Source organism: bacterium, assembly GCA_030647005.1.
Classification (GTDB): Bacteria; Patescibacteriota; Patescibacteriia; order JACPHY01; family JACPHY01; genus JAUSKG01.
In genome coordinates this window covers 1-55,809 of sequence record JAUSKG010000021.1, presented here as the reverse complement: position 1 = coordinate 55,809, position 55,809 = coordinate 1, and the positions used below count along the sequence as shown (strand labels likewise).

The following is a 55,809-nucleotide window of genomic DNA, read 5'->3' as shown; positions in this document are numbered from 1 at the left end:
GCGGTCATCATATCACGGCGTCACATCCGCCACCGCCCAAGAGTAATCGTGTCGGGTCCGCTTTTTAACGGACAATCAGACCTGACACCATTATCCTACCATTATCCTATCTATATTTACCTTATTTTTTTGATTTGTCTGCTGCCTCTCTCCTGACTTCACGAATCGCAGCAATAATTGCCATGGCCAGGGCAATGAACCCTATTAGCTTCAGCGCGTCTCCAAAAATACCTCCGATCAACCATGCCATGGCATAGAAGATAATGGCAGCCAGAAATAACTCCTTTGCAAGTAGAGTGCGTTTGAGGTCCAGCATACGTTTCTATTTTAAATTCTCGACGAGCAAACGGTAATCGTGTCAGGTCCGATTTTTTTCTAACGCCCAGCCGTGTGTGGGAGGGCTATGAAAACGAGATGGTGAGAGGTAATCGTGTCAGGTCCGATTTTTTCCACAGAACGTGTCAAACCGCGTCAGGTCCGGTTTTCGGAGATTGACCGATCGTTGCAAGGGTAAGCTTTACGGAAACATTATCGGAGGGAAGCAACACGAGCCGATCTCCGTATTTCTTACGGAGTCCGGTAACAAACTCGTCTGCCCATGAGGGAGTGAGTACATGCACGCCGGTAAAATCGATCTCGATCGACTCGGTTTCCGATACGGGCGTAAGGTATGCAGAAGCAATCAACAGGGCATCACGACCTGCGGGACGGGAGACCAACATGGGCCCAAATTTACTCAATGCAATTCTCATAGTTGTACCAAAATACTACACCATAACCGAAAGGATGGCAAGGGTTCCCGGGAGCACCCGTACAGATGGAGACCATTCCTCGTGCCGTCCTTTTCTAGGAGATGTCAGAACGACTTGTGCTGCTCCAGAATGAAATTCAAGCTGCCGATCCCCGCGTTGCCCGATGACGGATGCAACAAACTTCAATCCATTCCCCCGCTGCTCGGGAGATCGTCCAGAAATCACCTCGCGGAACGCAACACGAAGCGCCTCCATATCATCATGGAGCTCCGGCCGAATACGACGCAATGTTGCAAGAATACCCTGGCCGCGATCGGCGATCACCGCTGTCCAATGTCCATCTCCAAGCATCCACCCGAACCAACACCCTGGAACATCTCGCCACTGTCCAATGTTGTGATCAAACGTGTTGTTCCCAATCTCTCCGACCGCAGCGATGAGCTCCGATGCTATCATCTGAAATTTTGGTGCTCGCTCGAGAAGAATGCGGGCATGATCTAACCGACCCGTAAACACATCCCGTGTTGGACAATGCTCACTGGGATCGTGAGGGACGTTATCGCTAGACGCGAGCACCCATCCCCAACCACGCTGAACCATAACCCCTTCGTTTGATGGCGGATCAGTAATAACCATAGAGTGATTGCATGTTCTCCTGAACGAACACACTATCCCGCCGACAGCCGATCATCAATGCGCCCGATGTCTCGCGGGAAGAGGGTGGCGAGTTTGACGTTGTCGAGGCCGAGGAGCTTCTGGGTGAGGCGTTCGAGGCCGATGGCGAGGCCGCCTTCGGGGGGCATGCCGTATTGGAAGGCCTCGAGGTAGTAGGTGAACTTAGCAGGATCGAGGCCCCACTTCACGATGTTGCCTTTGAGCATTTCGTAGTCGTGGATGCGCTGGCCGCCAGTGGTGATTTCGACGCCGCGGAAGAGCAAATCAAAGGAGAGTGTGAACTCGGGGTCCTCGGGGTCGGGCATGGTGTAGAGCGGACGCTTGGCTGTGGGGTAGTGCGTGACGTAGAGGAAGTCCGAGCTGTGCTCCCGTGCGGACCACTCGCAGAGCTTGCGCTCGTGCTCGGGCTCGAGGTCCGGCTCGCCGACGCAATCCATGCCGAACTCGCGTTTGAGCACCTCCTGCGCCTCGCGGAGCTTGAGCGATGGGATGGTCGGTGGCACCTCCGGCAGCGTGGCACCGAGCACGGCGATCTCGTCCGCACAGACCGCGCGCACGTGTGCGACGAGATCAATGAGCATGTCGTTCTGCATGCGCATGACATCGCGGTGGTCGGTGATGGGGCCAAACTCAAAGTCGAGCGAGCAGTACTCGTTGAGGTGACGACTCGTCGCGTGGAGCTCGGCGCGGAACGCGGTGGCGACGGTGAAGGCGCGTTCGAAGATGCCGACCATGATCTGCTTGTAGAACTGCGGGGACTGCGCGAGGAACGCGGGCTTGCCAAAGTAGTCAATGGTGAAGACGTTCGCCCCGCCCTCCGTGGAGCCGCCGACGATGCTCGGCGCGTGGAACTCCGTGAAGCCGCGCTTCGTGAGCGCGCTTCGGAAGCCCTCGACGATAGCGGCCTGCACGCGGAAGATCGCGCGCCCGCGGTCGGTACGGAGCGTGAATGGGAGGTGATCGAGGTACGTGTCGATGTGGAGATCGTCCTGGGGATCGAAGGGGAAGGGTTGCGATGTGGCGATGATCGTGATCTGACCCGCCTCCATCTCCACGGTGCCCGTCGCGATGTTCGGGTTCACGTACTTCTCACCGCGCTGCTTCACGCGTCCGGTGATGCGGACGTAGGAGCCCTCGCGCACATCCTTCTGCGTTACCGGTGTCCCGGGAACGCTCGGGTGGGGCGCGTGGCGATCCTCGACGGGGACGTCCGGTGTCAGGACAACCTGGAGAAGCCCGTACCGATCGCGAACGTCGAGGAAGACGATCTTCCCCATGTCCCGCCGCGATGCGACCCGACCGGCAATGGTCACGTCTGTGCCAACCTGCTGCGGCACGTCAACGATGCGAAGTGTTTCTTGCATAGAACGCTATCGTATCCCATTGGAGGAAGCGCGCAAGTTGTCAGCGGTGGTGGACAGCGCACAAAAGAAGAGCGCCTCCCGACAAGCGGGACGCGCTCCCTGCGCTCACGACATGGCCACTGTGGCAGAGCCCGTCGCGCCCGTCAAGGGCGTCCGCATGGCGTACGGGAGGTGCGCCGCGAGGAGGTCCGTGGCGAACGCGGCAACGGCACTGCTCACGGGCATCGGAAGGAGGGAACGGCAGAGCGTCTCGATGACGGTGCGGTCGCGTGGCGGGAGCAGCACGCGCTCCGCTGGCGGTGCACACCGCTCGCACAGGACGCCTCCGCGATGAGGCACCGCGACAGCGGTCTGCTGCGCCAGCGTCGCACGGCATTCGATACACGAAGCGAGCGCGGGTGCGTAGCCGAGGATACTCATGAGACGCAGGATGAACGCGGGAATAATACCGCGATCTCCCGCGGGGAGCGTCGGGAGCAGAAGGAGCGCTTCACGGAGGAGATCGTAGCAGGCGAGGTCGGGATGGCCCTGCTTCGTGAGGACGTCCACGGACTCGCAGAGGAACGACGCACACGCGAGGTGCTCATGGGACGAAGCGAACACATCGTTTGTTCGGATGGCACGAGCGAAGGTGACGCGGTCAATCTGACGCCCACGCGCGGCCTCGATCTCCGTCTCGCCGAATGGCTCGAGGTGACTCGCGAGTTTTGCACGCGGACGTCGCGTCCCCTTCCCCACGAGCAGGAGTTTCCCGTACTCGCGAGTGTAGACGGTGTAGAGGCGATCCCACTCATGCGCATCCTGCCGCCGGAGGATGATGGCGGTTGCGGCGTAGGTCATACGAAGAGAGAAGCACGCTTTCTCATATCTCTCACATTCCTTCCGCGCTCCGCTCGATGTACGTCTGAGCGATGAGCGCGGCGGCGATCGCGTCGTCTTCGGCTTTCCCCTTCCAACCGCGCATGAGCCGCTTGGCAAACTGGGTGGTGAGCTGCTCGTCCTCCACGACAACCGGCTGCGTGAGCTCGCGCCGGAGCCATGCGACGAACGCCTCCACGCGCTCGCGGTCCTCCTTCGGCATCCCGACGACGACCATCCCCACGTCGTACTCCACAATGGCGCGCCGGAGCTCCTCGCGAAGGAAACGGGCATCCTGTGCGGGGACGACGCGCAGCGGGGCAGCAACCAGACCCGCAGCGATCGCCAACCCCACCTTCACCGATCCGTAGTCAACGCCGAGGATAACCATACCTGCGGTCACGCGGCGCGGGTAAGAATTTCCGTACCGGATTTCGTAATGAGAATCGTGTGTTCGGCGTGTGCGGCGAGGGAATGATCCTGCGTGCGAATCGTCCACGCATCCTCGTCCACTACGACGCGCCACCCACCTGCCGTCACCATCGGCTCGAGCGCGAGGACATGGCCGTCGAGGAGCTCCGTGTCCACCTGGTGCGCGTCCCAGTAGTTGGGAACCTGCGGGTCCTCGTGCACCGCACCACCGACGCCGTGACCAACGAGATCGCGGACAATCGCGAAACCCGCCGGCTCGACGATCTCCTGAATCGCGCGCGCGATATCGGATATGCGACTGCCGACGGCGGCAGCGGCAATGCCTGCGGCGAGCGCGCGCTCCGTTACCTCCACGAGGCGTTGCTGCTCCGGTGTGCAACCACCGACGCACACCGTCAGCGCGGTATCGGTGTAGAGTCCGCCCGCGCTTGGCCACTGCATTCCGATATCGAGCCCCACGAGATCTCTCTCCGCGAGCGTGATGCTGCGCGTCGGAACGCCGTGGACCACCTCGTCGTTCACCGAGACACAGAGCGTCCCCGGAAACGGCGCGGACGTACGGCTCGGGCGGTACCCCTTGAACGCTGGACGCCCACCGGCCTCCAGAATGAGGCGCTCGGCGAGCATATCAAGCTCTGCGATCGCCACACCGGGAACCGCGGCCGCCGCGCACGCGGCGAGCACGCGGCCAAGCCGCTTGCCGCCCTCGCGGAGCGTCTTCCGATCCTCTGCGTTGCGTGCGATCATAGACCGAGTGCGTTCTTCACGACTCCAAAGACCTCATCGATCGTCCCGCTCCCATCAATCTCCACGAGCACGCCCCGCGCACGCGCCTCTACGAGGACGGGTTTGGTCTCCGCGTGGTACGTGCGGAGGCGACGGCGAATGGCATCCGGCTCGTCATCGCTCCGATGGACGAGCGTCCCATCGCACGCCGCGCATGCGGCTTCCGCGCCCTGGCTGAGCGTGAGCTCCCGATCGGAGTGCGGCGCTCCGCAGATGCAGATCCACCGGTGCGCGAGGCGCTCGACCGCTGTTGCGTCGTCGAGATCAAGGAGGACGACGTGCGTGAAGGGTTCCGCGAAACCGTCGTACGCCTCGAGCTCCTCGCGATCGCGGGGGTAACCATCGAGGATGTACCCGCCGGCGGTGTCCGACTGCGCGAGTCGCTCCCGCACCATCGTGTTCGTAATCGCGTTCGGGACCATCTCCCCGCGCTCGATCATCGGTGCCACACGCCTCCCGAGTGCCGTGTCGCGCGCGATCTCCTGCCGGAACATCTTCCCGGGTGCAACGACGGGTACGCCGAGCTCTGCGGCGAGCAAGCGGGCCTGCGTCCCCTTCCCAGACCCCTGGGGACCGAGCATAGCAATACGATAGATCATAACGTTTCTGACAATAACCTACTCTCTCTCACTCTAGCACGTACTTACTCACTGCCACGCGAACCAGCCAAAGACACCGGCAGCGATCATGGCGGCGAGCGTCATGGGGAGCCCAAACTTCACGAACCCGCCAAACGATATCGGCTCATCCGCGTACCGCTGGAGCCAACGGAACGCGACGATGTTTGCGCTCGCGCCGATCGGGGTGATGTTTCCACCCACGGACGTGCCCAGGAGCAGCCCTCCATAGAGGAGGAAGGGATCAATGCCGAGGCCGAGCGCGAGGTGGGAAGCGACCGGCAGCATCGCGACAATGAACGGAATGTTATCCACGAACGCAGAGACCACCACCGCGAACACGATGAGGAGGACGTACGTACGCAGCGTGCTCGTGCCCGCGACGTGCGCCAGCCATCCCGCGAGCGCATCAATTGCGCCCGTGGTCACCAATCCCTGAACGAGGATGAACACGCCGATGAGGAAGAGCATCGTCTCCCAATCGAGTTCACGCAGCAGCCGGTGACCACCACCGAACCGATCGCGTATCGAGAGAAAACGCCGCTGGAGCTGCGAGAGCGGGCGCGCAACGCCTACCTCCGACGCACGCGGCATACGGTGGAAGAAGAGCGTGTGCACCAGCCCACCCTCATTGCCGTTCGCTGCTCGCAGGTGATGTCGCGCGAGGTGCCAGAGCCACCCCACCGCGGCGAACGTCAGCACCGTGTACGTCGTGACGTGCGGCGTACCACTCGCGAGCAGCACCACGAGCGGGAGTGCCACCATAACACCCACGAGCAGCACCGTCGGCATCACGGTACTTGGTACCTCAACGGGAAACGAAGGGACGGCTGCACGATGCTTGCGAATGAGCAACCAGAACATCGCGAGCGCGGCCATCGTCGCGAGTTGAACGGCGAAGAAGATCCCAGGCCTGCCATCGTGCCAGAGGAAATCATTGAATGAGAGTCCGGCGTATGTCCCCAGGTACATCGCGGGAGGATCGCCAACCATCAGTGCCGCGGCCTGGAGGTTCGCTGCAATGGCGATGCCGATGAGCAACGGCGCTGCGCTCGTGCCAAGCCGCTTTGCGAGTGCGAGCGCAACCGGTGCAAAAATGAGCACTACCGCGACGTTTTCGAGGACCAACGAGAGCACGCTCGCGCACGCCGCGAGTCCGAAAATCGCACCGGCGACACTCGCGGTCTTCCGACTGATCCACGCGGCGATCACCGCCGGCATCCGCGACTCCACGAAGAGGTCCGAGAGGACGAGCATCCCGAAGAACACGCCGAGCACATCCCACGCGATGGACCGAAACGCGACAAGCGGCGTGACGATCCCCGTGAGCAACAGGAAGACCGACGCGACGAGCACCACAGCGGTACGACGATAGTACCCATCAATGAGGAGTAGGTAGGCGATGACGAACGTCGCGATGGCGATGGCCATAGTACACTATCGTCTCTCATCCCCCGCAGTATACCAAACCCCCGTTCGGCATCTGCCGCGGGGGTCCTCAGTTCTGCATTCTACGTTCTTCATTCTGCGTTTCCTCACAGTCCCTCGTACTCGCGCATCGTCAGCTGACTCCCCACCTGCTTCACGCTCTCGATGACGACGGAGACGATGATGAGGAGTGAGGTGCCGCCGACGATCGTCGTGAGCTGCGCGGCGCCCGGGATGAGCGGCTGGGTGAGGATCGGGAGGATGGCAATGAGACCGAGGGATGCCGCGCCAAAGAAGATGATACGATTCGTCACGAACTGGAGATACTCGGCTGTCGCGCGGCCAGGCCGAATGCCTGGAATGAAACCACCCTGCTTCTGAAGATTCTCCGCAATCTGCTGTGGGTGGAACACGACGGCAGTGTAGAAGAACGTGAAGATGAACACGAGGGAAAAGTACGCGATGCCGTAGAACACTTGGTTCTGGAAGATGGTGATCATGAGCTCGGCACCGCGCGCGATCCACGCGGTCTTCGCGTGGATGAAGAACTGCCCGAGGAGCGGTGGGAAGAGGATGATGGAGATTGCGAAGATGATGGGGATAACACCGGCCATGTTCACGCGCAATGGCAGGTGCGTGTTCAACCCCCCCACCATGCGCATCCCGCGAACGCGCCGCGCGTAGGAGACGGGGATGTTCCGCTGTGCCTCGGTGAGCGCGACCACGCCAATGATCGTCACGATCGCGAGTATGACGAAGACGAGGAGCTGTACGAGCCGCGAAACATCAAACGTGAGTGCCGTCTGCTGGACGGCCTGCGGGAGTATCGAGATGATGCCAGCGAAAATCATGAGCGAAATGCCGTTGCCGACGTTCTTCTCCGAGATGAGCTCGCCGAGCCACATGAGGAATACCGTGCCCGCGGTCACCGTCGTGAGGAGCATGACGGTCTGCATGATGCTGAGGTCCGGGAGGATTGCCGCATTGGACTGGCGCACGAGCGTCATGAGTCCAAACCCCTGCATGATGGAGAGCGGGATGGAGAGGAGACGCGTGTACTGGTTGATCTTCCGCCGACCGTACTCGCCCTCCTTCTGGAGTTCCTCGATCGCCGGAATGACCATCCCGAGGAGCTGGAAGATGATGGACGCGGTGATGAACGGTGCTACACCCAACGCGACGATGGAGAAGTTCTCCATGGTGCCTCCGGAAAAGACGTTGAGGAGTCCGAGGATTGCGCTCGACGCGAAGAATTGCTCGAGTGCTGCAACATCAACACCGGGCACCGGAATGTGCGCGAGGAATCGGAAAATGGCGAGCATGCCCAAGACGAACAGGATGGCGTTCCTGACCTCGCGCACCTTCCACATGGTCTTGAGCGTATCGAGCATAACTCCTGCACGCGTCGGCATCACCGACGTGTGCTCAACGCGTTTCCGTGATGACGCTACCGCCCGCTGCTTCAATCTTCGCCTTTGCACTCGCGGAGACCTCGAGGCCTTTGAAGACCAACTGCTTGTCGCACGTGCCACCACCGAGTACCTTCGCGCCGTGACGGCGGTGCGCGATGAGCCGCACACCGACGAGAATCTTTGGCGTGACGGTTGTCCCCGCGGCAACCGCAGCGGCGACATCACCAATGTTCACCGAAGCGCACTTCTCGTGCGGACTCCGGAACCCGCGCTTCTTGGGCTGTTGGAGGAGCATCGGACGCATGCCGAGTCGCTTGAGACCGCCGCGACCGCCGCTGCGGGCCTTCTGTCCTTTCGTGCCGCGCCCTGCGGTCTTCCCGCGACCAGAACCATGACCGCGACCAAGTCGCTTCGTCGTGTGGGTGCTCTTCGGAGATGGCTTGAGCGTGTGGAGGGAGTACATAGGTGGGAGCTCAACGCGTGCGAGCACGAAGCGAGGAGAGCGCGAGCATGGTCGCCTTCGCATTGGATACCTTGTTCGATGATCCGAGCATTTTCGCGGAGACGTTCGACACGCCTGCGAGATCGAGGACGAGCCGCACCACACCACCGGCAATGATGCCGCTCCCTTTCGGTGCGGGCTTCATGAGGACCTTCGCGGCCTTAAACTTCACCTCGATGTCATGGGGGATGGTCTCGCGATCCATCGGCACGGTGATAATCTCCCGCTTCGCGCGCGTGGTCGCCTTCGAGATCGCGGTGGAGACATCGGCACCCTTCGCGACACCGATACCAACGCGGCCCTTCTTGTCACCCAAGCAAACGCACGCACGGAAACGCATGCGCTTGCCGCCTGCCGTCACGCGTGTGACGCGCGCGAGGTCGAGAATCTTCTGCTCGAACTCCTCCTTCTCGCGCTCGTGCTCACCACGACGTGGCCCGCGCCCGCGACCATCGGGGCGTCCCCGCCCCCCTGCGGCACCGCGACCACGCGCTCCCGACGGTCGCGCCTCGGTCTTCTTGTCCTTTATTCCTGGCATACGCATCGTTGTATTTGGTGCTCAACGCCACCTACAGAGTGAGACCGCCCTCACGCGCGCCGTCTGCGACTGCCTGCACACGGCCGTGGTACGTGTACCCGCCACGATCGAACACCACCGCAGAGACCCCGAGTGCCACTGCACGCTTCGCGAGTACACCCCCGACCGCATGCGCGATGGCGGTCTTCCGTGATGCGGTATCGCTCACGGAGACATCGCTATCAGATGCGGCTGCAACGGTGCGGCCGGCAGCATCGTCAATGAGCTGCGCGTACACGTGTTTCGCACTACGAAAAACCGAAAGCCGCGGCCGCTGCGCGGTACCGATGATACGCGCACGCACGCGTCGGTGGCGACGTGCTCGCGGTGACATGCGAATGATGAAACGCTTGGACATACGTATCAGTGTACAAATGGTGAACGCCTACCCTCCGGCTCCCTTCGCGGCCTTCCCGGGCTTGAGCTTCAGGATCACGCCAGAGTACCGCACGCCCTTTCCGTGGTACGCATCGGGTTTCCGGAGCGCGTGCATCTTCGCCGCGACTTCGCCGACGAGCTGCTTGTCAATACCGGAAACGGTCACCGTATTCTTCTCGATGGTCGCCGTCACGCCGTCCGGCAGCTCGAAGGGGACTGGATGCGAGTATCCAAGGAGGAACTCGAGTGTACTCCCCTTCGCCGTCACGCGAAAACCAACGCCATGAACCTCAAGCCGCTTCGTGTAGCCAACGGTGACACCGAGGATCGCGTTCGTGAGGAGTCGCGTCGTGAGCCCCCAGAGCGCGCGATCATCCTTGACGTTCGGTCGCACGACGGTGACGGTGAGCACTCCTCCCTGCTCGTCCACCATCACGTTGCGGTGAATTGGTACGAGGACTTCACCCTTTGGTCCACGCACGACCGCACGACCATCTCCCCGTGTAACGGTGACCTGGTCCGGAATGCGGATGGGTTGTTTCCCGATTCGACTCATACGTTGGTGGGTATACGGTTGACGAACGGCGACGCACACGGGCTCCTTCAGTACAGTTCACAAATGAGTTCGCCGCCGATACCCGCGACCTTCGCCTCACGGTTCGTCACAATCCCCTGTGGGGTGGAAAGGATTGCCATACCAGCTCCACGCTTCACCGTCGGGATCGCTCCATGCTTGACGTAGACGCGATGACCCGGCCGTGAGATGCGACGAATGGACTGAATCTGTGGTTCTCCAGGCCGACGGTAGCGCAGCGTGAGGACGAGCTCGTGATGCGGTGACTGCTCGCCACGCTTCCCGGTAGATGGCGTGCGCACGTCCACGCGGGCAAGCCACCCCTCGCGTGCGAGGAGCTCCGCAATGGCGCGCTTCACCTTGGACGCCGGAAGCTGCACCGTTGGCCTTCCAACGGACTGTGCATTCCGGATCCGGGTGAGCATGTCAGCAATCGGGTCGGTCATCATACGTATGAGCTGCAAGCTGACAGCTGCAAGATTCAAGTGAGGAGTGTATTCGGCCGTCCACGGTTCCTCGCTTGTGGCTTGTGGCTGTCAGCTTATTGCTTACAATTCACCAACTTGCCTTTTTAATTCCCGGAAGTTCACCACGGTTCGCGAGTTCGCGGAAGCAGATGCGACAGAGCTCGAAATCGCGCATAAACCCGCGACCTCGGGCACACCGCCAGCAGCGACGCAGGACGCGCGACGAGAACTTGGGATTCACACGGGAGCGCGCGGCCTTCACGATGATTGCTGTTCGAGCCATATGAGGAGTATTACAACCGAAAGGGGAACCCCAGTGCGCTGAAGAGCGCGAGGCCGCGTTTCCGATCGTGTGCACTCGTCACGATCGTCACCTGCAAACCGTGGATCTGGTCCACCGCATCCGACGCCACCTCCGGGAACATGACGTGCTCTCGAAATCCTACCGAACAATTCCCCTGCGTGTCAACATTCGTTGGCGAGAGCCCACGAAAGTCACGAACGCGCGGGAGGGAAACCGTTATAAACTTCTCCAGGAAATCCCACATCCGCTGCCCGCGGAGCGTCACCATAACGCCAACGGCGTTCCCCTCGCGAATCTTGAACGCCGCGATGGACTTCCGAGCCATCGTCCGAACGGGGTGCTGGCCGGAGATGCGCTCGAGGGTCTGCGCCGCGATGTCCGCAATCTTGTCACCGCGCGCCGGACCGCCCGTTCCAGAATTCAATACAACCTTCTCGATGCGCGGGATGGCCATCGGGTTCGGCGTGCCGAGCTCTGCCATGAGCTTCGGAATAATCTCCTTGTGGTAGCGTTCCTTGAGGGTCATAACAGTAGTGACTAGTCCTTCAGGCGAACGTCTGCGCGCACTTCTTGCACTGCCGCTGCCGCGATCCATCCTCCAACCGCCGCATGCCGATCCGCGTTGACCCACTGCACTTGGGGCAAACGAGCATCACACGCGATGCGGGGAGCGGTGCCGGAAACTGCACGCGCTGTCCGTGCTCGCCCTGCTTGCGTGGACGGAGGTGCTTCACGAGCACATTCAACCCCTCCACGACGACCGCGCTGCGGCCCGGAATGGTACGGAGCACCTTCCCCGCCTTCCCGCGGTCACGTCCGGTGCGAATCGTCACGGTGTCGCCTTTTTTGATGCGCATATGCGTGGGCTGTAAGCGTATCACACCACCTCGGGGGCCAGTGAGATGATTTTCTGAAATCCCTGTCCGCGCAACTCACGGGCAATCGGGCCAAAGATGCGCGTCCCCTTCGGTTCCTTCGACTTCTTATCCACGATGACGACGGCGTTCTCGTCGAAGCGCACGTAGCTCCCATCCTGCCGCCGGGTCTCCTTCTTCGTGCGCACGAGCACCGCGTGGACGATGTCGCTTTTCTTCACGCCGCTATGCGGAGTCGCTTCCTTAATGACAAACGTCGCCACATCGCCAAGACGTGCGGTGCGCTTCCGGTACCCGCCGAGCACGCGGATGCACTGGAGCTTCTTCGCTCCGGTGTTATCCGCACTCTTCACCATTGTTCGATGCTGGATCATACGGCGAGTTTGAAGCTGACAGCCGCAAGCTGCAAGTACGGAATCTACGGACGGTCTTCCGAGCTTGGAGCTTGGTGCTGTCGGCTTGCAGCTACTTATGCGAGGAGTCGCCAACGCTTCGTTTTCGAAATGGGGCGACAGGCAATGAATTGAACCACCATGCCGACCTGCGCACGGCCTTCCGGATCATGGACGTGGTAGTTCCGCTTCACGCGGTATGCCTTCTGGTACTTCGGGTGCATCTTCAAACCATCAACGCGAACGACGCACGTCTTTTCCATCGCCGTCGAGACGACGGTTCCCTCGAGCTTTCGCAGGGTACTCGTGGACTTCTCCATAGGGTTACACCGGTGAGGCGACGACACGCGTGCGCTCGTTGCGCACGGTGAGCATACGCGCGATTGCACGTCGAGTATGCTGGAGTTCATGGACGTTCTTCAGCTCACGAGCACGGACGCGAAAGCGAAGTTCCTCGAGTTTCGTGCGATACTCGTCGAGCAGCGTCACAATCTCTGCGTCTGATTTTTCACGAATTGTTTTGATATCCATACCGTACGCGTCGCGCTACCGTTCAACGACCCTCGTCTTCATGGGGAGCTTATGACCGGCGAGTCGCAGGGCCATGCGGGCCTCCTCTGCGCTGACCCCGCCAATCTCAAAGAGTACCATCCCCGGACGCACCACCGCGACGTAGTGATCCACATTCCCCTTCCCTCCACCCATGGGAACCTCGTTGCCCTTCGCCGTCACCGGATGGTCGGGGAAGATGCGAATCCAGAGCTTGCCGCCCTTGCGCGTCACACGACTCATGACACGACGTGCGGCCTCAATCTGTCGTGCAGTCACCCAGTGCTCCCCGAGCGACTTGAGTCCAAGCTCGCCGAACGCGACGGTCGTCTTCCGCGATGCAGGGTGCATACGGCGACCGCGGCCCTTGTGCAACTTCCGGTGTTTGAGCTTCTTCGGCATCAGCATACATGATGGACTACTTCCGTGCAAGAGGAGCGCGACGGTGCTCTCCTCGCTTCTCCTCGAACACCTCGCCACGGTAAATCCACACCTTCACGCCGATCGAACCGTAGATCGTTTTGGCGAAGTCCTGCGCGTAGCTGATATCAGCACGGAGGGTCTGGAGTGGGACTGATCCGACACGCACCGACTCCCGCCGTGCGATTTCAGCGCCGTTCAGGCGTCCGGAGACCTGGATGCGTGCACCGAGCGCGCCGGCACGCTCCACGCGACCCAACGCCTGCCGAAGCACTCGACGGAATGGCATACGCTGCTCGATCTCCTGGATCACCTGCTGCACAACGACGGGCGCACTGAGCGCAGCGCGCTCGACTTCCACAATGTTGAGCTGGAGCACCGAGGAGTCGGCACCGACGAAGTACTTCGTGCGGATATCCTGCTTGAGCTTCTCTGCGCCCTGTCCACCGCGCCCAATGACGACACCGGGGCGTGATGCGTGAACCGTCACCGCGATGTTCTTCGCGTTGCGCTCGATGACGACATCCGCGATACCCGCCTCACGGAACCGCGACTTGATCATCGTACGAATTCCCACGTCCTGCTCGAGGTACGTGCGGTAGGACCGACGGTCGGCGAACCAACGCGACGACCATGTCGTGAGAATACCAAGTCGGAATGCCGTTGGGTGAACTTTCTTTCCCATACCTTTCGGTTCCACTTACCGCTCGCCGGAACGACGATTCATGAACTGACGGAAGAACCCGCGCTGCCTGCCGACGCTCTTGCCTGCATCCTGCTTCCAGGTCTTCGCGGTGGGCGCGCCACCCGCTTCGTCCTCCTCTGCAGATGTCGCCTGTTCACGGACTGCCGTCGCGCGATCGGCGACCATCGTTGGGGTGATCGGCGTGGCCCGCTGCTTGCCCGCAGGAGTCGGCCGCGACTCCGGCGATGTCGGTGTGCGTTCACCGAGGACGACCGTGATGTGGCTCGTCCGCTTGCGGATCGTTGCAGCGCGCCCGAACGCGCGAGCGCGGAAGCGCTTCAGCGTCGGACCCTGATCCACGAGCACGTTCTCGATGAACAGATTCCCCGCATCGAACGCGAAATTGTGCACCGCATTCGCTACCGCGGAAGCAACGAGCTTCCGCATGGGTCGCGCTGCGGCTTTCGCGAGATTCGCGAGCTGTGCATCTGCCTCCACAACGTCCATACCACGCACGAGATTCGCAACGAGGCGAACCTTGCGCGGTGACATGCGGAGTCGGCTGAGATGTGCGGTGACCTGCATATCGTTACTTCTTCTGCTGCGCCTCGGCCTTCACGAGCTTCCCTCCGTGCCTGCGGAACGTTCGGGTTGATGCGAACTCTCCAAGTTTGTGCCCCACCATCTGCTCCGAGATCTTCACGGGAACGTGCTTGCGACCATCGTGTACGGCGAACGTGAAGCCCACCATGACCGGCGTGATCGTCGACGCACGAGCCCACGTCTTGATGATCGTGTGATCACCAACCTTGAGCTTCCCAACCTTCTTCATGAGCTTGGGATCCGTGAACGGTCCTTTCTTGAGGGATCGAGACATAGGGGGTGCTGCAGCGGTCAGCTGCAAGCTGCAAGTTCAGAACGACGTCGTACCGCATTCCTGACTTGGAGCTTGAAGCTGTCGGCTTGCAGCTTACTTGCGCTTCTTCGGCTTCCGACGCTTGACGATGAGCACGCTGCTCCACTTCTTCTTCCGGCGCGTCTTCACGCCCAGTGCGTGTCGCCCCCACTTCGTCTTCGGGTGCGTGAGACCGATGGAGTTGCGACCCTCACCGCCGCCGTGGGGATGGTCCACCGGGTTCATGACCTTCCCGCGGACCGTCGGACGAATGCCCAGCCGTCGCGTGCGGCCGGCCTTCCCCGTGCGCACGAGACGCGCATCCGGGTTCCCGACCTGCCCAATCGTTGCGGCACACGTCTTGGGGACGAGGCGTACCTCGCCGGACGGCAACTTGAGCTGCGCGTACTTCCCCTCAATCGCCATGAGCTGCACACCAACGCCCGCACCGCGCGCGAGCTTCGCTCCCTGCATCGGCTGGAGTTCGACATCGTGGACGAGCATCCCCGTCGGGATATGCTCGAGCGGCATACGATTCCCAACGCGGATGGCGATCTTCTCCGCTGCGGAGAGCACTTCCATACCCACCTCGATCGTATGTGGCGCAATGATGTACGACTTCGTGCCATCTTTATAGGAAACGAGCGCGAGGCGTGCATTGCGGTTCGGATCGTACGTAATGGCGATCACCGTTGCCGGATCGTGGAAACGCAGTCGCTTGTTGTCCACCAATCGGATGCGACGCTTCACGCCTCCGCCGCGATGGCGGACGGTGATGCGACCCTGGGCGTTTCGCCCTCCGGTGGATTTCTTGGTGATGAGCAGCCGTTTCTCCGGTTTCCGTGTATCCACCTCACCACGCACGATGGAGGTCTTCCGTCGCGCTGCACTCGTTGGTTTGTAGATGACGAGGGGCATAGTGTTCGAGAATGCTGCGTCACGTGCGCACACCAAACGGCATCGTCTCACCGGCCGTGAGGGTAATGACCGCCTTCTTCACCCCGCTGCGCCAACCGGTGGTCCGACCGTGCTGGACACGCTTCCCCGTCGTACGCATGATGCGGACCTGCACAGGATGCACATGGTACCGATCCGCGATCGCACGCGCGATCTGCACCTTCTCCGACTTCCCATGCACGAGGAACGTGTACTGTCCCAGCTCCGCAAGGATGCTCGATTTCTCGGTCAGGTAGGGCTCGAGGAGTACCGGGTACGGCAACACGTTCGACGGGCGCGATGCGATCGTCGCAGCACTCGCCGGAGCAGGCGGTGTCGGTGCAGAGGCCTGCTGCGTCACGACATCTTTTGCAGTGTGCTTGCGCTTGAGGAATGCCATACTACGGGTTGAGTCGCTCGATCATCGTTGCAACCGCCTCACGTGTTGCCACAATGAGATCGTGCTTCACGATGTCTCGCGTGTTGAGGTGCGCCGCATCAATGCCAGACGTACGCGGGAGGTTCCGCATGCTCCGCGCGGCACCCCGCTGCGACTGATCGAGTACGACGAGAACGGATGGAGCACGACGCTCCGTTGGTACCACTGCGCTGAGCGCGTGAAGAATCGCTGCTGCTTCCTTCGTCTTGCCCGCAACGGGCGTAAACTCCTCCACGATGAGAAACCGCTCCGCAGAAACCTTATCCGAGAGCGCCATGCGCACGGCCTGGCGTCGCATTTTCGTATTGATGCGCAGCGCAAAGTTTCGCACGGATCGTGGGCCGAACGTGGTTCCGCCTCCTACCCAGAGCGGCGAACGCGTGGAGCCCGCGCGCGCACGACCCGTCCCCTTCTGCTTCCACGGCTTCTTGCCGCCGCCAGAGACCTCGCCGCGCGTCTTCGTGTGTGCAATCGCGTGACGCGCATTTGCTTCCTGGGCAACGATGACCTGGTGGAGAACTGCGGAGCTCGGCGCAACGCCAAACACCTGCGGGGGGAGTTCCATGGCCCCCGTCTTCTCGCCCGCCTGGTTGTATACCGCTGCTTGCAGCATATCTCTCCTGTACGCGCTTCCCGTCTGTGCGCATGCCGGTCGTCAGGCGGCCCTCCGGCCCCACGATCCGCACGCGCGCATACGTCTTGCGTTAGCTCTTCCAATACCCCGCGTAGGGGCGAATTTCCACGAGTGCTCCGCGCGCGCCAGGCACAGCGCCCCGGAGCTCGATCGTCTGTCGCTCAGCATCCACCGCCACCACGACGAGGTTCTTCACCGTGATCCGATCCCCACCCATTCGGCCCGCCATGCGCTTCCCGCGGAAGACGTGCTGGACACCGCCCGCACCGATTGACCCCGGCATGCGGACCTGGTCCTTCGTTCCATGCGTCGCGTTGTGTCCGTGGAAATGATGGCGCTTCACCACGCCGGCAAACCCCTTCCCCTTTGACGTTGCCACGACGTTCACCCGATCACCCGGCGCGAACACGGAGACACCCATGACATCGCCAACGCTGACATCAGGGACACCAACCGTCCGCAGCTCACGCGCAGTACGATGGTGCAGTCCGCCAAAGTGACCGAGGAGCGCCTTCGTCACATGCCGACGCACCCCCGATGCGATTTGGACCGCCGCGTACCCATCCTTCTTCTCCGTCCGCACCTGCGTGACGGTGCACGGCGAAACGACGAGGATCGTGGTGGGAACCGAACGATCACCGTCGTAGCGCTGCGTCATCTCGAGTTTTCGTGCGAGGAGAAACTGCATAGGATCCGACCACGGGCCTTCGTGGAACGAAAAAACGCGATGGAGGCCCGCGGGACCGATCCGAAGTATCTCCGGATCCGTCCCGCGCGACTCCATCACGAACAGGGAACTCCTCCGCGGTGCTGTTCGTGGTCTTTGTCTCCGTTGCAAGTTGGTAACGCTACGTGTACGTATGGATCGAAGCGGTTTTCAAGCGGCGTGCCCGTACGGGGTCCACTCAATCCTTCCTTCGATCTCCTGTCGTGCGCGATCACTCGGTATGTGAGCGTGCCAACGGTCGGGAGCGTACCTCCCTACCACTCGCATACTCACACACTCGAATACTCACTCCTCCCACCTACATCTTCACCTCAATATTCACACCTGCCGGCAAGTTGAGTGTCGTCAGCGCCTCGACGGTCTTCGGGGTTGGCTGCATGATATCGAGCAGGCGCTTGTGGATACGCATCTCGTACTGATCGCGCGCGCGCTTGTGCTTGAACGGCGAACGGTTCACCGTGTAGCGACGACGCTCGGTCGGCAGCGGCACAGGCCCGCGCACCAACGCACCGGAGCGCTTCGCGGTCTCCACGATCGTCTTCGCCGACTCGTCAATGATCTTGTGATCGTAGGCACGAATCTTGATGCGAATGCGCGATGTTTCTTCTCGCTCGGGGCTCGCCGTCGTGGCCGCTTGCTTCTTGTCTTTTGCTTTCGGCATGCGTGGGAGGAAGGTACGTGTGCATCCCTGCGGTGGGCGCGCTGCGCGCCCACCGAGGAACAGCGTTGTTAGGCAAGAATCTTCGTGACGACACCGGCACCAACCGTGCGACCACCCTCGCGAATCGCAAAGCGCTGTCGCTCCTCCAGTGCAACCGGAACGAGGAGTTTCACGTTGAGGTTCGTCGTGTCACCCGGCATGACCATCTCCGTCCCCTCGGGCAGCGTCACCTCGCCCGTCACATCCGTCGTGCGGATGTAGAACTGTGGCTTGTACCCCTTGAGGAACGGCTTGTGACGGCCACCCTCCTCCTTCGTGAGCGTGTACACCTCTGCCTCGAACTCCGTGTGCGGCGTCACACTGCCTGGCTTCGCGATGACCTGCCCGCGCTCGATGTCCTCCTTCTTCACACCGCGGAGGAGCAGTCCGACGTTGTCACCCGCGAGACCCTCATCGAGCATCTTGTTGAACATCTCGATACCGGTGACGACCGTCTTCGCCGTTGCCCGAACACCAATCAGCTCCACCTCCTCGTTGATGTGCACCTGTCCGCGCTCGATGCGGCCCGTTGCAACGGTGCCACGACCCTCGATGGAGAAGACGTCTTCAACGGGCATGAGGAAGGGCTTTTCCACTTCGCGCACCGGATTCGGAATCTTCGTGTCGAGTGCTGCAACGAGATCGAAGATCGGCTTCGTCTTCACTGCATCCGTCGGATTTTCGAGCGCCTGGAGTGCCGAACCGCGCACGATGGTGACGGCATTGCCGTCGTACTCGTACTTCTTGAGGAGGTCGCGCACCTCTTCCTCGACGAGATCAATGAGTTCGGCATCTTCCACCTGGTCTACCTTGTTGAGGAAGACGACGATCTGCGGAACTCCAACCTGTCGGGCGAGGAGGATGTGCTCGCGCGTCTGCGGCATGGGACCATCCGCGGCGGACACCACGAGGATCGCGCCGTCCATCTGTGCGGCACCCGTGATCATGTTCTTCACGTAGTCCGCGTGTCCGGGACAATCAATGTGCGCGTAGTGACGCGCATCGGACTCGTACTCGACGTGTGCCGTGTTGATCGTAATCCCGCGCGCCTTCTCTTCGGGTGCAACGTCAATCGCATCAACACCCTTGTCGGACGCACGGTGTCCCGACGCACGAAGCACCGCCAAGAGCGCTGCGGTGAGTGTTGTCTTTCCGTGGTCCACGTGACCAATCGTTCCGACGTTCACGTGTGGCTTTGTTCGCTCAAATTTCTCGGCCATATTTCGAATAGGTGACGTTCATGGCGCAGCAGCAATGACGCTGATGACACCACTGTCCGACTCTTGGCTTAGTTGCAATAAAAAAAGCGATTCCACCTTTAAGAATTGCGTGTCAAAACTATCGTAGCACATCCCAAAAAACGCGCAAGGACCGGCACTGTCCAGGGATTTTCCCCAAGCGATACCCTGTCCAAAGCCCCCTCACTCGATGGGTTCCACGTAGAAGCGGTCATCGTCCGGGATCGCCGCTTGGAGTGGCTCCGGGACAAAACTACCCATCATGCCAATCGGGATGCTCGCTACCGCCTCCTCCGGCGCAACGACATCCGGTTCCTGCATGGCCCGCCACACCGCGATATCCTCGTTTGCGGAGTTCTGCTGGCTCGCGAGGAACGCCGAAGCCGGCTTCGGCGATGGTGGGGAAACGAGCTGCTCATACTGCGCGAGCCCCATGACCACATAGGGCTTCCGCGATGCGGGGTCTACGACAACCAACCGGTCGCCCGTGCGCTCGATGAGTGCGAAGAGGTGCTGGAACATGGATGGGTCCATAGAGGTGGGTCCTGACATGGTCTACAATACGGTGTGGATAAGGGCCGTCAAGTGCGTGTCTCCCGCGCGCTCGCTTTTGACTCACGACGGAGTTCCGCCCCGATCGCCGACCACCTCCTGCTCGACATTCTTTGGAACCTCGGCGTAGTGGGCGAACTCCATGGAGGACGACGCGCGTCCCTGCGTCATCGAACGCAGCTGCGTCACGTACCCGAACATCTCGCCGAGCGGCACGATCGCATCAATGACCTTCGCGTTCCCGCGATCGCGGAACTCCTGCACCTGCGCGCGGCGCGCGTTGAGGTCGCCGATGACATCGCCCATGAACTGCTCCGGCGTGACAACTTCGATCTGCATGACCGGCTCGAGGAGGATGAGCTTCGCCCGCTTCGTTGCGGCCTGGAACGCCATGGACGCGGCGATCTTGAACGCAATCTCCGAGGAGTCCACGTCGTGGTAGCTCCCATCGTACACGGTGACCTTGATGTCCACGACCGGGTAGCCCGCGAGGACACCGCGCGCGATTGCTTCCTTCACGCCCTTCTCGATGGCGGGGACGAACTCGCGCGGAATCGAACCACCCTTGATCGCGTCGTCAAACTCAAATCCCCCCCCGGCGGGCAGCGGCTCCACGCGGAGCCAGCAATGGCCATACTGTCCGTGGCCGCCAGTCTGCTTCACGTACTTACCCTCCGCCTCCGCGGTCTGCTTCACGGTCTCGCGGTACGCCACCTGCGGCTTGCCTGTGTTCACCTCCACCTTGAACTCACGGCGGAGACGATCAACGATGATGTCGAGGTGGAGCTCGCCCATGCCGGAGATGATCGTCTGCGCAGTCTCCTCGTCCGTGCGCACGCGGAACGTCGGATCCTCCTCCGCGAGCTTCTGGAGGCCGACACCGAGCTTCTCCTGATCGCCTTTCGTCTTCGGTTCCACCGCGATGGAAATGACGGGCTCCGGGAACTCGAGTGCCTCGAGCGAGATCGGGTGCGCGGGATCGCACAGCGTGTGGCCGGTGCTCGTCTCCTTGAGACCCACCGCAGCGGCGATCTCACCCGCGTACACCGCATCGACATCCTCGCGGCTGTTCGCGTGCATACGCACGATGCGCCCGATGCGCTCCTTCTTCCCCGTCGTCGTATTGAGCACGTAGCTCCCCGCCGCGAGCATGCCGGAGTAAACGCGGAAGAAGCAGAGCTTCCCCACGAACGGATCGGTGGCAATCTTGAACGCGAGCGCGCAGAGCGGCTCACCGTCATCGGCCTTGCGCTCGATGGGCTGTTCGGGATTCTTGGGATCGAACCCGTGAACGGGCGGGAGATCGAGCGGGCTCGGGAGGTAGGCAATGACCGCATCAATGAGTGCCTGGACGCCCTTGTTCTTGAGTGCCGACCCGCAGAGGACCGGAATGATCTCGAAGGCGAGCACGGCCTTTCGGAGCGTGCGCTTGATCGCGGCTACATCGAGCGTCCCACCAGCGAGGTATTGTTCCATGAGTGCCTCGTCCTGCTCGGCGACCACTTCGAGGAGCTTGCTCCGCGCGGCGTCCACGCGCTCCCGCATTTCTGCGGGGATCGCGATCTCCTCAATCTCTTTCCCCTCCTCGCCCTTCCACTCCCACGCCTTCATCTCGATGAGATCCACGACACCGCGGAAGTCGGACTCCTGGCCGATGGGGAGCTGGATCGGGTACGCCTTCTTCGTGAGCCGCTCGTGGATGCTTGCGATGTCCGCATCGAAATCCGCGCCCATGCGATCGAGCTTGTTCACGAAGCAGATCCGCGGGACATGGTACTTGTCCGCCTGGCGCCACACCGTCTCGGACTGCGGCTCAACACCCGCGACGCCGTCGAACACGACAACCGCGCCGTCGAGCACGCGGAGTGAGCGTTGCACCTCGACGGTGAAGTCAATGTGCCCGGGCGTATCAATGAGGTTCATCCGATGCTCCTTCCAGAACAGCGTCGTCGCCGCGGACGTAATCGTGATCCCGCGCTCCTGCTCCTGCTCCATCCAGTCCATGGTCGCAGAACCCTCGTGCACCTCGCCGATCTTGTGCTTCTTGCCCGTGTAGAACAAAAACCGCTCGGAGACCGTGGTCTTCCCGGCGTCGATGTGGGCAATGATGCCGATGTTCCGCGTGTGCGCGAGGTCGTACTCACGGGCCATAGGGGACGGGGAGGAGGGGGCTAGGAGCGAACACCGAATGTCATCACCACGCGAAGTGTGCGAAAGCGCGGTTGGAGTCGGCCATGCGCTGGACGTCCTGGCGCTTCTTCACGGCAGCACCCTCGCCCTGCGATGCGGCGAGGAGCTCATCCGCGAGCCGTGCCGCCATGGACTTCCCCTTCCGCTGCCGCGTGGCTCCGAGGAGCCAGCGAAACGCGAGCGACTGCCGGCGATCACCGCGTACGGGGAAGGGCACCTGGTAGTTCGCGCCACCCACGCGCTTCGAGCGCACCTCCATTGCCGGTGCGACGTTCTTGAGCGCGCGCGCGAACACGTCAAGCGGATCCTGTTCGCTCCGCTTCGCGACGTCCTCGAACGCCGCGTACACAATCCCCTGCGCAACGGTCTTCTTGCCGCGCTTCATGATGTAGTTGGTGAACTTCGCAAGCGTCACCGATCCGTACTTCGGATCCGGAGTGATGCTGCGTCGTGGTGCTTGTTTCCCTCGCATAGATCACGTGCTCTTCTTCACGCCGTACAGTGACCGGCTATTCTTGCGATTCTCGACACCGGTGGAGTCGTAGACACCGCGGACGATGTGGTAGCGTACACCCGGAAGGTCACGCACGCGGCCACCACGAATGAGCACGATGGAGTGCTCCTGAAGATTGTGGCCGATGCCCGGAATGTACGCCGTCACTTCCTGACCGTTCGACAACCGGACACGCGCGATCTTGCGGATCGCGGAGTTGGGCTTCTTTGGCGTCATCGTCGTCACCTTCAGGCAGACCCCCCGCTTGAACGGGCTCCCCTTCGGGAGGTTGGTCCGCAGGCGGCGCAGGGAGTTGAACACGTACTGCATCGCCGGTGCCTTGGATTTTTTCGATTTTGCCTTCCGTCCGTAGCGGAGGAGTTGGTTCGTCGTCGGCATACCGCAGGATTCTGGAGTACCCGCAAATGAAAGGAAGCACGCCAAAGGGCAGTGCCTCATGCCTTCAGGAACTACTGTAGCAACAGCCGTTTTCTCCGTCAAGCGTGGTCACCCACAAGGGGGTGCGCCCTGCGGTAGCGATTAGAACAACCCGATGATCCGCTCCATGGCGCCCTGGAAGAGACGACCGAAGATGAGACCACCCATCGCGCGATCGAGGATAATGATACCGAGGAGGATGATCGGGCCGCGCGTCGTGAGGACGAAGCGCGCATGGTCGTATCGAGGGTGCGCGAGCGCGGAGAGGAGCAACTTTGACCCATCGAGCGGCGGAATGGGGATAAGGTTGAAGAGCATGAGGACGAGGTTGATCTGGAAGACGAACGCGAGGGTGAGCACGAGGAGGTTGTTCGGCGGGAGCGCGGTGACGCGATCGAGCACCCCGAGGAGGATACCCGCGGTCGTGAGCCCGATGAGATTCATCGCGGGGCCGGCGAGCGCAACGATGGCCGGGCCCCACGTGCGGTACTTCAGCTGCGACGGATCAAACGGGACGGGTTTTCCCCACCCGAATCCCACAAGGAGGAGCATGAGGAACCCAAAGGGGTCCACATGCGCGAGCGGGTTGAGCGTGAGTCGCCCCTCGTGTCGCGCCGTGGAGTCACCGAGCCATGATCCCACGAGCGCGTGGGCGTACTCATGGATGGCGAGCGCCACGAGGATGGCTGCGACCCACGCGAGACCAACTGCTGGCTGGTTGAAGATAAGGGTGATGGGCATAGAGCAGTCCGACTTGACGACGTTTCCCTGTATGATACCGTAGGACCATTGGAGATGGAAGCTGGATATTGGTACTCCTCCTGTATGGCGAAGCGATGCGAGGTCTGCCGCCGTGGTTCCGGGAATGGGCACACGGTGAGCCACTCAAACATCAAGACGAAACGAACGTTTGGCATCAACCTCGTGCGCAAACGACTCGACGGCGTGCGCACGCGCGTCTGCACGAGCTGTCTCCGTACGCGCGCGAAGCACCTCGCGGAGGCGCAGGCAAAGGCGTAGGAAGAACGCGCAAGAGAGAACCGCTCCGATGTTCATCGGAGCGGTTTTCGTTTCGTGGGGCTCGCGAGTGCGATCACGGAGGGTCGGAGGATGGGAACCCCACCCCATCTCCGGCGACGGGACGGTTGCGATACGTACGAACACGCTCGAGGACCTCATGGGGATCGACGTGCGCGCCCTTGAGGAGGGTACTCCAGCGCTCGAAGAGGTGGAGATCGTAGACATCGAAAAGGAGGAGTGCGCCAGCGGTCGCACCGTCGGGGTGGTCAATCTGCACGCGCCGCTTGCAGCCCGCCACGCTCACCTCCGCAGTCGCGTTCGCCGGAGCACTCGGCTCGGTGTTGCCGGACGCGACGTGAATCTCGAACGCGAGGAGCTCGGGGGGTGGCACCGCGATGTCACTGGCTCTGCTGATCGCATCGCGCAGCGCGAGTTCGATGGCGGTGATCGTCCCCGCAGGTGCTCTGCCGATCCCGTGACAGAGCATATCCTCGTGTCCAACCATGTGGAGCACGACGACCGCACGCGACTGGTACACACCCGCGCCCGCATCCCAGCTTCGCTGGTACGTCACGTTCACGAGGGTGAGCATCTTCCCAACGCGCATTGGTACCGGTACACGCTTCCGCTTCCCATCAGCATGCTCTTGCACGGAATCCTCCACACGTCTCGGGTGAAAGAACGAAAAACGCGCCTACGCTTCCCGTAGCGCACGATCCTCTCTCCAGCGTAATCGAGCTCGCCGTTTTTCGTCAACATGTCGAAGCAAAACAATAGGACATCTCGACATGCCTACCAGCTTCCCGCGCGCCGCTGTCAATCAAACATCACAACGTTTTTCGTTGTGTCACCTCTTGCTCGGCCACGTTCTGTATTGCAGAAGTGACGGCTGATAAGGTCTCCTGCACGGTCGGGGGTCGTCTTTCTTGAAATGGAACACCTAAAAAGGCGGCAATCCTTACACCAAGGATTTTTTCTGGAATGATCTGTCGTCCCATGAATCTTCGGACAGACGCATGACCGGGATTGAGCTGGATTATTTCGCCGCTCTTGCATACAAATGCGACGTGATAAGAATGTCCGCCGCCCTTGCTCTTGCTTGCAGCATTGTATGCTACGGATAATTCTACTTCTTTTATTTGACTGAGATCGTACTCCTTGCGCTTACGTCCACTCAGTCCCTTTTGCACAAAAATGAGCTTATTCGCCGATTTATCAAGATACACCGTAATTATTTTTCCCCCAACGACCATACCGCCACCAAAAAGCATGAAAACAAATCCCAACCAAAAAGGAGGTTGGTTTGTAAAAAGATCTGGTTCAACAATCACGATAATGCCGACCAAAAGAAAAAATGTTCCAGCAGCAAAGGCAATGACATTGCTATCTTTCAGGATCATGACCGACGGATGCTCTTGCACAATCCTCATAAGCAAGATATTAACTTTCGTAACCCGAGATCACGCAAGCACCGCTATCCATTGCTTCTTGCAGGGGATTATCAACCACCTTGCCATTGATAGTATAGGTCGTTTGCTGTTCACCGCTTCCGAGATCAGCACGCAAACTTGTACCAACAGATTCCGCTATTGCAACGTCTCTGTAATATTGAGCGACAGCAATCCTCTCGCTCTCGGAATATTGACACTCCATTTTTCCGCCATTCGGCATTTGCTCAGTATAATTGCACGTTTCGTTCATGAATCCCAAAATTTCTTTTTCTAACATTTCTCCCGTAAAGGGGTGTTCAAATGTCATGCGATGCTTTGTACAAGAACGCAATGCATCAGCAAAGACCACCTCAGGATTTTGCGATGTCACTTGCGTGGGTATTGGTTCAGATGGTTGAGGAGGAGTTGGTGCTGGTTCAGATGGTGGAGGAGGGATGGGTATTGCGAAAGGTGTTTCGGTTGGTAGCTGCTGCGCAACGACAGGAGAAACGTCGGACATTTTTTCTGACTTAAAAATTGTTTGACTGACCACATACGTTCCACCGCCTACAACAACGATGCCCGTCATAATGCCTACAATCACTTTCAGTGTATTGCTTGATGTGCTCATGGGGGCTACCGAATGCGCACGCGACACGCTGGGAGCATGAACGTTATTCCATCCTTCTTCAACGTCCTGCGCTTGCCACCCGTTCGCCATAAGCGTGCTTTTGATCTGCTCACGACTCACCCCCTGTTGTATTGATTGCTTGATATACTCAAGCAGTTGTTGATTGACCATAGGCACTAGCCAACGAGTGCGATCACCACGCGAAGTGCGCGAAGGCGCGATTGGAGTCGGCCGCTGTCTCCAAAGGAACGCACGGAGTGCTCGACCGCCTCGCTCCGCACGCTTCCATTACGCACGGGCAATGATGGAACTCTGGCTGCTCCATGCGAGGTGTCGAAAGGATTTCCGCGACTGCTATCCGTGGACAGCAGCGTATATGCGTACTCTCCCACATCACCATGGTAGCAAAAGAAACGGGACCCGGAAGTACCAAGGCCAGAGAAGCCAAGGTATTCCGAGTCCCGAGAGTCCAAGGGCTAAGTGCCACTCCCTGCGAGAGACGGCGAACGAAAACGGGGAACAGCGTAGTCCGGCACCCGGCGGTCGTCCCAGAGCGCGCGCAGGTGCACCAGCCGCTCGTCGCGGCTCCAGCCCACGATCGGCACGCGGGGAACGCGGCCGGGAACCGCTAAGCGGTAGCCCGGGGCCCACACGAATGGAACGGTGGTGCTGTCCATCTTCCGCACCCACCGGGGATGATGGGCTGTGGCGGCGAGGATGCCGGCGTGGGGAGATGACGCTGGGGAGCGGACGGTGTTGGGAGCAATGCCGTTCTGCTTGTCCCAGTTGGCACCGAGGTCAATGACCTCCCAGCGGAGGCCGGGGGTGTGGGTAATGCCGTCCAGCAGCGTCAGATGCTGCGGGTCGGATCGAACTTCACTCCATCGGTCCCGATTGGGCTGACGACGGGAGGTAACTTCCCACAGCTCGTCGAAGGTGCGCTGGATACCGGTTACTCCCTTGTGGTCCGGGAGGTAGGGTACCAGCACTACGGCGACGAGACGGTCGTCTGGCCATGCGGGCGGGTCTCCGAGCACAAAGTCCGCTGACGTGAATCCCCATCTCCGCCGCTCGTTCCACTTTCGCATGTTCGCGATCTGGGTTTCCAGATTGGCGAACATTCCGTGGATGAGCGGGGGGCGCTGGGGGAGGACGAGGGCGGAGGCGGGATCTTGTGCGAAGCGACCCTCACCAATCGCCTGCAATGCGCCGAGCAACTGCCGCGGGTTGAGCGGACATCCACCCTTCTGCCGCACCTGTCGCTCAATATCCAACATCTTTCCACGGATCTTCCAATACGTATCACCGTCGACAGCAAAACGCGATGCCGCCATGATAATACCTCCTTCGGTCTTGGTTTTCGCACCCTCACGCACCATGCGCAGGAGGCGGCCGCCGTTTACAAAGATCACTATTCACCATACCACAAACAGACCGCGGTGTCAACCGAGTGCATGAGCTGAGCGAATTCTCCATCGCATAGTCAACTTCTCAATGCAGCTATTGACTTTCATGCTCGTATCTGTTATTCTTGATGCGAGTCCAGGGAACACACGAAAAATGTAAGAAATCGGGAGGTGGGACCATGCAGGACGCACCGGAATCGTACGTGGACAGACGAAGGCCGCCGCTCCTGGAGGCCATGCAAGCGGAAGGGAACGTGACGCCCGCAGAAGCACACGATTTGCTGGAACGCAAGGGCTACTTCACAGCCCATCCTCGTCCATGGGAGCTCGGTTTCCGTGATCGAGGTCTCGGTCGTGGCGACTTTGCAGTCCTGGATCGCTTTGGCGATCTCGTCGCGAGCACTTCGTCGCGCGCAGATGCCGAGCTGATCATCGCCGCGGTGAACGCCTCCAAGGCGTGAACTGCACGCACGACACTTCAACTGACCCGCCATGTCCTTGGGGACCTCTGGCGGGTCTCTTCTTTTTGGATCATCACACCCCTCTTCCCCCTTCTCCTCCCTCTCCGTCATTGCGACCGAGTGAGTCCTCGAACGAGTGGAGAGATCTCGTCCAACAGCACGAGCGACGTCCTCCTGCTCAACGAGATTTCTCGACTCGCGGACTCGCTCGAAATGACGAAGGGGGGAAGTGAGATTTCTCGACTTCCTCCTTCGCTCAAAGCTACCCTCCTTCGCGAAGCGCGGACTCCGACGTTGCGAGATGGAGGCAAGCCGGAATCCCGAGCTTGCCTCGGGACTCCTCGCAATGACGAACGAAAAAATGCTACACGCTCGTGTTGTAACTTGGTCGGGCTAGCCGGACTTGAACCGACGGCCTCTTGCACCCCATGCAAGCGCTCTACCAACTGAGCTATAGCCCGAATGCACATGATCTGACGACATCGCCAGATACACAGAGAGCGCACGGATCTCATGCACCGTGCGCAGCGCGTATCACTCTCCGTGTGACTCCACGCCGAATCGGGAAGGATCCGACTGCATCCAAGCGTCCCACGTGCGCGAGCCGTTCCCCTGCCGCAGGTCGCTCACCGATGGTGAGCGATCGCGGCGGTTCCCGACCGGGGCTTTCGCCCCAACGACACACGGAGAGCGGAGGCGCGCCCCATTCCACCACAGTGGTCTAGGATGTGCGCCTTTTCAGCAGAAAATTGTCCCGGATCCTTTCCGATAAGCAATGGAGTCACCTTGAGTATAGCACCCTTCGCCTCCGCGCTCAAGCTCAGGAACGCTCGTCTTCCGCGTAGATCCACGCGAGGTCGGCGCGCTCGTACGCATGGAGGTCGTCCATGGCGAAGAATCGCGTGAGCTCTGCCGCTGCGGTCTCCACGGAGTCCGAGGCATGAACGAGGTTCTCCTGCATGGACATTGCAAAATCACCACGGATGGTCCCCGCGGGTGCCACCCGTCCCTTCGTCGGTCCAACGATGATGCGGACCGCCTCGATGGCATCAACACCCTGGAGCGCAACTGCGACGACCGGCGCGGACTGCATAAACTGCTTGAGCCCGCCAAAGAAGGGCTTGTCCTTGTGGTGCGCGTAGTGCTCTTCAACCTGGAGATCGGAGATGCTCATCATCTTGAGACCGATGATCTGGAGGCCCTTGCGCTCGAAACGCAGGAGGAGCTCGCCGATGAGCCCGCGCTGGAGCGCATCGGGTTTCATGAGGATGACTGTTCGTTCCATAGGAATGTCGAGAGTACAACGACCATGATGAGAGACCACCACCGTATCACCTTGCAGCGGAGACCTGCAAGCCCTCGTTGAACATCACCGTGATGTCCCCCTGCTCGTCGGTTCGCCAGAGCTGCGCTCCCGTGCGCGATAGGCGCTTGAGCGCGCGACGGTGCGGATGGCCGTAGTCGTTCCCGGCGCCAACGGAAATAATCGCGTGGCGCGGTGCAACCGCGTTGAGGAACTCCTGTACCGCGCCGTTCTCCGCGCCGTGGTGCGCGACCTTGAGCACATCGGCGCGGAGATCCACACCGCGATCGAGCAGCGTTCGCTGGACATCGGTCTCCGCATCGCCGGTGAGGAGCAAGCGTTGCGCACCCACCGCTGCCATGAGGACGATGGAGGAGTCATTGATGCTCTCAATGTGCATGCCGTGGAACGACGCTGCCGGCGCGAGGACATCGAGATCGAATGGACCAACGACGAGACGGTCACCGGCAATGGCCCACGTCGTCGCAATGGCCTGCGTGTCGATGCGTTCGAGGAATGCGCGGTACGTCTGCGTCGTGTGCACGGCACCCGTGAGGAGGACACGCTCGACATCGTAGTGCTCGAGCACCGCCACGAGCCCCGCGACGTGGTCCGCGTGCGGGTGCGTGAGGACGACGAGGTTGAGGGAGGTGTCGCTCCCGAGGTGCTCGCGAAGCTTCCCGAGCATCGTCGTCGCGTCCGGACCACCGTCAATGAGCACTTCCGCGTCATCGCCGGGCCCATCAAGAAGAATCGCGTCGCCCTGCCCGATATCGAGCACTACGGCACGCGGGACCGTGGTCTCCGGTGCGGGAAAGTGCTCGCGCACCGCGCCGGCAACCGCCGCACCGACGAGGATGAGGAGTGGCACGAGGACTTTGAACGTCCGAGGGAATCGCACAACCATAGAGGCGGGGAGCGTATTGCTATCGCCTCTCCAGTGTACCGCCCGTGAGCAGGGCAGCATCTGTGGAGAGATGTCGGAATGGCGAGAGGAGTGGCATGCCGCACCGTGATGCCGCACGGAGCACAACGAACGTGAGCGCGACGTACAGTGCGAGTGTGAACCACCAGTCGAGCGTGACACCATCAACCGATGCCCAGGGTACCGCTGCCGCCCGCTCGACGAGCCAGACGACGCTCCGCGCAAGCACGTCCACCGGCCATGCCGCGAGCGGCGCGAGCGATGGGAGGAGCGCGCCGATGAGGAGGAAGGCGAACGCCGCGATGAGGAGCGCCGGCAGGAGGAGGAGCACGGGGATGTTCGCGAGGACACCGATGAGCGAGATTGTCCCAAAGGCACCGAAGAGGAGCGGTGCCGTCGCAATGGTCGCCGCAAGTGATGTGGCGACGCCCGACGTGATCTCGCGCGTGCGCGCGGATGCTCTCGGAATCGCACGCTCGAGGAGCGGAGTCATGAGTACGATGCCCGCAACCGCAGCAAAGGAGAGCTGGAATCCGAGATCAAATGCGAGAACGTGCGGGTGGACGACCACCATCGTGGTGGCGACGAGCACGAGGACGCGCAGGCGGCTCGCAACGCGACCGAGGAGCTCAACGGCGATGAACGCTGCGACCATGAGTGCGCCGCGCACGGCCGAGGGCGTGAATCCAGTCATCGCGACGAACGAACCAAGTGCGACGAGCGTGCTCCACCGCGCCGCGCGATGCGTGACCGGGAGCACGCGGAATGCGATGAGGAGGAGCATGCCGATGATCGTCATGTGCCCGCCGGAGATGACGAGGGCATGGATGGTCCCCGTCTTCCGGAACGCATCACGAAGCTCGTCCGGAAGTGCCCCGCGGTCTCCGAGCACCGCGCTCGCGACGACGGCGTACGCGCGGGGCGAGAGGGATGCTCCCGCCGTGGCCACGAGGTGCGCGTGTACCTCGTCGAGTAGGCGGAGCGTGGGGCTCCCCGCGCCGTGCGCGAGCACGCGGACCGCATCCGGGGAGCGCACCGCGCACGTCCCCGCGCTCGTCAACCGCTCCCGTGACGCATGGGACTGCGCGAGCACGCAGCGGATGCGGACGATGTCGCCGTAGCGGAGCACCACCTGCGGCGCGAAGACCACGACGGGGACGCGGGCCTCCGCGGTGCGGACCATCACGCGCATGCGACCTTTCGCAATGGACTCCACGCGAGTGATCCGACCGGAGATCTCCGTAGACGACGCGAAATCCGCAGGGGGCGGCACAGCACCGAGGAACCGGAGCATCCCGAGCGCGAACGCGATGACGGCGACCGCTCCACTACGCCATGCGACGGGCGACCACTGCCGCACGCACCCGACGACAAGGACCGAGACCACAACGACCGTCCACCACATCGGAAGCGCGTCGATTGCAAACAACCAAGACGCGCACGCAATGCCGCCGAGACACCCCAGACACGCGCGGAGGACCGTGGGCGTTTGGAGGTGAACCATAGTCCTCCATTCTACCGCATGAACGAACGAGCCCTCGCGTCGTGCGAGGGCTCGTTCGTTCCACTGCTCTTACTTGAGACAGGTGGTCGGGGCACCGGAGTACGTTGCCGCGCGGATGAAGTTCCAGTCGAAGAGGTCTGCGGGATTCTTCCCTGCCGCCTTCTCCGTCTTCACCCCATTCTTGTAGATGGACAGCTTCGCGGTCTTGAACTTCTTGATCGCTGCGGCCTCTGCGCCGAGTGAGCGCTTCGCCGGATCCACCTTGAGCTGGTATCCCGTGTACTTCACGAATGCCCACTCCTTGTCCTGCTGCGCCTTTACAAGCTTCACGCCCTTCGTATCAACCGACGGCGGTCGTGCGTTGCAGTTGGTGAAGTCCTTGAGACCATCGCCCTCAATCGTGAGGTTGCGGAGGTCGGGGAAGAGCTTGGTGACGTCGTTATCCGCTGAGCCAGAGGCGAGGACATCGGGATCAACGATATGCGCGGTGAGGAACTGGAATTGCCGTGCAGTCGTCGGGAGCGTTCCGCCCTGCGAGTGCTGGAAGGCCTCGAGGAGCGATGCGCGCTCACCGGCTCCGATCTTGACGACCGGGTGCGCTGCCGTCACGCCCTCCGGGCCGAGCACGACGAACGCTTTGAGTGACTCGGATACCGCTGCGGTAAGCGCGGCGAGACGCGCGGCGGGAATTACCTTCTGCACCAGTGCCTGCGCAGCACTCAGTGCCTCTGCGGACGGAGCCGCAACGCCGAGCTGTGCAGCGACGGATGCAGCATTGCGAGGTGCCTGAATCGCGGCGAGCACTGCTTGCACTGCGACAGATGCCGGCGTTCCAGGAGCTGCGCTCTGCGCGGCGTCAGAGACCACGGCACCGAAGACCGAGCCACTACCACCGCCGCCACCACCGCCACTACTCGATGCCACCGTGGCAAACGAACCGGTTAGTGCGGCACTATCGTTCGTGTTCCCGTCAACCGCACAAACCGCAACGTAGTACGTCGTGCTGGCGGTGAGGCCCGTGAGCGTTGCGCTCGCACTACTTGACGTTGTGGACGATCCACCTGAGCACGACGAGAGTGAGCTCGTGTTGTAGTGAATCTTGTAGCTCGAGAGGTTGTTGAGCGACGTGCCGGTCGTCGTCAGCGTCGGCGCAGTCCACGAGAGATCCGCACCAGAGACCGTCGGTGTGGAGGAGAGCGAAGTCGGCGCTGCGGGGAGTGCATCGGACGATGTCACACTCGCATTGTATCCGTACGTCCCAGACACGTACCCGTAATTTCCTGCTGCCTTGTTGAGCGCCAACACGGTCTGGTTCACTGCAACGGATGCCACCACGAATACAGCCATGAATGTCACACCGATAATGGCTTGCCATCGCCGACGAACGCCCTGACTCTCGCTGTTGAGCCGATCGGTGACCTTCCGACCGAGCCCACGAAGTTGCTTGCTCATAGAGATTGCTCGCGCCAGAAAATGACACGATGCTGATGGAATGTTATCCACAGGATGCTCCGACCAAGAGCACCCTTACTTGAAAGTAATATCGCAGATGTCGCTTGTAGTCACTGTGCATGAATGCCGCTCTACCGAGCGGAACCATTCAATCGCAGAGCAATCCACAGCACCAAACCCGACAATGACCCTACATTCATTCTACCACAAATCCGTCCAAAAATCTCTCCGCGATACGCATACGCGCAATGGTGTCTGCGTTCACCGTTCGTGGGTCATACCTCCAAAAATACTCGCTCACGCGATCCACCTGCGGGGCGTCCTTCAAAAAACGCATATACTTGGAACCATGTCGCACTGTTCGACCCGTGAAAATATAGAGTGGCCGATCGTACATCGTCAGGAGCTCATGCCGCCGCGCATCGCTCGCTCCATTCCAGAATTCATCCCACATATCGTAATCCCACTGATTCAAATTTCCGTATCCCGGATCCACGACGTTCATATCGGAGAACGCAATGAGCCATGGCGTGTACTGTGATTCCGTTCCCATCACGTACGACGGCTCCACTGCCAGTGTGTGGATCGCTGCAATCTCCGCACGCTCATCCGCGTAGAGCTGTGGCTGCTGATCAGCGACGATCAGTGATGCGTGGAGCATCAACCCGCCAAGCAGCAGCGCGATGACCACTCGGCCAAGCCAACCGCGCAGGAAAGCGTGAATGAACATCACAAATGGATACGCCGCAAACAGTACGAGGACGAGATCGAGGTAGATGAGCCAGCGGTGCTGGTAAATGATCGGCGTAAGCGCGAACGCAAGGAGAATGACGAGAAAGATGGAGAGGAACCAGAGCGGCAGCGGATACGATTCGCGCGAGTACCGTAGCCGCCGTAAAAAAAACGCCATCACACCCAACGCTGCGAACGGCAGAATGTACACCACGGCGAGGTGGACGATGTCCCGATTGACGTAGAGACCAGTGAACTGCGGCTGGAGTGTGGCAGGATAGTTTGTCCAAAACCACCCGTACTTCAACACCGTCTCCCGTAAATAGACGAGCACGAACGCTTTAATGTCCGCGTACCGAAATTGTGCAACGTACGTCCCAAGCACGCCAAAGAAAAGCAAAAAACGTGTCTCGCCATCCAGTGGCAGCATACGCACGAGCGACCGCGCGATCCGAACGATAAGAAAACAGATGAGCGCGATGGAAAATGGCAAAAACGTAGCCGGATGAATGATCGCGCCCAGCAACCCGACGAGTACGGCGACCCATGATCGCCGATGCAGCAACGCGAGCATAAGAAGGAGCAGGGCAATAGCAATCTCCGTCTGGTAGTATGCCCACCAGAATGCGAAATACTGCGGAATGGATACCGCAAAGAGAAACACGACGGTCGCAGTGTATCGCGTCTTCAGACCGACATGGATTGTTTTCGCGAGCGTGTAGATCGCACCAGCAATCGCAAGCTGCACGAGCACATAGACCGCATGGAAGGATACGATGATGGGAATCTCCAGCCACTGGAGCGGCAGGAACACCAGTGCGCGAAAGTTTCGATGTCCGTAGCCCGCGAGGATGCTCTGGATGGAGCCGGGAAGCGAGGAGAGGTAGAAGCCGGTATCGTAGCCGAGCGGTGCGATGCCGTAACGAATGAATGGCAAAATTCGCGTCGTGAACAAAAAGAGTACCGCGACGATGAGGAGCACGCGGAAAAACAACGCTTCATGCTTCCGCATTGCGATGGTGCCGAGTGGTCGTGGCGACCGAAGGTATGACCACGCGACCCAAAAGACGAGGAGTGCGTATCCGTAAAACGCCGCACGAATGTGCCAGCCGACAACTGGTGGCGTGAGGATGACGATGAGCGCCGCGTACACGAGAAACGCGCCGCAATCGCGGCGAAAAAACGTGCGCGCGGTGACGCGGAAATCTACGGCACGAAGTGCAACCACCATGCGGCGGCAGTCGCCGCACCACTGCTGCCACTGGGTGATGAGCAAGGAACGCAAATGATTCATAGTCGCCCCTGCATACGATACCCCACAATCCCCACCCACTCATGGATACTCGTCACCGAATCTGCGAATGCGGCCGCGCTGGGGAAGAAACTCAATGGGTCCAATGAGAATGCTCCGCTCATGAAATCCGCCGGCACCAGAACGACGTCCATACCGAGTTTCGTAAATACTCCGGTCGCCCGCCGCAGGTGCCACGCGGAGGTGACGAGCGCAATACGCGGCTGTGGCACGTGCGGGAGCCGCTCGGCAAGCAACGCACGGGTGGCAACGCCGTTCTCATACGTCGTCCGTGACCCTTTCTCTAAAAAAATTTGTGTTTGCTCCACGCCCGCACGCACGACAATACGACGCGCAATATCCGCCTCCACCGCATCACGCGCGAAGGGATCGCCGGAGCCGCCGCTGTAAACGATAGGCACCTGTCCACCGAGATCATCGTAGTATGCAATAGCCCGCCAAAGCCGACGAAAACTCGACCCGCCGAGTTCAGGCATTGGTTCGGCACGCGCACCCCCGCCGAGCACCACGATCGCGTCCACACGCTCCACCGATGCAGTGGCAGAAGCACCATACGGCCGCTCGAGCGTCCACGCGAGCATCGCGGCTATCGGCTCAATCGCGAGGAGGTAGTACACACCAAGCGTGCACGCGAGGATCGCAATCCCCCACCGCCTGCGGTGCCGTACCACGAACACGAGCGCAGCGATGAAGCCAATCGCTATGAGCGTCGGCGGCAGCACGAAGGGTTTAAAGAGTTTGAGGAGGAGAAACATGTGCAGGGTGCCGTGTATCGTACCAACTACCACTGATCAGTGCCTTGCGCTACGGGAATCCGGTGCCCCCACGACGGCGCGACGGGATACCATCGGCTCCTGGTACCACCACCAGAGTACCGCGCTCCCGAGGAGCGATGCGCCAAGCGCCGGAAGGAGGAATAGGGGATATCGCCAGACAGTCCACGCCAACACGACGAACGGCACACTCCAGAGGAGGACACCGATCGTCACACGGTCGTGCCGCTGATACCGCACTGCGGCGCGGTGAAACGAAAACGCACGATGCCCCTCGTAGAACGCATGCCCGTGGAGGATGCGCCGAAGCGTGGTCCAAGTGGCATCCGCGAAAAACAACCCGAACATGATCCACCATGCAAGTGCCGGCACTGCGCCCACGCGCTCCGAGGCAATCGCAAGTACCCCGAACGTGAACCCGAGGAGTACGCTGCCCGTATCCCCCATGAACATCTTCGCGGGGTGCCAGTTCCACACGAGGAACCCCGCGGTTGCCGCCGCGAGGAGCCACAGAATGAACGCGAGGAACACCTGCCCAGATAGAAACAGCATGACGCCGAGCACGCTACCGATGAGCATCGTCTCCGCGCCGACGAGTCCGTCAATGCCATCCATGAAATTCATGAGGTTACTCATCCATACGATCGTCACAAACGCGAGGATGGTGCCACCGAAGCCGAGCGATAACGTTGTCACGCCGACGCGAAGATCTGCCATGCCGCCAATCCACCAAAGCGCCCACACCGCGGCGATCGCATACGCGAGCAGTCGCCATCGCGCACGGATATTCCACCGATCATCTACCCAGCCAACGCCTGCGACGAGCGCACCGCCGCCGAGGAGCGCCCACATGAGGTGCGGCCGAAACCCCATGCTGCCGAGATACACGAGAACGAGAAGGAACGGAAACGAGAATGCAATACCGCCCACGTTTGGCGTGGGGACCGCGTGTCCGCTCCGATGATTGGGTACATCGAACCATCGCCGCATCATCGCAAACCGATGCATCGCCCATGTCAGCAAAAATGCAAACACAAACACCGCCGCGAGCGCGGCGATGATGCGAAGTGCGAGCCCGATCGCAATGCCAAAAACCATACGAGTGCCGCGCTACCGCTCCTCGACGCTCCAACAATCCCAGTACCGCGCGTCGTAGCGAACGTCATCGTTCTTCGTCTCGTCCATCGTCGCCGTGGAAAAATACATGATCGTCGCATCTGGGGTGAGGGACATCGCACCATTCGCGTAGCCAGGAGGAATGTAGAGCACTGCCGGCTTCTGCGCCGACATGACCGCGCGCAGTGTTGGCGCATCTTTCGCCGGGTGCTCCCAATCGCCAACGATTTTCACCGCTCCGATGAGTGCAGCCCCGCGCACCACGAATACATACTTTGCCTCTCGCCGATGTGCATGCCACGCACGGATGAACCCATGTTGGTGATTGGTCAACACGTAGAACCGCTGCACGCCCTGGAACGCAAACCCGTTCACGAAGCCCACCGCCCCGCGGTCGTCTACCGCGAGACCCCCGCCGTCGAGGAACGTCGGTTCCGTGTACGGCGGAAGGATGGCGGTGCGAGTTATCGGAGCTGATGCGGCGTGCGGTGTCGGGTACATACACTGTCTTCCATCGTACCCAGCGTATACACCGCAAGCAAGGAGCTGTATTGATCCACTATTTAGCGAGGAGCGAGGTCCCCAGCGCGCGCAGGAACCAGCAGGAGCCGCTCAAGCTCGGCGATGCAACGGTCGCGAGCGTAGTGTGCCGCTGCGTACGCGCGTCCCCGCTCCCCCATTGCGCGGAGCGTGGAGCGATGTTCGTGAAGTGCACGAAGGTGACGCTCGGCAGCATCGAGATCATCCGCGCGGCATGCGGCGCCGCATTGCGCCGACGCGATGATGTCGAAACCATCGTTGTCGGGATTGAGGAGCGCGAGGACCGGGAGGCCTGCAGCAAGAAATCCGGTGAGCTTCCCTGGCACCATGGATGTCGTATACGTCGGATCAAGCGAGATGAGCCCGAGATCAAGCTCCTTGACGAACGCAGGGTACGCCGTGGGATCAATGAAATCTTCAAACTGCACATTCGCAATCCCTTCGCTGCGTGCACGCTGCATGAGTCGCACACGCTCGGCCCCGTCACCGACGAGGAGAAACCGGATGTCCGAGAGGTCGCGAACGCGCGCCGCGAGATCGAGAACCGCGTCGAGGTGCTGCGCGGGGCCGAGGATACCGGGAAAACCGATGACGAACTTCCCCGTGAGGCCGTAGCGCTCCCGAAATGCACCGGTCGCCTGCACACGATCCCACGCATCGCAATCAATCCAATTCGGCACCACAACCACGCGCTCGAACGACACGCCCTTGCGCTCCATGAGGAATCGGCGGCTGCCGGGCGTGTGCGTGGTGAGCATGTCGGCGTTTGCATACGCGGCGCGCTCCATGCGCTCGAAGTACGCGATGAGCGCGCGGTTGCGTATGATGCCGAGATCTATTGCGTTCTGCGGAAAGATGTCCTGGATGTTCAAGAGATGCCGCGCGCCGTGTGCGCGTGCGATAATGGCGCCGACGCGCGCGAGCGGCAGCGGGGAGATGTATGTCGCTACCGCGTCCACCCGACTGCGGACATGGCGGCGTGCGACGCGGAGAAACTGGCGCGGGAGATCAAGCTGCGCGATGCCACGAACGACGTACGGCGCGCGCGATGTGGGGAGCGTCTGCACGCGGAGCACGCGTACGCCACGCTCGATCGTGTCCTCCGGCAACACGGCGTGCGCCGCAGCGCCCGCAAGATTCGCGCGCGGCATCGCGGTGAGCACCGTCACGCGGTGGCCACGCGCGATAAGTCCCTCCGCGAGCTCGCGGAGCATAATGGAGATCGAACGAATCTCCGGCGGATACGCGATGGTAATGAGGAGGATGTGCATGGAGCAACAATCGCTACGGCGTCGGTACTGCTCCGGCAACACGTGCGAACACCCCGAGCAGACCGCGGGCAGTTTGCTCCCATGTGAAATGCTGCGCACGCACGCGACCCGCGACCACAAGACGAGCGCGAAGCGCGGCGTCATCAAGGAGCCGCGAGATCGTCCGTGCAATCTGTGCGGGAGCGCGGGGATCGAAATACACTGCGGCGTCGCCGCAGATCTCCGGCATTGGCGGCGTTGCCGACACCGCGATCGGGACGCCACACGCCATGGCCTCGAGAAGCGTATGCGGACACGACTCGAGCATGGATGGAAACACGAAGACGCACGCTCGCCGCATGCGTGCGTGGAGATCGTCCTGCGGGAGGAGGCCGAGCATTCGGATGCGGCCTCCGATGCCGAGTGCCACGGCGCGACGCTGCACTGCGGCGAAGTACGTACGATCGTGAATACCACCCGCGAAATGCAGTTCCGGCACATCCGATCGCTCGCGACAGAGTATCGCGTACGCTTCGAGGAGTGTGAGTTGGTTTGCGTACGCCACAAACTTGGAAGCGGTGAGGAGCACATTGACCGGGATTGCTTCGTCGCCGACTCCTCGCAATGACACCGCGGGCGTTCCATTGTACACGACCGTCACCTTCCGCTCCGCGTCGGGAAAACGCTCCACCACCGCATCGCGGACGGCCGCGGATACCGCGATGATCCCCGTGGCCGCGCGGAGGGATCGCTTCGTGAGTTCCCACTTCACGCGGGACGCGGTATCGAGCATCGGCGCATTGGCGAACGCGCGGTACCGGAACGGCTCCATGTTGCGGATCGCGATGACCTGCGGGCATGGCGCGCGAAAAATCGTAATGTTCTTGGCGGTGTACACGATGTCCGCGCGCATACGCGCGAGCTCCCGTGGGAGTGCGTGCTGCTCAAACCGAAATCGATCGAGTGCGCTCGTCCGCTCGCCGAGCACTGCGTGGTAGGTGATGTTTGGTGCACAAACCTCCTCCATGATGCGATGGCCGCGCGGCACGAAGCAGTGGAACTCGTGCTCCGGTGCCGCAGTGGCGAGCGCGGGAAGGAGGTGACGGAAGTATGTCGCACCACCGTACCCGATCCCCGAGAGGAGTGTAAGCGCAATACGCATACTACAGATTGCGATCCGCCCACCGCATGAGCGCAATCGGTGCCCACGCACGAGCCCAAGTAACGCTCCCACGGTGCGCGAGGAAGTCCTGCCAGAGCTGCACACACGCGCCGCGATGGACCCCGAGCGCATTGTCCGCCGGGAACCCCGCAAGCGTCTCCTCCGCAAACGGCCGAAGCCGCCCACGCAGCCATGTCTCCCACGGGAATGTAAACCCCATCTTCTTCCGATCGTACACTGCGCGCGGGAGCATGTCGCGCACTGCGTCCAGCAGCAGTGCCTTGGGCCACGCGCCATGCTGCGATGCCGTGGTGGGAACGCGGAGCACGGTCTCCACGAGGTGGTGATCGAGGTAGGGCACGCGCACCTCGAGGCCGTGCGCCATGCTCATGACATCGCCGTCGCGCAGAAGCGTGTTTGCAAGATAACCGAAAAACTCAAGCACGCTCGTCGCATGGTACGGATCGCGACCGATGAGATCCGACGCATACCATGGCGTGACGCCGACCGCCGTGCGCCACTCCGGCTGCAGGAGCGCGCGCACCTGTGCGTGAAAGAGCTGACGCGTGATAGCGTAGCACGCCGCCGCACCCCGTTCTGCGGTGAGGTACGCGGCCATTTTCGCGCGCGCAGGATGCGCTGCGGCACGGGCGAGCAACCCCGCTGCGAGTGCTGTCCGCACTGCGCGCGGGAGCATCGCTACATACCGCTCGTGCGCGAGCATGCGCGGGAGCCGCCGAAACGTCTCGTAGCCGCCGAACACCTCATCGCCGCCCTGGCCGGACAGCACCGTCTTCATGCCGGCATTGCGTGCCGCGCGCGCGATGATGAAGACATTCGTCCCGTCAATCGTCGGCTGGTCTTGCGCCGCGAGCGACGCGGGGAGATCGCGTGCGAGATCCGCATCCGTGACGAGGAGCTCACGGTGCGCGCCACAAAACCGCTCCCCCACCGTCCTTGCAATCGCGCCCTCGGCATACGCGCGCTCCGCAAACGTGACGGTGAACGCGGTGAGCGCCTCCCCAACCCCGGCGCGATGCGCGAGGGCAGCGAGCGCGCTCGAGTCCACGCCGCCAGAGAGAAAGAGACCCACGGGGACGTCCGCGACAAGATGCCGCTCAAGCGCGGCGCGGAGCGCGACGGCAACATCATCGGCACTCGCGGGCGAGGCATCGGGCGCGGGCGGCGCCCAGTATCGCTCTATCACTGCTGTCCCGCGCTGTGCATCAAAGCAAAGTCGGTGGCCCGGAAGGAGCTGCGAGACGCCGACGATTATGGATACGGGCGCTTGCACCGCGCCAAATGCAAAGAATGACGCCACCGCATCGCGATTGACCACACGAGGCACGAGGCCGCTTGTGAGGAGCGCCCGCACTTCGGACGCGAACGCGAAGCGCCGTCCATCGCACCACCAGTACACCGGCTTGATGCCAAACCGATCCGTCGCGAGCAGCAGCGTCCGCGCGGACGCATCCCAGAGCCCGAACGCGAACATGCCATCGAATCGCTCAACGCACGCTGCGCCCCACTGCGCGTACGCGGCGAGGAGCACCTCCGTGTCGCTCTGCGAATGAAACGAGCGACCGCAATGTTCCAACTCCGCGCGAAGCGCACGATAATTGTAGAGCTCACCGTTGAATGTCACCCAGTTCCCCGCGGCATCACGCATGGGCTGTCGCCCTGCCGGGGAAAGGTCAATGATGGCGAGCCGCGTATGCACGAGCCCCACGCCGTCGCCCACCACATCTGCGCCCGCGCCATCCGGTCCACGGTGCGCAAGAGCACCCGCGAACGCCGAGAGGCGTGCAGGCGTGACATCGTCGCGAGTACCAATGATCCCTGCAATACCGCACATAGCGCGCTGCGCGCGAATCTCACATTACACATCTCACCGGGGGCGAGTCCCGCGACCGATAATGCCATTCAGTCCCTTCTCCACCACGACATCCACAAACCCGGCGTCCGCAAACCACTGTCGGACGGCTGCGAGCGTCTGGGGATGATCGTGCTGCGGACTGAGCATGTCGAACGTATCGAGTATTGCCCACTCACGCGCGATGTCCGCCGTGAAGCCAAGGTGGCCGTACTCGGCGATGGGCACCAGCCGTGCGCCCGCGCGACCGACTATGCGCCGCGCCGTACGCGCAACGGGCAACAACGCCGGAACCGCTCGTGCAATCACGCGGTAGAGCACCGCAGGCGGAAGCCGCTTCGTCAACGGCCGCAGGACGTACTTCCACTGGAGGAGTGCGAGGAGGTCGCGTCGGTACACATCTACTGCGAGCGCTCCGCCTGGCCGTACCTGCGCGGCAAGCGCATGGAATGCAGCGGCGGGATCCGGCGTGTGCTGGAGCACACCGAGGCACAGGACACGATCGAACTGGCCCGGTGCGAACGGAATATCGGTGATGCTCGCTTGGAAGATGCGGACATTCGGCAAGTTCCCATGGTTCGCGGCATTCGCCTCGACGGCCTGCGAGAGATCAAAGCTGGAGACCGCTGCCCCACTCCCCGCGAGCACGGCGGTAAACCGCCCTGCACCGCACCCGGCCTCGAGCACCCGCTCACCCTCCATGCGCGCTGGCCACCCCGTCACGCTGAAGAGCCGGTCGTACGAAATCGGCTGTCCGGTCGTGACGTCCAGCTGTGCACGCGCATGTCGCATCCACTGCAACCCGAACGACGATGCATAGTGCTCGTCGGCGACGAACCGCGGGAGTCCGCGGACCATGCGCGGCTCACGGTCGAAAGCGATAGAGTGCATACGAACTCTGTGCCGCGATGCGTTCCCAGTGCACACGATCCTGCCGCACGATATCGAGCATCGCCGCGTCCACATAGGCGGGACTGTCCGACTGGAGATCGTGATTGGTGTCATCGAGCAGCACGAACGCTGCACGAGCAGTGCCATCAACGCTCTCGAGCTGCGGGTACGCCATGGCGCCACCTCCATGCGCGAGCCGAGGCATGAGGTACTGCTGCGTGGAAACGATTGCATCGCGCGGAATCACCGCGATGACCGCCGCGAGTGCGTCCTGATCCGCATCCGTATGGTACGCCGACCAGTGGAACGACTGCGTACGGAATGGTGCCGGACGAAACCTGGTGTCCCAGAACTGGAGCGCGAGAGGCGATGGCCCAAAAAACACCTGTGCGCCCAACATACCGACGATCACGGCTACCATGATCGCGCCGCGCGCGTGTATCACTGTGTCCGCACCGTACGCACCCCGCGCGCGGTGCTCCGCAATCACTATCACCCGCGGCCATGCGCAGACGAACGCCCAGAAGATGAATGGGATCGCGGGCGAGAGGTAGTAGAGGAAATACGATGAGTGCGTACGTGATGCGGAGAGGAGCGCAATGGCAACCGACGGAAGCGTCGGGAGCAACGCCGCTGGCGCGAGGAGCGGGATGCCGAGGAGCGGCACCCCATACATGACGAGATTTGCGAGCTTCTCCGGGTGCAGGGCAATGGCCATCGCACGCAGGGGGTGCGTCACCATCCCGATGAGCACCGCGAGCGGCGTGCGCCCGAGTGCGCCGAACGCGCCGAGTGCGACGTGTTCGTACGAGCCGCTCCGAAACATCGGCATGAGGACGCTCGTGATGATCCCGAATGCACCAAACCCCCCGAGCGCGAGCACGATGCCGTGGCGATAGTGACGCTGCACGAGGAGGAGCACGCCGAACATGCCTACCGTGAGCCCCACCTCTTCCCGCACGAGCACCGCGAGCACGGCGAAGAGGTACACGAGCGTCATCCGCCGACGCTCCCACGCGTAGAGCATCCAGCACAGCGCCGGGATACTGAGCCGGAGCATTTCAAATTCGTAGAGCGTCGTGTACTGGAACGTCGGATACCACAGGAAGAGTGCCGCGATCAGCAGTGCGAACCGCCCATCACCCGTGCGGTGCTTCGCGAGGAGTGCGAGCGGCACTGCCGCCGATGCCATGAGTAACACGTTCACCACGAGGAGCATCTCCGCACGCGGCACGAGTGCGAACGGCACTGCGAGAGCATACACGAGTGGCACGAAGTGCACGGAAAAATAGTGCGCGGTGCCCGACACGATGAACGCCTGGTTCATGACCGTCGGGACACCGGTCTCCACGATGCTCCGGAACAGGCGCAGCCAATGTGCGAGGTCCACATACATGTGGAGCGACGCGTACTTCAGGAGCTGCGCGATCACGAGGAAGACCGGCACGACGGCGATTGCGCCCACGAGGAACCCCCGCGACACGGTCCGTCCGCTCCGCACAGCGAACGCGAACGCGCATGCAGCTGCGAGTGCCGACACTGCGATGCCGACGCCATACTGCGCGATGAGTGCTGCGCTGATCATACGTTCACCGCGCTGTGCGTGGGATGCATACGCATCGCTCACGTCACGCGCGGGCGCGTGCCGTGTTCCGCATCGCAGCGACCTGCTCCGCTGTGGGCTCTGGCAACCCGTCCTCGCCGTACGACCGTCCCACCCAGTAGTGCGAGAGCTCGGGCGCGTGCATGTGAAAACCCGGGCCGGAACCATCGTCCGTCTCGTCGAGCCGGCGCAGGAGATCGGCAACGATGCGGTCGGAGGCCTTGCCGTCGCCCATCGGGTTTTGCCACGTCGTACCGTAGAGTGCCTCGAACTTTGCGTAGAGGACGTCGAAGTCGTAGTCCGCAGCGCGGTCGGGATCGAACTTCACGCTCGAGCCCACGTCGTACGTCTGCGGACGCTCGGTCGCCTTGCGCATCTGGAGCGACGGCACCTGGAGGACACACGTCTCCTCGACGACCGTCCCCGAGTCCGTGATGACACCGCGGGAGTTCACCATGAGCGCGACGAGCTCGACGTAGCCGATCGGGTCCACCATGATGACATTCGGCGGGAGCGTCATCCCGTACTCCTTGATCACTTTCTGTGTTCGGTAGCTCGCGGCGAAGTACACCTTCCGGTTCGTGTGGCCGATGAGCCGCACGATGGCCTCGAACGACGCGCGGATGTGCACGTTCTCGCGTCGGTGGCACGTCATGACGTAGTACTCCCCCTTCGTGATACCACGCTCGGCGAAGAATGCCGGCGACGCGAGCTGTTCGAACTGCTCCTTCCGGTCGTAGTAGTACGTCTGCAAAATCTCGACGATGGGGTTGCCGTGCGTGACGACGATGCCCTTCTGGTTGAGGCCGCCCACCATGCCCTGGAGTTTGTACTCCGGGAAGTACGTGTAGATGACATCGGACATGTGGTCAATGAGACGGCGGTACTTATCCTCCGGCATACGCCAGTCGTACGAGTGCCAGCATCCCTCAAAGTGGATAACGGGAATGTTGAGCTGCCCGCACGCGATGCACCCCACGACCGTATTCGTGTCGCCGAGGAACATGACCGCATCGGGTTTGATCTCCACGAGCACCGGCGCGAGCTTCTGGATCATTGCGCCCGCGATCGCCGCGTCGCTGTCACCCGACACGCCGAGCTCCAGGTCCGGCTTCGCGACGTCGAGCTCGCGGAAGAATACGTCTTTGAGGTTGTCCGAGTAGTGCTGCCCGGACCAGATGAACGTGATCCGGTGCTTCTGCTGCGCACGGAGCTTGTTCAGCACGAGCGATGCGCGGATGACATCCGGTCGAATGCCGAGGACGATAGCCAAATGTGCCATACCTTGCATTGCGTCATTTCGAGCGAAATGAGAAATCTCACACGCCCCACTCCAGGAGATCCTTGCTCCCATTGCACCGCGGGGGGGTGACGCGGTCAAGCGAAATGGAAAAGCACCCCACCGAAGTTCGGTGGGGTGCTCGTTGGTGCTACAGCGTCGCGGCGCGGAGGTAGTGCTGTGCGGGGTAGACGTAGCGGTAGGGGTGCTCCGCGAGGTGCTCGCGCGTGCGCTGCTCGATCACGCTGAGCTCGTCGGCGGTTCGGAGGTTCGCGAGGCGAAGGCCGGCGAGGAAGCCGAGGAAGCCGTCGGGATTCCACCGCGTGATAGGATGCTCGCGGAGGAACTCCTCGATACCGTGCTCGTCGGTCGCGGACAACTCGATGAGGTCATGATGGACGTGGGCGCGCACCCGCTCCACATCCGCAGCGTTGAGCTCCACGGCGTACGTCACCGTGAGGACGTTCTGGACCGCCTCGTGGACCATGCCCGTGAGCGTGAACGCTCCGTCGGGGACATCCACGCCGAGCTTCTGCTCTGCGACGCGCGCGATGATGTCATCCGGGAACATCCCGGGCGCGACCGATGCACCAAAAATGTGGACGTTCCCCGCCATCTCCGTCACACCGCTGCGTCGCTGGAGGTAGCACATCCCGCGCTCGCCGAACGGCGCGACCGCAACCGCGAGCGGGCGGATGGGGTTTTTCGCAGGATCATCACGGTGCAGGTGCGACGCCGCGAGGTAGGTGAAGTAGTCCGTTCGCTCGGTGAAGAGCACAATGTTTTGATGCTCGCTCGTCCACCGCACGATGTTCGCGAGCGGCCCGTTGAACGGCACCGGTACTCCCGTGGCCCTCATGCGCACCACACCCTGTGCGATGCGCTCGGCGTACGCGGACACCTCCTCGGTCACCGGCGTCCTGCGGTCTACCTCGTGCACACACACCGCGTGCAACGGCGTCGTCGACGTGATGAGCGTCTTCGCCGGCGCGCGTGGAACAACGAATGGCTCTTCCAACTCCCACCTCCTCGGTTGATGTTCGTGCTGCAAGGAACTGCAATCTTTCCGGAGCGTACCACGCATCGACATGCGGGTCAAGGACCACCCGCTTGACACCACAGCAAACGTGTGCGACAGTCGTAGAAGTTCGCAGTGCCCTTTCCACAACTCACGAAGGAGGTATCCCGTGTCAGAACGACCACCCCTCGACGCACTCGATGTCTACCGCGCGACGTGCATGCTGCTGTCCGATCAGCCCAAAGCACCCGTCGACGCACTCCTCTTCCACGCAAAGGCCAACGGGGATCAGCGTGGACTCATCGAGTTCGTTGCGAGCGAGCAACGCCGCGGCCTCGCGCAGTACATCGCCATCAACGGCTCTGCGGGAGAGGCCCTGGGCGGAACAACGCCGGGCGAGGCCTGGCCTGGCGCAGTGGAGTACACGAACCAGCTCTGTTTCCTCGGCGTACCACCGGAAGCGATCATCTGCACGCGCCCGGCCTTCCACACGCGCGACGAGAACGACGCGTTCCTCGCGCTCGCCCGTGAACGCTCCTGGAGACGCGTCGCCATCGTCACCCACCCGCACCAAATCCTCCGCGCGTTCCTCGGCATGGTGCGTGCGATGGGCGACGCCCCGCTCGTGGTCTACGCGCAAACACCGCCACACACGAACTGGAGCATCGTCGTCTTTGGCTCCCAGGGAGCCGAAGCCATGACACGCCGCGAGCACATCCACGCCGAGTTCAAGCGTATCGCCGCGTACCAAGCCAAAGGCGACCTCGCCGAGTTCTGGCAGCTCCACGAGTACCTGGGCGAGCGCGCCCACATGGAACGGAGTGCACGATGAGCACGAACGCGATCACCGTTGTTCTCTTCGATGTCGGCGGGGTCATCATCCGAGCGGCGCACAGGATCACGGAGGTGATTCTGGAGGACCTCGGCATCACACCGGAGGGAGCACGGCGTTTCTTCGCCAACGAGCACTACGCGGCATTCTCACGGGGCGAGATCAGCGTGATGCAGTTCCACGAAAACATCGTGAAATTCCACATCACGCCTGCGGACTACGATACCCTGCCACGCTTGGACTACCAGACGGTACGACAAGCGCACGATGCGCACCTCTACGGTATCAACGAGGCGATCCTGTCGAGGATGGAAGCGCTCACCGCGGCGAACATCTCTGTCCACGCCATCACGGACACAAACCCGTGGCAGACCAGGCGTGAGTGCGCGCTCATCGATCTGCAGCGCCACGTCGGTCTCGTGTTCCGATCGCACGAGCTCCACGGGCTCAAACGCGAACGCGGCATGCTCGAGCACGTCCTCGAACAACTCGGCGAAGACCCCGCGCGGGTCCTCCTCGTGGATGCCGACCTCGTGAACATCGCCCGCGCAGACCGCCTCGGCATGCAGATCCACCACTACACCAACGTGCGCACGCTTGATCGAGCCCTCGCCACGTACGTCCTCCTCCGCTGACCACCACACCCCTCTCCGCACCTGCGGCGAGGGGTGTTCTCTCGTTGACAGAGGATACGGTCCGCGCTACGGTACGCGCATCCTTCACAACGCACGGAGTTCCCCCATGCGCACATCACGCAATCTCTGGCTCCTCGGGATGAGCTTCCTCCTCATCTTCTTTGGCTTTGATGGATTCCAACAGTACATCACGATGTACCTCCGATCCCTGGGCACCGCGCACATCGGATTCCTCTCGCTCCTCCTCGTCTACGTCGCGTTCATGGTGGGGAGCTTGCCGGCCGCGAGTATCGTCGCGCGCTTCGGCGCGAAGCGGTGTATGGTTGCCGCCGTCGGCCCCTACGCGCTCTACGGATTCTCGCTCCTCACGGAATCCCCCGCGGCGATCCTCGGGGCGTCCATTGTGCTCGGCGCAGCCGCTGCAGTGCTCTGGGTCGCGCAGAGCGCGTACCTCGTCCGCGCGAGCAGCACAGCGACGTACGGCGCGGATGCCGGACGCTTTGCGACGATGTTCTCCGTCGGTGCGGCGAGTGGCATCTTGATCCTGGGGATCCTCCTCCCGCACGCCGGGTACCGCATCGGCCTTGCCACGTTCGCGACGGTACCGCTCCTCGCGCTCATCCTCCTCACGCGGCTGGACGACCTGCGCGGCGATGTCCAACGACGGAACTGGAACGCAGCGTTCCGGATGCTCCACAGCCCGAGCGCGCTCCGTATCGCGATGATCTGGTTCCCATTCAACTGCATCCAGGGATTCGTACTCGGCGTGGTACCGCTGCGTATCCAGGACGTGTTTGGCACGACGCTCGCCGTCGGCACGCTCGTTGGACTCTTCTACCTCACCCCCATCGTCACCGCATACGCGCTCGGCGCGCTCTCCGACCGCATCGGTCGTCGCGGGCTGACGCTCGTCACGTTCCCGCTCGGCATCGCGGGCATTGGTCTCCTCGCCATCGCCACGTCCCCCGTGCTCCTCGTGATCGCCATCACCATCCTCGCGCTCAACTTTGGACTCGCCCGAACCCTCACATTCGCGCTCGTCGGTGACGTGACGACCGATGCAACGCTCGATGCGTTCTCCGCACTCACGTGGTTCGTCCAATCCGTAGCACTCACCATCGCGTTCGCGCTGCCGCTCATACTCAACGGTGATGCACTCTTCCTCACCGCTGCGGCACTCATCGCCGCCACATACGTGGGCTACCACCCCATCCGACGAACGCCACACGCAGACATCCGCCGCCGCATCGCGGAAGATACCGCCCGCTAACACACCACACCCCATCGCATGACGCGGTGGGGTGTTCTCAAACCGTTTTTTACAGCGATGTCCGCGTTTCGACGCATGCACGGAGTACAGCGCGAACGTCCTGACGAGGCAGAGCACCCCCACGCGATACGAGGACGCGCGTGACGGGTTGTGCGTGCGAGACGGGTGTGATCGTCAACCGCTTCCCGAGCGCATCGCGCATGGCGCAGACGAGATCGTATTTTGTGACCGGTTCATTCGGGGTGAAGTGGAACACGGGACCTGCTGCGCGGAGCGTAGCAAACCGGCCGTCCGCGATAATTGACGTGCAGAGCTCCGCGAACTGGCGCGTCGTTGCGCCGTGCCAGAGGTGATTCGTGTAGCCCGAGATCGTCGCGCCGTCCGGTTGCTGCGCCACCCACTCCCAGAGTCCCTCGCGCTTCAGGGGCGACGGGCCGATGATGGAGCAGCGGATGTTGAGGACGTTTGGTGCGCGGGACTCGCCGAGAATTTTCGTGCGACCGTAGGTGTCGGTTGCGTCGGGCGTGTCCGATTCGGCGTATAGCTCCGTGCGATTGCCGGAGAACACGCCGTCCGTGGACATGTGGATGACCTTCGCGCCATGCGCGGCCGCCGCGGCAGCGAGCGCGTGCGGGAACGCGGCGTTTACCACGATCGCACGGGCGACAGATGCGGGGTCGGCATCGTTGATGTGCCGCGCGGTGATGCCGATGCAGTTGATGATGGAGTCCGGGCTCCACCCCCCCTCAAGATGAGGGGGGGGATAGGAGAGGAGGCATCGCATGCATCGCGTCCGACACTGCGCACGTCGAATCGTTCATCTGATCCCAAGACATGCTCGACCATGTGGCCGAGCATGCCGGTGTTGCCGAGAACAAGAATGCGATGCTGCATGGAGAGGGGGAGGATCAGAAAGAGGCATCACTCCAAAATCTCTTTTCCGATGACGCGCACCTCCGGGAGCGGGACGATGAACTTGCCGCCGGCGCGCAGGTAGTCGGCGCGCTTCGCGCAGACCTCCTTCGCGAAGCTCCAGGCGAAGAGGAGCGCGTAGTCGGGAAACTTCCCCTCCTGCGTCTTCTCCCAGGGATGGATGGCGACGTGCGTGCCGGGGGTGGCGTAGCCGTGCTTCGCGGGTGCATCGTCCACAACGTAATCGAGGTACTGCTCGCCGATGCCGCAGTAGTTCATGATCGTCGTACCGCGACCGGACGCGCCGTAGCCGATGATCGTCTTGCCCTTGGCCTTGAGTCCATCAAGGAGCGCGAGGAGGTCGGTGCGGGTTTTCTCCACCTTCGCGCCGTAGCCCTGGAACGTCTCGAGCGTCCCAAACCCGCGCTCGGCCTCGTACTGCTCCATCGCGCGGAGGGATTCCGTTCTGGGCCGTGGAGCGCCCGCAACATTCCGCGCGTAGAAACGTACTGCGCCAGAACGGACGCCGGGGGTGAAGTACGTGTCGAAAATCTCCATATCGAACTGCGCGAGGAAGTGCTGGAGTGCGGAGAGCGAGTAGTACGAACAGTGCTCGTGGTAGATCATGTCGTACTGCATCTCGTCCATGAGCGTCCCGAGGTAGTAGACCTCGAAAACGAGCACGCCGTCCGGTTTGAGGATCTCCTGGACACCACGGAGCACGCTGCGCATGTCATCAATATGCGCGAATGAGTAGCTCGTCGTGATCGCATCGAACTGTCCATGCTCGGCGCGCACGCGCTTCGCGGTCTCCTCGTTGAAGAAGTCGTCGTAGATTGTGAAACCATCCTGAGCGACGGAAGCAACGACGTTCGACGCGGGGTCCATGCCCACGGCCGTCACGCCGAGCTGCGCGAATGGCCGGAGCATGACGCCATCGTTGCACCCGATCTCAAAGACGCTCGCATCCGACTTCCCTGCGAGGAACCGATCGACCACGTCCTGCGCGAACGCCGCGCAGTGCGTCACGAGCGTCTGGATTTTTGAGGAAAAGTAGAAGTAGTGCTCGCGGAAAAGCTTCTCGCCGGATACCGCGTTTGGCACCTGGACGAGCGTACAATCCGTGCAGACCTTGAGGTCAAGCGGGTAGTACTCCTCATCGGCAAACTGTTCGGCTTTGAGGAACCCGCCCGCGAGTGGGACGTTTCCAAAATCGAGAATCGTGTGGAGATTCGTTCCACCGCAGAACCGACAGTCACGGTGTGCAATGAACGTACCGATCTTCTGCTGCGCTTTCGTGGTGGTGAGCGACATAAAAAATCGTTTACTGTCTCGCACGCAACGCGTGACCGAGGTATTGTTTCCAGGTTTTCAAACCGTACGAAAGGTGCGACGATCCTTCACCGCGACCACGGCTCGTGAGCGTATATGGTACTTCAGAGAATGTCGCACCAAGACGCTTGGCCTGCGTCAATTCCTCCAAGATCATAGCAAAACCATCTTCGGTGAATACCATCTGCCGCAGGAGTGTCGTGTGCACCGCGCGGAAGCCGTTGGTGATGTCACGGATCGGCAAGCCATAGCACTGTCGCGCTACGCTATTTCCGATTCGCGAAAACGTTCGATGTATGAACGGAACACCCGCTACTGCACCCCCTACCGTATACCGCGAGGCCTTGATGTACTGTACCCCCTCGCTCATACGCTTATAGAATAGCGTCAAGTATTTTGGATGATTCGTCAAATCGCTATCCATGAAGAGCACGTAGTCAAATGCGCCGTCGATCGCGTGGCGGATACCCGTCCGCAACGCCGCGCCGTACCCGCGATTCGTGTCATGATGGCACACCGCGAGCCGCGCGTCCGCAAGCTCCACGGCGAGATCCGCGAGGATGCGTGGTGTCGCATCACGCGAACCGTCATTCACGATGCAGAGCGACGTCGCGTGGGGTAGCGCATCGAGGTACGGCAGCACCGTCCGTACGCACTGCTCCGCCACCGCTTCCTCGTTGTGCATGGGGATGATGATGCAGACACGCATACGCTACAATAATACTCCATGCAGCACTCCCGATCCACAATCGAAAGAATAGTGCTCGTCCTCCTGGCCGCCCCGCTCGCCATTCCCCTCAGCCAGGCAACGGCGATGCTCGCACAACACGCGTGGGGCGCATCGGGACTCTGGACAGTAACGGCAACCCCCTTTGGCCGGACGCTCCTGTTTCAGGCGTGCGTCTGGCTTGCCATCGCCGCGTACGGGATCCTCGTGATACACGATGCCCATCACGCACCGTTCTGGACGCGAACGCACACATGGTTTGCCGCGCTCTTTGCGATCCTCACCTGCACGGCGATGGCTGGGGCGGACGTCCGCTTCAGCATTTTCAGCGACACCGAGCGAACGGATGGCCTCCTCTTCCTCACACATGTCGGCATGTACGCGCTGCTCCTCACATGGATGATCCGCGACCACACGCGCGTCACGCGGTTTCTCCACATGACGATGACGCTCGGCCTCGCGACGATCGCCGTGCTCACACTCGACGCGCTCCTGCAGCACCTTCCATTTTTCGCATCGGCCACGTGGCGACTCCAGGGCACCGCACTGCTCGGAAACGCCAATTTCTTCGCACATTACCTCCTCTTCACACTCGTGTGCCACGTGCACGCGATGCTGGAGCATCGCTCCGCTGCGGAGAGGAGGCGGTGGGCCATTGCCATGGTGTTTCTAGGGTATCTTGCGCTCGTGGCATCGTCTACCGCGCTCCTGTTGGGCACCGCGCTGCTGCTCACGGTGGGCTGGCTCACACACCGGCGCTGGACGTATGGAGCACTCCTTGTTGGAGGCCTCCTCGCTCTCGCCATCGTTGCCGCGCGCCACGACGCGCTCGCTGGACCGTATCGGTCACTTGCGGATTCTGCAGCCATCCGCTGGCACATTTGGTCGAGCGGCACTACCACCGCACTCGCCAACCACCCGGTGCTCGGGTATGGCTGGGGAAATCTCGACCTCCTCTGGAACGACGCAACAACGGACGTCTTCGCGACCGCGTACGACATCCACGGGCAGTTCCGATATGACCGCATGCACGCGGTGGTGCTGGAGATACTCGCGACTGCCGGCATCGCCGGCGCGCTCATCGGCATCATCGCGTACGGACGTCTCCTCGTCATCACGGTACAGTGCTGGCAGCACACCCGAGCCACCGCGTGGCAATTCTGGATCCTCGCACTCACCACCGCGTTTGCATACCTCGCTGGCAACTTCGATACGCTCATGAGCTACGCGATCGGCAGCGTACTCCTCGCGGGATGGGTGGTGCACGCCGCCAAACCGCACCACGCCGTACCATTGCCACGGACACTGCCTGTACGCCGTGCACTGGCCGGCACACTTGCCATCGGCGCGGTGCTCGTCGGCTCCATGATTGCTATCCAGCCACTCCGCGCCACGGTATACCGCATGCGCGCCGAGCTTGCGATCGACGCCGGACCGCGCCCTGCACACCTCACAGCGGCACGCGCATCACTCAAGCGTGCCTCTGCACTACCACATCCGTATGACATGCTCCGACGCGACCTCCTCGATACTTCTGTACGTCTCGCACAGCTCCCGCTGGATGATGCAACGCGTGACGCACTCTACCGCGATACCCGCGCACTCGCCGATACGCTCATCGCGCACCACCCACGAAACTCGTACCTCTATCATCGGGCCGCCTGGATGCACGGCCACTTTGGGGATCGCGAGGCGGAGGCCACATCACTCCGCGATGCCGTCGCGCGTGCACCGATGAACGGCGCGCTACGCTTCCAGCTGGCACTCCTCGAGGTACGTCGCGGCAATCGCGATGCTGCGCGCGCCATCTTTGAGGACTTCGCCGCCGAGGGCATCGCACCACACGCGACACCGTTCTACCTCGGCCTCCTCACGCTCTGGGACGGCGCCGTGGTGGATGGTCGCCGACAAGTGACGCGTGCGATTGCCACCTACACGCCGTCCGGCATCGAGTGGCAGATGCTCTCCGCCGCACAGCACGAGACCGGTGCCAGTGACGACGCCATCATCGCATGGTACCAGCGACTCGCGGGCTACGCGGCGCACGCCGCTGGCGTACGCGCAGAGCGGGAACGCGTGGAAGCGATCCGCAATGCACACGCACCCCCCTGATGGGGGGTGCGTGTGCTGATCTCCTGCGGACAGCCCCTAGAACCATGGAAGGCCGACGCGGTGCGCGAGGCCCCGAACGAGGAGCCATGCATACCCCGGACCCTCACGGAGGAGCGAGAAACTGCTCGTGGCACGCGCCGGCTTCGCAACCGACGGAACATGCGCGACGCGACCACGTGCGAGAAGGGCTTTGAGCGTAATCTCGGGGCAGATGGCGTACCCATTCTGTGTGAGACCGATGGCGACGACGAACACCCGATCGAACATCTTGTACCCGTACGTCGAATCCGTGATGACGTGACCGAGCACCCAACGAACGAGCACCCGGTAGACGCGCTGGTACATGCGGAACCTCCACGGCAACCGTGTGGCATGCTCCGGCGTGGCGAACCGCGTCGCCTGTGCAACCTGTGCACCACCGCGGAGCTCCTTGAGCATCTTGGGGAGCGCCGTGAGATCATCGTCACCGTACGGCGACACGATGGCAGCGTAGCGGCTCGTCGAGTACGCGATCCCGAACCGCGCGAGCGCCCCGAACCGCCGCGCAGACCCGAACCGCTCGAGTGCGCGAAGCTGCATCCACGGGTACCGCTCCTCGCCGTACCGCACGAGCGCCGCGAGGCGGTCCGACGGATCACTCGCAACAACGATGACGTCCATGTCACCGGGGTTCGTCAGGAGAAACTCCGACAGCTCGTCGAGGAACGCCGGAACGACATCCGTCGTCTGTGTGCATGGGATGATGATGGAGAGCTCGTTCATACAACGCTGCACGATGCGCACGGTCATGCGCGCACCGCCAACCGCACACCGCCGAACGGCGTTTCATATTCCGCGAGGAACGGCTTCAGGTGCTGGTAGTTTGAGAACCGCGAGACGTACGAATTCTTCACCCGCCCACCCGCGAGGAGTGCCGCGAGCTCCGCCACGCCGTCATCAATCGTCCGCGTTGGTGCAAACCCAAGGTCGTGATGCGCTCGCTCGCTCGTCGCGCGGTAGTTCCGATTGTCCTGCGTCAT

Annotated in this window: 64 protein-coding genes, 1 tRNA gene and 1 pseudogene; 7 read left to right on the top strand and 59 right to left on the bottom strand. The window is 61.8% G+C overall.

The genetic code is table 11. From position 1 onward, the window contains the following. Positions 1–121: 121 nt before the first annotated feature. A complete protein-coding gene (locus Q7S96_02535) occupies positions 122–316 on the bottom strand; it encodes a hypothetical protein (GenBank protein ID MDO8463125.1) in 195 nt (64 codons plus the stop codon). Positions 317–881: 565 nt separating this feature from the next. Here Q7S96_02535 and Q7S96_02530 point away from each other — a divergent pair. Beyond that, positions 882–1,253, top strand: coding sequence for a hypothetical protein (locus Q7S96_02530; protein ID MDO8463124.1), 372 nt, complete (start codon positions 882–884; stop codon positions 1,251–1,253). A 167-nt stretch (positions 1,254–1,420) separates the two neighbouring features. Here Q7S96_02530 and aspS read toward each other — a convergent pair whose 3' ends face one another. From aspS to Q7S96_02365, 33 genes and pseudogenes are all read right to left on the bottom strand, one after another. Then, positions 1,421–2,791: an aspartate--tRNA(Asn) ligase gene (aspS, locus tag Q7S96_02525; GenBank protein MDO8463123.1), complete on the bottom strand. Its 1,371-nt coding sequence runs from the start codon at positions 2,789–2,791 to the stop codon at positions 1,421–1,423. 105 nt (positions 2,792–2,896) lie between these two features. Then, a complete protein-coding gene (gene recO, locus Q7S96_02520) occupies positions 2,897–3,631 on the bottom strand; it encodes a DNA repair protein RecO (GenBank protein MDO8463122.1) in 735 nt (244 codons plus the stop codon). Between the two features lie 31 nt (positions 3,632–3,662). Further along, positions 3,663–4,040: a RuvX/YqgF family protein gene (locus Q7S96_02515; protein MDO8463121.1), complete on the bottom strand. Its 378-nt coding sequence runs from the start codon at positions 4,038–4,040 to the stop codon at positions 3,663–3,665. 8 nt (positions 4,041–4,048) lie between these two features. Further along, positions 4,049–4,828 (bottom strand): type I methionyl aminopeptidase, encoded by a 780-nt coding sequence (gene map, locus Q7S96_02510; protein MDO8463120.1) that lies wholly within the window; start codon positions 4,826–4,828, stop codon positions 4,049–4,051. After that, a complete protein-coding gene (locus Q7S96_02505; protein MDO8463119.1) occupies positions 4,825–5,448 on the bottom strand; it encodes a nucleoside monophosphate kinase in 624 nt (207 codons plus the stop codon). Before Q7S96_02505 ends, map begins: the two co-directional genes overlap by 4 nt. 66 nt (positions 5,449–5,514) lie before the next feature. Continuing rightward, entirely contained in the window at positions 5,515–6,915 is a 1,401-nt protein-coding gene (locus Q7S96_02500) for an SLC13 family permease (protein MDO8463118.1), read from the bottom strand. 104 nt (positions 6,916–7,019) lie between these two features. Then, complete coding sequence (gene secY / locus Q7S96_02495) at positions 7,020–8,324, bottom strand: preprotein translocase subunit SecY (protein MDO8463117.1); 1,305 nt, start codon at positions 8,322–8,324, stop codon at positions 7,020–7,022. A 13-nt stretch (positions 8,325–8,337) separates the two neighbouring features. After that, the gene (gene rplO, locus Q7S96_02490; protein MDO8463116.1) at positions 8,338–8,787 is read right to left on the bottom strand and encodes a 50S ribosomal protein L15; all 450 of its coding nucleotides are present in this window, start codon (positions 8,785–8,787) and stop codon (positions 8,338–8,340) included. A 10-nt stretch (positions 8,788–8,797) separates the two neighbouring features. Then, positions 8,798–9,364: a 30S ribosomal protein S5 gene (gene rpsE, locus Q7S96_02485; GenBank protein ID MDO8463115.1), complete on the bottom strand. Its 567-nt coding sequence runs from the start codon at positions 9,362–9,364 to the stop codon at positions 8,798–8,800. Between the two features lie 31 nt (positions 9,365–9,395). Then, positions 9,396–9,761: a 50S ribosomal protein L18 gene (gene rplR / locus Q7S96_02480; protein MDO8463114.1), complete on the bottom strand. Its 366-nt coding sequence runs from the start codon at positions 9,759–9,761 to the stop codon at positions 9,396–9,398. Positions 9,762–9,788: 27 nt separating this feature from the next. After that, a complete protein-coding gene (gene rplF, locus Q7S96_02475; protein MDO8463113.1) occupies positions 9,789–10,337 on the bottom strand; it encodes a 50S ribosomal protein L6 in 549 nt (182 codons plus the stop codon). A gap of 47 nt (positions 10,338–10,384) precedes the next feature. Continuing rightward, positions 10,385–10,804 (bottom strand): 30S ribosomal protein S8, encoded by a 420-nt coding sequence (gene rpsH / locus Q7S96_02470; protein ID MDO8463112.1) that lies wholly within the window; start codon positions 10,802–10,804, stop codon positions 10,385–10,387. Between the two features lie 106 nt (positions 10,805–10,910). Continuing rightward, entirely contained in the window at positions 10,911–11,105 is a 195-nt protein-coding gene (locus Q7S96_02465) for a type Z 30S ribosomal protein S14 (protein MDO8463111.1), read from the bottom strand. 10 nt (positions 11,106–11,115) lie between these two features. Further along, positions 11,116–11,652: a 50S ribosomal protein L5 gene (gene rplE / locus Q7S96_02460; protein ID MDO8463110.1), complete on the bottom strand. Its 537-nt coding sequence runs from the start codon at positions 11,650–11,652 to the stop codon at positions 11,116–11,118. A 19-nt stretch (positions 11,653–11,671) separates the two neighbouring features. Then, the gene (gene rplX / locus Q7S96_02455) at positions 11,672–11,983 is read right to left on the bottom strand and encodes a 50S ribosomal protein L24 (protein MDO8463109.1); all 312 of its coding nucleotides are present in this window, start codon (positions 11,981–11,983) and stop codon (positions 11,672–11,674) included. A 20-nt stretch (positions 11,984–12,003) separates the two neighbouring features. Further along, positions 12,004–12,375, bottom strand: a complete 372-nt coding sequence (gene rplN, locus Q7S96_02450) for a 50S ribosomal protein L14 (protein ID MDO8463108.1) — start codon at positions 12,373–12,375, stop codon at positions 12,004–12,006. Positions 12,376–12,470: 95 nt separating this feature from the next. Then, a complete protein-coding gene (rpsQ, locus tag Q7S96_02445) occupies positions 12,471–12,713 on the bottom strand; it encodes a 30S ribosomal protein S17 (GenBank protein MDO8463107.1) in 243 nt (80 codons plus the stop codon). Between the two features lie 4 nt (positions 12,714–12,717). Beyond that, a complete protein-coding gene (gene rpmC, locus Q7S96_02440) occupies positions 12,718–12,924 on the bottom strand; it encodes a 50S ribosomal protein L29 (GenBank protein ID MDO8463106.1) in 207 nt (68 codons plus the stop codon). A 15-nt stretch (positions 12,925–12,939) separates the two neighbouring features. Beyond that, positions 12,940–13,350: a 50S ribosomal protein L16 gene (rplP, locus tag Q7S96_02435; GenBank protein ID MDO8463105.1), complete on the bottom strand. Its 411-nt coding sequence runs from the start codon at positions 13,348–13,350 to the stop codon at positions 12,940–12,942. Between the two features lie 10 nt (positions 13,351–13,360). Beyond that, positions 13,361–14,047 carry a 30S ribosomal protein S3 gene (gene rpsC / locus Q7S96_02430; GenBank protein MDO8463104.1) on the bottom strand — a complete coding sequence of 229 codons (687 nt, stop codon included), beginning with the start codon at positions 14,045–14,047 and terminating at the stop codon, positions 13,361–13,363. Positions 14,048–14,302: 255 nt separating this feature from the next. Continuing rightward, positions 14,303–14,632, bottom strand: a pseudogene (gene rplV, locus Q7S96_02425) (50S ribosomal protein L22). A 4-nt stretch (positions 14,633–14,636) separates the two neighbouring features. Then, positions 14,637–14,924: a 30S ribosomal protein S19 gene (gene rpsS / locus Q7S96_02420; GenBank protein ID MDO8463103.1), complete on the bottom strand. Its 288-nt coding sequence runs from the start codon at positions 14,922–14,924 to the stop codon at positions 14,637–14,639. 93 nt (positions 14,925–15,017) lie between these two features. Further along, positions 15,018–15,860: a 50S ribosomal protein L2 gene (rplB, locus tag Q7S96_02415; GenBank protein ID MDO8463102.1), complete on the bottom strand. Its 843-nt coding sequence runs from the start codon at positions 15,858–15,860 to the stop codon at positions 15,018–15,020. 19 nt (positions 15,861–15,879) lie between these two features. Further along, positions 15,880–16,278: a 50S ribosomal protein L23 gene (locus tag Q7S96_02410; protein ID MDO8463101.1), complete on the bottom strand. Its 399-nt coding sequence runs from the start codon at positions 16,276–16,278 to the stop codon at positions 15,880–15,882. A 1-nt stretch (position 16,279) separates the two neighbouring features. Beyond that, the gene (gene rplD, locus Q7S96_02405) at positions 16,280–16,930 is read right to left on the bottom strand and encodes a 50S ribosomal protein L4 (GenBank protein ID MDO8463100.1); all 651 of its coding nucleotides are present in this window, start codon (positions 16,928–16,930) and stop codon (positions 16,280–16,282) included. Between the two features lie 91 nt (positions 16,931–17,021). Next, a complete protein-coding gene (rplC, locus tag Q7S96_02400; GenBank protein MDO8463099.1) occupies positions 17,022–17,639 on the bottom strand; it encodes a 50S ribosomal protein L3 in 618 nt (205 codons plus the stop codon). A gap of 337 nt (positions 17,640–17,976) precedes the next feature. Continuing rightward, positions 17,977–18,339: a 30S ribosomal protein S10 gene (gene rpsJ / locus Q7S96_02395; GenBank protein MDO8463098.1), complete on the bottom strand. Its 363-nt coding sequence runs from the start codon at positions 18,337–18,339 to the stop codon at positions 17,977–17,979. 68 nt (positions 18,340–18,407) lie between these two features. Further along, positions 18,408–19,598: an elongation factor Tu gene (gene tuf / locus Q7S96_02390; GenBank protein ID MDO8463097.1), complete on the bottom strand. Its 1,191-nt coding sequence runs from the start codon at positions 19,596–19,598 to the stop codon at positions 18,408–18,410. Between the two features lie 201 nt (positions 19,599–19,799). Next, positions 19,800–20,150 carry a hypothetical protein gene (locus Q7S96_02385; GenBank protein ID MDO8463096.1) on the bottom strand — a complete coding sequence of 117 codons (351 nt, stop codon included), beginning with the start codon at positions 20,148–20,150 and terminating at the stop codon, positions 19,800–19,802. 81 nt (positions 20,151–20,231) lie between these two features. After that, on the bottom strand, positions 20,232–22,319 hold the full coding sequence (fusA, locus tag Q7S96_02380; GenBank protein MDO8463095.1) for an elongation factor G: 2,088 nt from the start codon (positions 22,317–22,319) through the stop codon (positions 20,232–20,234). A 43-nt stretch (positions 22,320–22,362) separates the two neighbouring features. Further along, a complete protein-coding gene (rpsG, locus tag Q7S96_02375) occupies positions 22,363–22,830 on the bottom strand; it encodes a 30S ribosomal protein S7 (protein ID MDO8463094.1) in 468 nt (155 codons plus the stop codon). 3 nt (positions 22,831–22,833) lie between these two features. After that, positions 22,834–23,250 carry a 30S ribosomal protein S12 gene (rpsL, locus tag Q7S96_02370; protein ID MDO8463093.1) on the bottom strand — a complete coding sequence of 139 codons (417 nt, stop codon included), beginning with the start codon at positions 23,248–23,250 and terminating at the stop codon, positions 22,834–22,836. 141 nt (positions 23,251–23,391) lie between these two features. After that, positions 23,392–24,030, bottom strand: coding sequence for a site-2 protease family protein (locus Q7S96_02365; GenBank protein ID MDO8463092.1), 639 nt, complete (start codon positions 24,028–24,030; stop codon positions 23,392–23,394). Between the two features lie 84 nt (positions 24,031–24,114). Between Q7S96_02365 and rpmB the strand changes: the two genes are divergently transcribed. Next, entirely contained in the window at positions 24,115–24,309 is a 195-nt protein-coding gene (rpmB, locus tag Q7S96_02360; protein MDO8463091.1) for a 50S ribosomal protein L28, read from the top strand. Positions 24,310–24,382: 73 nt separating this feature from the next. Here rpmB and Q7S96_02355 read toward each other — a convergent pair whose 3' ends face one another. The 4 genes from Q7S96_02355 to Q7S96_02340 all read right to left on the bottom strand — a co-directional run bounded on the left by Q7S96_02355 (position 24,383) and on the right by Q7S96_02340 (position 27,782). Beyond that, positions 24,383–24,961 (bottom strand): hypothetical protein, encoded by a 579-nt coding sequence (locus Q7S96_02355; GenBank protein ID MDO8463090.1) that lies wholly within the window; start codon positions 24,959–24,961, stop codon positions 24,383–24,385. 175 nt (positions 24,962–25,136) lie between these two features. Next, positions 25,137–25,730, bottom strand: coding sequence for a hypothetical protein (locus Q7S96_02350; GenBank protein MDO8463089.1), 594 nt, complete (start codon positions 25,728–25,730; stop codon positions 25,137–25,139). 19 nt (positions 25,731–25,749) lie between these two features. Further along, entirely contained in the window at positions 25,750–26,541 is a 792-nt protein-coding gene (locus Q7S96_02345; GenBank protein ID MDO8463088.1) for a hypothetical protein, read from the bottom strand. A 305-nt stretch (positions 26,542–26,846) separates the two neighbouring features. Further along, positions 26,847–27,782, bottom strand: coding sequence for a hypothetical protein (locus Q7S96_02340; GenBank protein ID MDO8463087.1), 936 nt, complete (start codon positions 27,780–27,782; stop codon positions 26,847–26,849). 173 nt (positions 27,783–27,955) lie between these two features. On the opposite strand from Q7S96_02340, the gene Q7S96_02335 reads away from it, so the two are divergent. Continuing rightward, on the top strand, positions 27,956–28,237 hold the full coding sequence (locus Q7S96_02335) for a hypothetical protein (protein MDO8463086.1): 282 nt from the start codon (positions 27,956–27,958) through the stop codon (positions 28,235–28,237). Positions 28,238–28,622: 385 nt separating this feature from the next. Here the strand turns inward: Q7S96_02335 and Q7S96_02330 are convergent. The 16 genes from Q7S96_02330 to Q7S96_02255 form a co-directional block, all read right to left on the bottom strand. After that, positions 28,623–28,698, bottom strand: a tRNA-Pro gene (locus Q7S96_02330). Positions 28,699–29,057: 359 nt separating this feature from the next. After that, the gene (gene ndk / locus Q7S96_02325) at positions 29,058–29,522 is read right to left on the bottom strand and encodes a nucleoside-diphosphate kinase (protein ID MDO8463085.1); all 465 of its coding nucleotides are present in this window, start codon (positions 29,520–29,522) and stop codon (positions 29,058–29,060) included. Between the two features lie 46 nt (positions 29,523–29,568). Next, entirely contained in the window at positions 29,569–30,447 is an 879-nt protein-coding gene (locus Q7S96_02320; GenBank protein ID MDO8463084.1) for an MBL fold metallo-hydrolase, read from the bottom strand. A 19-nt stretch (positions 30,448–30,466) separates the two neighbouring features. Beyond that, positions 30,467–31,969: a ComEC/Rec2 family competence protein gene (locus Q7S96_02315; GenBank protein ID MDO8463083.1), complete on the bottom strand. Its 1,503-nt coding sequence runs from the start codon at positions 31,967–31,969 to the stop codon at positions 30,467–30,469. Between the two features lie 69 nt (positions 31,970–32,038). After that, entirely contained in the window at positions 32,039–33,421 is a 1,383-nt protein-coding gene (locus Q7S96_02310; GenBank protein MDO8463082.1) for a fibronectin type III domain-containing protein, read from the bottom strand. 196 nt (positions 33,422–33,617) lie between these two features. Beyond that, on the bottom strand, positions 33,618–35,447 hold the full coding sequence (locus tag Q7S96_02305) for a hypothetical protein (protein MDO8463081.1): 1,830 nt from the start codon (positions 35,445–35,447) through the stop codon (positions 33,618–33,620). Next, positions 35,444–36,220 carry a YdcF family protein gene (locus Q7S96_02300; GenBank protein ID MDO8463080.1) on the bottom strand — a complete coding sequence of 259 codons (777 nt, stop codon included), beginning with the start codon at positions 36,218–36,220 and terminating at the stop codon, positions 35,444–35,446. The genes Q7S96_02305 and Q7S96_02300 overlap by 4 nt, the downstream gene beginning before the upstream one ends. A gap of 36 nt (positions 36,221–36,256) precedes the next feature. Next, positions 36,257–37,336: a glycosyltransferase family 4 protein gene (locus Q7S96_02295; protein MDO8463079.1), complete on the bottom strand. Its 1,080-nt coding sequence runs from the start codon at positions 37,334–37,336 to the stop codon at positions 36,257–36,259. A 12-nt stretch (positions 37,337–37,348) separates the two neighbouring features. Continuing rightward, on the bottom strand, positions 37,349–37,855 hold the full coding sequence (locus Q7S96_02290; protein ID MDO8463078.1) for a dTDP-4-dehydrorhamnose 3,5-epimerase family protein: 507 nt from the start codon (positions 37,853–37,855) through the stop codon (positions 37,349–37,351). 62 nt (positions 37,856–37,917) lie between these two features. After that, positions 37,918–39,165 carry a glycosyltransferase family 4 protein gene (locus Q7S96_02285; protein ID MDO8463077.1) on the bottom strand — a complete coding sequence of 416 codons (1,248 nt, stop codon included), beginning with the start codon at positions 39,163–39,165 and terminating at the stop codon, positions 37,918–37,920. A gap of 13 nt (positions 39,166–39,178) precedes the next feature. Then, a complete protein-coding gene (locus tag Q7S96_02280) occupies positions 39,179–40,306 on the bottom strand; it encodes a glycosyltransferase family 1 protein (GenBank protein ID MDO8463076.1) in 1,128 nt (375 codons plus the stop codon). Position 40,307: 1 nt separating this feature from the next. Then, complete coding sequence (gene asnB, locus Q7S96_02275; protein ID MDO8463075.1) at positions 40,308–42,161, bottom strand: asparagine synthase (glutamine-hydrolyzing); 1,854 nt, start codon at positions 42,159–42,161, stop codon at positions 40,308–40,310. 33 nt (positions 42,162–42,194) lie between these two features. Next, entirely contained in the window at positions 42,195–43,070 is an 876-nt protein-coding gene (locus Q7S96_02270) for a class I SAM-dependent methyltransferase (protein ID MDO8463074.1), read from the bottom strand. Continuing rightward, positions 43,045–44,655, bottom strand: coding sequence for a DUF2079 domain-containing protein (locus Q7S96_02265; protein MDO8463073.1), 1,611 nt, complete (start codon positions 44,653–44,655; stop codon positions 43,045–43,047). Before Q7S96_02265 ends, Q7S96_02270 begins: the two co-directional genes overlap by 26 nt. Before the next feature lie 43 nt (positions 44,656–44,698). After that, positions 44,699–45,955, bottom strand: coding sequence for a UDP-N-acetylglucosamine 2-epimerase (locus tag Q7S96_02260; protein ID MDO8463072.1), 1,257 nt, complete (start codon positions 45,953–45,955; stop codon positions 44,699–44,701). A gap of 148 nt (positions 45,956–46,103) precedes the next feature. Continuing rightward, positions 46,104–47,003: a hypothetical protein gene (locus Q7S96_02255; protein MDO8463071.1), complete on the bottom strand. Its 900-nt coding sequence runs from the start codon at positions 47,001–47,003 to the stop codon at positions 46,104–46,106. A gap of 136 nt (positions 47,004–47,139) precedes the next feature. Between Q7S96_02255 and Q7S96_02250 the strand changes: the two genes are divergently transcribed. The 3 genes from Q7S96_02250 (at position 47,140) to Q7S96_02240 (ending at position 49,707) form a co-directional block, all read left to right on the top strand. Beyond that, positions 47,140–47,802: a hypothetical protein gene (locus Q7S96_02250; protein MDO8463070.1), complete on the top strand. Its 663-nt coding sequence runs from the start codon at positions 47,140–47,142 to the stop codon at positions 47,800–47,802. Then, positions 47,799–48,437 (top strand): hypothetical protein, encoded by a 639-nt coding sequence (locus tag Q7S96_02245; protein MDO8463069.1) that lies wholly within the window; start codon positions 47,799–47,801, stop codon positions 48,435–48,437. The genes Q7S96_02250 and Q7S96_02245 overlap by 4 nt, the downstream gene beginning before the upstream one ends. A 106-nt stretch (positions 48,438–48,543) precedes the next feature. Continuing rightward, positions 48,544–49,707, top strand: a complete 1,164-nt coding sequence (locus Q7S96_02240) for an MFS transporter (protein ID MDO8463068.1) — start codon at positions 48,544–48,546, stop codon at positions 49,705–49,707. A gap of 49 nt (positions 49,708–49,756) precedes the next feature. Here the strand turns inward: Q7S96_02240 and Q7S96_02235 are convergent, their stop codons facing one another. From Q7S96_02235 to Q7S96_02225, 3 genes are all read right to left on the bottom strand, one after another. Next, complete coding sequence (locus Q7S96_02235; protein MDO8463067.1) at positions 49,757–50,491, bottom strand: sugar nucleotide-binding protein; 735 nt, start codon at positions 50,489–50,491, stop codon at positions 49,757–49,759. Positions 50,492–50,628: 137 nt separating this feature from the next. After that, positions 50,629–51,933, bottom strand: coding sequence for a class I SAM-dependent methyltransferase (locus Q7S96_02230; GenBank protein ID MDO8463066.1), 1,305 nt, complete (start codon positions 51,931–51,933; stop codon positions 50,629–50,631). Between the two features lie 10 nt (positions 51,934–51,943). Continuing rightward, the gene (locus Q7S96_02225; GenBank protein ID MDO8463065.1) at positions 51,944–52,660 is read right to left on the bottom strand and encodes a glycosyltransferase family 2 protein; all 717 of its coding nucleotides are present in this window, start codon (positions 52,658–52,660) and stop codon (positions 51,944–51,946) included. An 18-nt stretch (positions 52,661–52,678) separates the two neighbouring features. On the opposite strand from Q7S96_02225, the gene Q7S96_02220 reads away from it, so the two are divergent. Beyond that, positions 52,679–54,790, top strand: coding sequence for a hypothetical protein (locus tag Q7S96_02220; protein MDO8463064.1), 2,112 nt, complete (start codon positions 52,679–52,681; stop codon positions 54,788–54,790). A gap of 36 nt (positions 54,791–54,826) precedes the next feature. On the opposite strand, the gene Q7S96_02215 is transcribed toward Q7S96_02220, so the two are convergent. Both Q7S96_02215 and Q7S96_02210 read right to left on the bottom strand, forming a co-directional pair. Beyond that, positions 54,827–55,552, bottom strand: a complete 726-nt coding sequence (locus tag Q7S96_02215) for a hypothetical protein (protein ID MDO8463063.1) — start codon at positions 55,550–55,552, stop codon at positions 54,827–54,829. Positions 55,553–55,575: 23 nt separating this feature from the next. Continuing rightward, the coding region (locus Q7S96_02210) for an NAD-dependent dehydratase (protein MDO8463062.1) at positions 55,576–55,809 on the bottom strand (234 nt) is incomplete at its 5' end.

Coding starts and splice junctions, on each gene's coding strand:
- Q7S96_02265 (MDO8463073.1), bottom strand. CDS start 44,655: ATGATCAGCGCAGCACTCATCGCGCAGTATGGCGTCGGCATCGCAGTG.
- Q7S96_02220 (MDO8463064.1), top strand. CDS start 52,679: ATGCAGCACTCCCGATCCACAATCGAAAGAATAGTGCTCGTCCTCCTG.
- Q7S96_02345 (MDO8463088.1), bottom strand. CDS start 26,541: ATGGTCAATCAACAACTGCTTGAGTATATCAAGCAATCAATACAACAG.
- Q7S96_02225 (MDO8463065.1), bottom strand. CDS start 52,660: ATGCGTGTCTGCATCATCATCCCCATGCACAACGAGGAAGCGGTGGCG.
- Q7S96_02260 (MDO8463072.1), bottom strand. CDS start 45,955: ATGGCACATTTGGCTATCGTCCTCGGCATTCGACCGGATGTCATCCGC.
- Q7S96_02530 (MDO8463124.1), top strand. CDS start 882: ATGAAATTCAAGCTGCCGATCCCCGCGTTGCCCGATGACGGATGCAAC.
- rpsH (MDO8463112.1), bottom strand. CDS start 10,804: ATGATGACCGACCCGATTGCTGACATGCTCACCCGGATCCGGAATGCA.
- Q7S96_02270 (MDO8463074.1), bottom strand. CDS start 43,070: ATGCACTCTATCGCTTTCGACCGTGAGCCGCGCATGGTCCGCGGACTC.
- rpmC (MDO8463106.1), bottom strand. CDS start 12,924: ATGGATATCAAAACAATTCGTGAAAAATCAGACGCAGAGATTGTGACG.
- Q7S96_02245 (MDO8463069.1), top strand. CDS start 47,799: ATGAGCACGAACGCGATCACCGTTGTTCTCTTCGATGTCGGCGGGGTC.
- tuf (MDO8463097.1), bottom strand. CDS start 19,598: ATGGCCGAGAAATTTGAGCGAACAAAGCCACACGTGAACGTCGGAACG.
- Q7S96_02285 (MDO8463077.1), bottom strand. CDS start 39,165: ATGCACATCCTCCTCATTACCATCGCGTATCCGCCGGAGATTCGTTCG.
- Q7S96_02235 (MDO8463067.1), bottom strand. CDS start 50,491: ATGCGATGCCTCCTCTCCTATCCCCCCCCTCATCTTGAGGGGGGGTGG.
- Q7S96_02215 (MDO8463063.1), bottom strand. CDS start 55,552: ATGAACGAGCTCTCCATCATCATCCCATGCACACAGACGACGGATGTC.
- rpsJ (MDO8463098.1), bottom strand. CDS start 18,339: ATGCCGAAAGCAAAAGACAAGAAGCAAGCGGCCACGACGGCGAGCCCC.
- Q7S96_02410 (MDO8463101.1), bottom strand. CDS start 16,278: ATGGCATTCCTCAAGCGCAAGCACACTGCAAAAGATGTCGTGACGCAG.
- rplN (MDO8463108.1), bottom strand. CDS start 12,375: ATGATCCAGCATCGAACAATGGTGAAGAGTGCGGATAACACCGGAGCG.
- map (MDO8463120.1), bottom strand. CDS start 4,828: ATGATCGCACGCAACGCAGAGGATCGGAAGACGCTCCGCGAGGGCGGC.
- Q7S96_02320 (MDO8463084.1), bottom strand. CDS start 30,447: ATGGTTGTGCGATTCCCTCGGACGTTCAAAGTCCTCGTGCCACTCCTC.
- aspS (MDO8463123.1), bottom strand. CDS start 2,791: ATGCAAGAAACACTTCGCATCGTTGACGTGCCGCAGCAGGTTGGCACA.
- rpsS (MDO8463103.1), bottom strand. CDS start 14,924: ATGTCTCGATCCCTCAAGAAAGGACCGTTCACGGATCCCAAGCTCATG.
- Q7S96_02315 (MDO8463083.1), bottom strand. CDS start 31,969: ATGGTTCACCTCCAAACGCCCACGGTCCTCCGCGCGTGTCTGGGGTGT.
- rplC (MDO8463099.1), bottom strand. CDS start 17,639: ATGCAGTTTCTCCTCGCACGAAAACTCGAGATGACGCAGCGCTACGAC.
- rpsC (MDO8463104.1), bottom strand. CDS start 14,047: ATGGGAAAGAAAGTTCACCCAACGGCATTCCGACTTGGTATTCTCACG.
- Q7S96_02295 (MDO8463079.1), bottom strand. CDS start 37,336: ATGGTTTTTGGCATTGCGATCGGGCTCGCACTTCGCATCATCGCCGCG.
- rplF (MDO8463113.1), bottom strand. CDS start 10,337: ATGAGTCGAATCGGGAAACAACCCATCCGCATTCCGGACCAGGTCACC.
- rplR (MDO8463114.1), bottom strand. CDS start 9,761: ATGTCCAAGCGTTTCATCATTCGCATGTCACCGCGAGCACGTCGCCAC.
- Q7S96_02465 (MDO8463111.1), bottom strand. CDS start 11,105: ATGGCTCGAACAGCAATCATCGTGAAGGCCGCGCGCTCCCGTGTGAAT.
- Q7S96_02310 (MDO8463082.1), bottom strand. CDS start 33,421: ATGAGCAAGCAACTTCGTGGGCTCGGTCGGAAGGTCACCGATCGGCTC.
- rplD (MDO8463100.1), bottom strand. CDS start 16,930: ATGCTGCAAGCAGCGGTATACAACCAGGCGGGCGAGAAGACGGGGGCC.
- Q7S96_02305 (MDO8463081.1), bottom strand. CDS start 35,447: ATGAATCATTTGCGTTCCTTGCTCATCACCCAGTGGCAGCAGTGGTGC.
- rpmB (MDO8463091.1), top strand. CDS start 24,115: ATGGCGAAGCGATGCGAGGTCTGCCGCCGTGGTTCCGGGAATGGGCAC.
- Q7S96_02290 (MDO8463078.1), bottom strand. CDS start 37,855: ATGTACCCGACACCGCACGCCGCATCAGCTCCGATAACTCGCACCGCC.
- rplP (MDO8463105.1), bottom strand. CDS start 13,350: ATGCTGATGCCGAAGAAGCTCAAACACCGGAAGTTGCACAAGGGCCGC.
- Q7S96_02385 (MDO8463096.1), bottom strand. CDS start 20,150: ATGGACCCATCCATGTTCCAGCACCTCTTCGCACTCATCGAGCGCACG.
- Q7S96_02535 (MDO8463125.1), bottom strand. CDS start 316: ATGCTGGACCTCAAACGCACTCTACTTGCAAAGGAGTTATTTCTGGCT.
- Q7S96_02230 (MDO8463066.1), bottom strand. CDS start 51,933: ATGTCGCTCACCACCACGAAAGCGCAGCAGAAGATCGGTACGTTCATT.
- rplB (MDO8463102.1), bottom strand. CDS start 15,860: ATGCCCCTCGTCATCTACAAACCAACGAGTGCAGCGCGACGGAAGACC.
- ndk (MDO8463085.1), bottom strand. CDS start 29,522: ATGGAACGAACAGTCATCCTCATGAAACCCGATGCGCTCCAGCGCGGG.
- secY (MDO8463117.1), bottom strand. CDS start 8,324: ATGCCGACGCGTGCAGGAGTTATGCTCGATACGCTCAAGACCATGTGG.
- Q7S96_02500 (MDO8463118.1), bottom strand. CDS start 6,915: ATGGCCATCGCCATCGCGACGTTCGTCATCGCCTACCTACTCCTCATT.
- rplX (MDO8463109.1), bottom strand. CDS start 11,983: ATGCGCATCAAAAAAGGCGACACCGTGACGATTCGCACCGGACGTGAC.
- asnB (MDO8463075.1), bottom strand. CDS start 42,161: ATGTGCGGTATTGCAGGGATCATTGGTACTCGCGACGATGTCACGCCT.
- Q7S96_02280 (MDO8463076.1), bottom strand. CDS start 40,306: ATGCGTATTGCGCTTACACTCCTCTCGGGGATCGGGTACGGTGGTGCG.
- fusA (MDO8463095.1), bottom strand. CDS start 22,319: ATGGCCCGTGAGTACGACCTCGCGCACACGCGGAACATCGGCATCATT.
- rplO (MDO8463116.1), bottom strand. CDS start 8,787: ATGTACTCCCTCCACACGCTCAAGCCATCTCCGAAGAGCACCCACACG.
- Q7S96_02515 (MDO8463121.1), bottom strand. CDS start 4,040: ATGGTTATCCTCGGCGTTGACTACGGATCGGTGAAGGTGGGGTTGGCG.
- recO (MDO8463122.1), bottom strand. CDS start 3,631: ATGACCTACGCCGCAACCGCCATCATCCTCCGGCGGCAGGATGCGCAT.
- Q7S96_02300 (MDO8463080.1), bottom strand. CDS start 36,220: ATGTTTCTCCTCCTCAAACTCTTTAAACCCTTCGTGCTGCCGCCGACG.
- Q7S96_02505 (MDO8463119.1), bottom strand. CDS start 5,448: ATGCTCGGTCCCCAGGGGTCTGGGAAGGGGACGCAGGCCCGCTTGCTC.
- Q7S96_02240 (MDO8463068.1), top strand. CDS start 48,544: ATGCGCACATCACGCAATCTCTGGCTCCTCGGGATGAGCTTCCTCCTC.
- rpsL (MDO8463093.1), bottom strand. CDS start 23,250: ATGCCGACGACGAACCAACTCCTCCGCTACGGACGGAAGGCAAAATCG.
- rpsG (MDO8463094.1), bottom strand. CDS start 22,830: ATGCGAGGGAAACAAGCACCACGACGCAGCATCACTCCGGATCCGAAG.
- Q7S96_02335 (MDO8463086.1), top strand. CDS start 27,956: ATGCAGGACGCACCGGAATCGTACGTGGACAGACGAAGGCCGCCGCTC.
- Q7S96_02365 (MDO8463092.1), bottom strand. CDS start 24,030: ATGCCCATCACCCTTATCTTCAACCAGCCAGCAGTTGGTCTCGCGTGG.
- rpsQ (MDO8463107.1), bottom strand. CDS start 12,713: ATGGAGAAGTCCACGAGTACCCTGCGAAAGCTCGAGGGAACCGTCGTC.
- rpsE (MDO8463115.1), bottom strand. CDS start 9,364: ATGCCAGGAATAAAGGACAAGAAGACCGAGGCGCGACCGTCGGGAGCG.
- rplE (MDO8463110.1), bottom strand. CDS start 11,652: ATGACCCTCAAGGAACGCTACCACAAGGAGATTATTCCGAAGCTCATG.